Here is a 57,671-nt window from a genome sequence, read left to right on the forward strand (position 1 = left end):
CGACCAGCGCCGCCGGCAATTGCTTCGTGCGCGAGAACTCGCGCATGTGCCGGATCGGCAGCTCGCCGAGCTGGGCGATCGTCTTCTCGCCGATCTTCTCGACGTACTTGCGCGGCGCGAACGCGACCAGCTGGTCGCCGGCGTCGGGCGTCTGCGCCAGCACCTCGAGCAGCGCGTCGAGCGAGTTCATCTTCATGAACGGGCAGGTCGCGCAGCCGCCCGCGGTCGAGCAGCCCTCGCCGCCGGCGACGCCCGGCACCAGCGGCAGGTGCACGTCGCCGGTCGCTACGACCGCCGCGTCGGCCACCGGGAACACGATCTCGACCTCGACCGGACGCGGCAGCGACTGCAGCAGCGCCCGCAGCTGGTGGACGATCGCGGTCACCATCCCCGCCTCGGTCCCGAGCACGAATTGCAGGCGGACCGGCGACATGTCCCCGGGGACAGCCCCGACCCGCTTCACCTGCGCGGTGATGTAATCGAGGATGTTGGAAGTCGAGCCGACCACCCCGTGGCCGGCGCGCTGGGCCTCGAGCGCCAGCGCGAACATCTCGCCGGGCACCTCGAGGTGGGCCGTGACGTGGGCGTCGGCGTAGTGCTCTTGCACCCGGCGCACCACCTCGGCGCCGAACATGTGGTGGACGATGCACGAGCCCTGCTCGAAGTGATGGAAGCGGGGCAGCAGCGCGCGGATGCTGGCCGCGTCGTGGGCGGGGTGGAGCGCGCGTACGGCCGCGTCGTCCATCTCGGAGAGGCTCGTCAGCAGCGCCCGCAGGTTCTCGCCCATGTACGTGTCGGGGCCGAACCACACGTGGCCCTCGGGCACCTGCGCGAACGCCTGTAGCACCGTCTGGATCACGTTCGACGAGGTGCAGGTGATCGTCGGCACCAGCGATTGCGCGTACGCCTTGGTGCGCAGGCTGGTGTTGATATACACGACGTGCAGCGAATCGGGCGTCTGGGCCGCGCGCCGCAGGTAGGCCGCGTAGGCCGGCGCCTCGGCGGCCGCGGCCAGCGAGCAGCCGATCGGCTCCTGGGCCACCCTGTACACCGGGACATGTTCGAAGCCGGCGGCGTCGAGCACCGCGCGGACGTTCTCGGACATGAAGTCGACCCCGAGCACCACGATCGCGCGCGCGCCCTCGCGGGCCATCTGCAGGGCCCGGTCGGCCATCACCAGCGAGTCCGAGATGTGGATGTGCGGCCAGTCGCAGGCGAACAGCACCCCCTGCAATTCGGCGTCCATGTAGAAGTGGGCGACGATCCCCGCGCCGCTGGCCTCCAGCAGCTCGCGCAGCCGCCGCACAGTGGCCGGATCGGGGTCGAGAAACGCCGCCTGGGCCTCCGCGAAGGCCCCCTGGGCGGCCGCGCCGCCGGCGCGGAGCACGAGCGAGGGGAACGGCTGCATCGCGGCCAAAGCGTAGTGCCCGGACCGCGGTGTTTCAACCGCCGCACGCACTCGTACTCGCGATTGCTCGCACGTCGGACGTCACGCCACGCTCCACCTCACGCGCATCGTCACGCGCGCGGGTCCTCGCCCGCGAGCGCGACTCGGCTAGCGTCCGGGCGATGGATCGCCTCCGCGCCCCCGAGCTGGAGCCCGCCCGCGCCTGGCTCGGCACCACCCGCCCGCTGCGACTCCGCGAGCTCCGCGGCCACGTCGTCATCCTCGACTTCTGGACCTCGTGCTGCGTGAACTGCATGCACGTCCTGCCGATCTTGCGGGACCTCGAGCGGCGCCACGCGGGCCGGCCGGTGGTCGTGATCGGCGTGCACTCGGCCAAGTTCCCCGGCGAGGCCGCGCCCGAGCGGGTCGCCGACGCGATCGCCCGCCACGACGTCGAGCACCCGGTGGTCGTCGACGACGGCCTGGCGATCTGGGAGCGCTACGCGATCCGCTCGTGGCCCACCCTCGTGGTCGTCCGCCCCGACGGCACCATCGCCGCGGTCGCCCCCGGCGAGCCCGACCCGGTGGCCCTCGACACCCTCGTGCGCGGGCTCCTGGCCGAGGCCGAGGCCCACGGCACCCTCGCCCGCGAGCCGCTGACGATCCCGCGCGGCGAGCCGGCGCCGCCGCGTCCGCTCGCCTTCCCCGGCAAGGTCGCGGTCGCCGGCGACGGCCGGATCGCCGTCGCCGACTCCGGCCACCACCGCGTCCTCGTGCTGTCGGCCGACGGCGACGTCCTCGTCGCCATCGGCTCAGGCCGCCGCGGCCACCGCGACGGCGCGTTCGCGGACGCCCGCCTCGACGACCCCCAGGGCCTCGTCTGGGCCGACGACGGCGCGCTGTGGATCTGCGACGCCCGCAACCACACGGTCGCTCGCGCCGACCTCTCGCATGGTCGTTTGGACACGGTCGCCGGGACAGGTTCCATTGGACATGTCCCAATCGCCAGCCCCTCCCCGGCCCGCGCCACCGCCCTGCGCTCGCCGTGGGACGTCGTCGTCGTCGGCGAGCGGGCGCTGCTGTGCCTGGCCGGCTCGCACCAGCTCGGCGTGCTCGCCCCGGCCGCGGGCGGCGGCTACAGCGTCGACATGCTGGCCGGCGACGGCCGCGAGGCGCTGGTCGACGGCCCGCCGCGGGTCGCCTGCTTCGCCCAGCCGTCCGGGTTCGCGCGCGCCGGAGACCGCGTGTGGATCGCCGACAGCGAGACCTCGGCGATCCGCGAGCTCGACCTCGAGACCGGCGACACCCGCACCCTCGTCGGCGCCGGCCTGTTCGACTGGGGCGCCGAGGACGGCCCGTTCGCGGCGGCGAGCCTGCAGCACCCGCTCGGCGTCGCCGTCACCGAGGGCGGCGACCTCGTGGTCGCCGACACCTTCAACGACCGCCTGCGCCGCCTCGACCGCCGCGCCGGCCTCGTCTCGACCCTGTCTCTCGGGACAGCCGAAGAGTCCCTGCGCGAGCCCGGCGGCCTCGCGGTCCTCCCGGGCGGCGATCTGCTGGTCGCCGACACCGGCCATCACCGCCTGGTCCGCCTCGCATCGGGCGGCGCCTTCAAGGGCGAGCTGCAGGTCCGCGGCGCCCCGCCGATGCCTGCGCCCGCGGACGACCCCCCGCCGTCGCTCGCCGCCGCCCCGGCCACGCGGTGGTTCGACCTCGTGCTGGAGCGCGCTCCCACGCTCGCCCCCGGCCGCGCCACCGGCCGTCTGCACCTGGTCGCCCCCGCCGGCTGGAAGTTCAACGAGGGCGCCCCGCAGCGGCTCGCGCTCGAGGTCTCGCGCCGCTCCGATCTGGTCACAAGCCCTGACCGCATCACGCTTTCGGGACAGGGCCGATCCGACATGTCCGTCGAGATCGAGCTTCAGGTCGCCGAACTCCCGACATCGAGATCCGGAGCGAACTGCTGGTGCGGGTCGACGCCGTGCTGTGCGGCGGCGACCCGGAGGTGTGCGCCCCCTCGCAGGCCTGGCTGCGGATCCCGCTGCTGCTCACGAACGGCGGCGGGGCGGCGTTCTCCGTCGATCTGACGCTGGCGACGCCCGCCTGAGCGATCTCGCATCCCCGGGCCGGCGCGTCGGCCGGTGCGCACGCCGAATCACGGTGCTATGGCTTTGCGGGATGTCTCGCCGCCTGCTGCTCCTGGCCCTCACGAGCGCCGCCTGCTTCTCCGACGACCCGCCGCAGCTCACCGCGACCGTCACCGGCGACGACACCAGCACCAGCACCGGCACCGTCACCACCGACGGCACGCCGACCACCACCGGCACCGGCGACGAGACGACGTCGACCTCGACCACCGGCACCACCGAGCCGTCGCTGCCGACCACCACCACCGGCGACACCGACACCACCGGCGACACCGACACCACCGGCGAGCCCGTCGTCGACCCGTGCAAGAACGAGACGCCGACCTGCCCCGCGGGTCCGAGCGGCGAGCCCGGCAGCGGCCTCGAGCCGCTCGACCGCTGCAACTTCCCGCTCACCCGCGCCCCCGAGTGGGACAACCTCGGCCCCCTCGCCGACGCCCTCGCCGACGCCCTGCCGACCTGGACGATCGCCGACGTCCTGGCCGACCTGAACAACCTCGCCCTGCCGGCCGCGAGCGTGCCCGGCGACGTCGAGGCGCTCGAGCTGGCGTTCCGCTGGGACGACGAGGACTTCGACAAGTACTGGTGGATCCCGCAGGGCCTCACCGGCAGCGCCGACGCCTACGACGACGGTCGGCTGGCCGGGCGCGAGGTCGTCCTGGTCAGCTGGTGGTTCGACAAGGAGCTCGCGCAGTTCCCCCTCGACAAGGGCGTGCGCGTCAGCCTGGTCGACGTCACCGACGCCCCCGAATTCAGCCTGCGCCACATCCTGCTGGTCGAGCCCGTGCCCGGCGATCCGGTCGACTTCAAGCCGGTCCCGATCCGCGCCGGCGGCATCGCCTGGTACGGCGACACCCTCTACCTCGCCGACCCGACCCAGGGCCTGCGCGTGTTCGACCTGTCGCGCCTGCTCGAGGTCAACCCCGCCGTCGACAAGGTCGGCTACGACCCCAAGGTCGCCGACTACTACGGCGGCCTCTACTCCTACGTCGCAGTCCAGGTCGGCGCCTACAAGCACGCCTCCGGCTGCGCCCCGCGCTTCTCCACCCTCGCCCTCGATCGCAGCGCCAGCCCGCCCGAGCTGGTCGTCGGCGAGTACTGCGACGGGCTCTCCGCCTGCGACAGCGACATCGCCGGCCGCGTCTTCACCTGGCCGATCGACCCGGTCACCGGCCGCCTGCCGTCCGTCATCACCTGGGCCAGCTCGGCCGCCTACACCGGCGAGAGCCAGATCCAGGGCGTCACCCGCAGCGACGGCGCGCTCTACCTGGCGAGCAGCGCCCCGCCCGGCGACCCCGGCGCGCTCCACGTCGTCCCCGCCGCCGGCCCCGGCGTCACCCACGGCTGGATCGACACCCCCAAGGCCGTGATGCTCGACGGCGACCGGATCTGGAGCATGTCCGAAAAGTCAGGCGCGAGGTTCGTCTTCGCCGCCGCCCGCGCCGCCTACGAGTGAGCCGCGCGATCGTCGAGCCTGTCCGAAAGGACATCCTCCTCTCCGCCGCCACGACGTCGCTGTCGCTCGCTCCTGGCAGCCGGGAAACCTGCCCGAGAAGCCAGGGGCTCGCGCCGCCCTCGTGCGCACGATATCACCTATCCCAAAGGACCTGTCCCAAGGTCCCATCGCCACGACGGCAACGAGCTCGCCGGTCACCTCGTCCGCGGACCGCTTGCTCTCGCCCGTCGCACTGCGCCCCGTCGGCGGTCGCCCCCTCTAAAAAATTGCGACATGTGACAGCCCGGTCGCGCCCTCGCTCCTCCGCGCGCCAAATTGTCGCTGGATGACCCGGCCCGCGCCCCTAAAACCGCGAATTCTCGCTGGCACGCCCGCTGCAGAACAACGCCGCAGGTGTCCCCGGTGTTCCAGCGCCTCGTCCGCCCCCTCCTCGATGGCCTCAGCCTGCTCGTCTTCTTGTTCGCGGTCACGTGCGCTGTGCGCCACATGCTCGGCCCCGCTTGCCGCGGTTACACCTGCCTCGACACCGCGCGCGACGAGCTGCAGCACTCGGCCGCGCTGCTCGAGCAGCAGGCTCATCTGGACCTCGACGGCCTCCAGGCCAGCCTGGCCCACGGCGACTCCGTGACCGACCTGCGAGTGCCGGGCCGCCGCGGCCGCCTCGAGCCGCTCGACCCCTGGCAGCGACCCCTCATCCTCCGCCCCCTCGACGGCGACTGGCTGCTGGAGCTGCGCTCGCGCGGCCAGGACGGCCGCCTCGACACCGACGACGATCTGTACTTCCGCATGACCCGCGCCGGCCAGGCCGTCTTCGACCCCGAGACCGCCCAGCACATGCCCTGAAGGACAGCCACGCCGATGCGGGCGCGCCATGCCCAGCTCGGCGCCCCTCAGCGCACGCGCCCGGGCGCCCCGTCGCCGCGACGCAGCGCCGCCGCGATCGCCCGCGGGTCGAGGCGGAAGATCAGGTCCGTCTCGACGTACGGGCTGATCGCGCAGCCGTCGCCGGCCTGCGGGTGCGGCATCTCGAAGAACGCGCGGGCGAACCCCACCTCGCGGCCGTTGAGGTACTGGCCTGTCCCCGAGGTCAGGTGGCACGGCACCACCCAGCCCTCCGGCATCACCGTGGCGAAGTAGCGCCCGGCGTTGCAGGCCGCGCAGTCGTGGAACCGCGGCGCCTGCCGCAACCTGCGCAAAAAGCCAGGTGACGCCCCGATCGGCAGGCCGCGCGCACGCAGGCGCTCGAGCCGCTCCGCCACCTCGGCCAGCACCGCCGGCGTCAGGGCCGGGTGCAGCCCGGCCTCGGCGTCGAAGCACTCCTCGTGGGCCGGCTGGAAGTACGCCCACACCCCGAGCGACCCCGCCAGCGCCGCGATCTCCTCGATCCTCTCGACGTTCCACGGGCCGACCACCGTGATCGTCGCCACCGACATCCCCAGCCCGCGCGCCTGCTCGATCGCCGCGATCACCCGCGCGTACGAGCCCGGCCGGCGGCGCACCAGGTCGTGCACCGGCTCCGGCCCGTCGAGCGACAGCACCACCATGTCGAGGATCCCCGACATGTCCCGAAGTACATTGCCGGTGCGCCAGCCGTTGGTGTTCATCGACGTGAAGCACCCGGCCCGCTTGGCGTGCCTGACGATCCGCGGCGCGTCGCGGCGGAGCAGCGCCTCGCCCCCGGAGAAGCTGGCCCGCGCCATCCCGGCGGCCCGCAGCTCGTCGATCGCCGCACAAAACTCGGCGTCGCTCATCTCCTCGGCCGCACGCTCGGGGATCTCGCAGTACTCGCAGCGAAAGTTGCACCGATGGGTGAGGATGAAGGTGACGCTGAAGGGCAGCGCCCGCCCGACCGCGCGCGCCACCCCGAGTCGCACCAGGTCCCGCGCCTTCGCCAGCGCCGTCACCCCGCCCCTCCCACATCGAGCCCCGAACCTCCCGGCCTCCGCGCGTCCCTCGACGCTCGCAGCGACCTCGTCACCACGACCTCCCCGCGCCGAGCCCCGAGCCTCCGACCTCCGCTCGCCAGCACCGTCACCCCGCCCCTCCCGCCAGCGCGTAGATCGCCGCGCCCGTCGCCAGCGCCACCGCCCGGTGGCGCCGCCGCGCCGCCGCCGGATCGACCTGACCGATCAGCCATGCCCCGAAGACCAGCCCCACCGCCCCGCACGGCCCCGCCCGCGGACCGAGCAGCCCCGCCGCAGCGATCGCCCCCGCCAGCGCCAGCCAGCGACCCGCTGCGGCCACTCCTGCGCGCCCGAGCCACTGCGCCGTCGTGAACGCCCCTGCCCGCCGATCCTCGGCGACGTCGGCGCGCTCGTGGACCAGCTGGTTCTGCAGCAGCAGCGCCGTGAACACCAGGGACATGCCCCAAAAGCCAGGTGTTCGCGGCGTCCCGATCAGCGCCAGCAGCGGCGCGAAGATGGCGACGTTGGCCAGCGTCCCGATCGCCGGCAAGCGCTTGAGCCGCGGCCCGACGCTGTACAGCGCCCCCGTCGCCAGGCTGACCCCCGCCGCCAGGGGCCCGCCGCTCTGCCCCGCCGCGACCATCGCCAGCAGGCCGCACACCAGCGCCGGCACGGCCGCCGCCGCCCCGACCTCGGCCCCCACCAGCGGGTTCTTGGCGGGCGCGTCGGTGCCGCGGTCGCCGTGCGCGTTGAGCCCGTAGGCGCAGGCCAGGCACAGCGCGCCCGCCAGGATGCCCCACAGGACATGCCCCAAAGAACATGTCCCCGAGAGCATGTCCCCGAGCGGCGCCCCGGCAAGCGGCAGCGGCACGAAGTGGGCCCACTGCCGCGCCCGCAAGGCCCGCAGGCCGAGCCCCAGCTGGCGCGCCAGGCCTGCCCGCCTGTGCGGCGCCGGGCGGCTGGCGCGGCCTTCCCACGGGCGCTCGGAGTACGTCACGCCCGCCGACGATACCCCGCGCCGTCCGCGGGGTCACGCACCGGAGCTTCGCCGCCGCCGTGAACCACGGCGCGGCAAGTCACGCCTCTCGAAGACCCGCCTACAGCGCGAGCCGCCTCGCGCCGCACAGGCGGCCGCGAGTCACGCCTCTCGAAGACCCCGCGGCACGCGACGCGGCCCGGCGATTCGTCCACCCCCACCCTCCATCCGCACCCGGCCGTGGGCGCCGACACGGCCGCGGTGGACTCGCCGCGCATGGCCCGGCAGCGCTCAGCGCCGCCGTCGACGCCTCCACAGTCCCAGACCGGCCAGCGCGGCCAGCCATGTCCACGCCTGCCCGTCCGCGCCGATCCGGCAACCGACCTCCTTCTTCGCCGGGGTCTCCTCCTCGCCGAACGGCGTCCCGTCTTCGTACTCCACCGGCGTCACGCACTCCCAGGACTCGAGCTCCTCGGCGGTCGGTTCGTCGGTCACCACGTGCGGTTCGCCGGCCACCTCGCGCGACAGGCACTGCGGCGGACCCGACACGGATGTCCCATCGACCAGGTTGGTCACCCCGAGCACCACGCAGTACTCCGCCTGCGCCGCCGCGAACTCGACCGTCCAGTCGACCTCGTGGCGCGCGGGGTACTGGAACCGCCCGTCCGGATCGGGCTCGCCCGCGGCGTCGAGGCGCTGGGCCCAGATCAACGCGCTGCCCGCCTGCGCCCGCGGCAGCGCCGACGGCACGACGTACAGCCCCGGCACCTTGGCGATCGTCGTGAATTCGCACCGGGTCCTGTCGCCGCAGCTGCTGGCCTCGGCCGTCTCGCAGCAGACGAAGTCGCCGTACCCCGTGGTGACCAGCATCGGGTCGACGACCTCGGCAGTCGGCGGTTCCAGCACCGCCACTGGCTCGGCCTCGACCGTCAGCGGGAACGTCATCTCGTCGCCGTCGACGTTCCCCACGGTCACCTGATAGAGGCCCGCCTGCAGCGGCATGGCCGGGCGCACCACGATCGCCACCGACCACGCCGGCTGGCCCGCGAGAAAAGTCGGGCTCAGGCGCAGCAGCTCGACCTCCGTCGCCAGCGCCGAGTCGTCCTGCGCCAGCGCGACCTTCACCAGCGCCGCCGCCTCCGCCAGCTCGACGTCGAACAGCAGACCGTACAGCACGAAGACCCCGCCCGTCGCGGTGTAGAGCATCTCCGGCGGGTCTCTCAGCTCCCAGACCTCGAGCCCCGGCACGGGGACCTGGCTCGTACACGCCGACGCGCGCCCGGGCACCGACGCGACTGCAGCGACCAAGAGACATGTCCCGAACAACCTGCTCTTAAATTTCATCGCAGCTCTCCTCCGACCGCGAACGGGGCGCGACCGACCTCGTAAAGCCATCCTCGCCAACATACCACGCCGGCCGCACGCCCCGTCCCCGGCCCCGCGGCCGTCAACGCCGGCGCCGACGCGCCCGCAGGCGCAGCCCGACCACCAGGCCCAGGAGGCCCCACGCGCCCCCGGCTCCGCCGAGCCTGCAGCCCTTCTCTTCCTCGACCTGCGCCGCCTCGCCGAACGGCGTGCCGTCCTCGTGGACCGGCGGCGTCAGACAACCCCACAGCTCGACCTCCTCCGGCGTCAGCTCCTCGGCGACCACATGCGGCTCGCCGACCTGCTCGCGCGACAGGCAGCGCGGCGCGCTCGACACGGATGTCCCATCGACCAGGTTGGTCGCGCCGAGGATCACGCAGTACTCCGCCTGGGCCGCTGCGAACGGCACCGACCACGTGAAGTCGTGGCGCCCGAGGTTGCGAAACAATCCGGACGGATCGGCCTGGCCGTCGGCGTCGAGGCGCTGGACCCACAACACGCTGTTGCCTCTCGCCGCGTCCGGCAGCGACGCCGGCCTGATCGACAGCGCCGGCAATTGCTCGATCTCCGTGGGCCTGCAGATCGACATCCCGCCGCAGCTGTCGGGCCCGCGCTCGCAACAGACGGAGTCGCGCAGCTCCCCCCTCACCTCCGTCGCCTCGAACACCGCCGCCGTCGGCGCCTGCAGCGGCGCGAGCGGCTCCGCGGTGACGTTCAGCGGGAACGTCCGCTCTTCGAGCCCGAAATCCACCCTGTCGACGGCCAGGGTCACCTGATACTCCCCCGCCACCAGCGGCTCGGCCGGCCGCGCCACCACCACCACGGTCCACAGCGGCAATCCGCGGAACATCTCCGTCGCCAGCGGCACCAGCTCGATCGTCGTCGAGCTCGTCGCCCCGTCGCGCTCCAGAGTCACGCTCGCCCGCGCGGCGGCTTCCGCCAGCTCCATGTCCCATACGCTCGCGGACAGCGCGACGACCCCGCCCGGCGCGGTGTCGAGTCGATCCGGCGGGTTCATCAGCTCCCACACCGCGAGCCCCTGCTCCGGCGAGCTCGTCGAGCACGCGTCGGCGCGGCCCGGCGTCAGCGCCAGCGCGGCGATCACGAGACCTGTCCCGAGGTACCTGTCCTGAAGTCTCATCGCGTCCTCCTCCGCCGGCGGGCCAGCAGCAGCCCCGCCAGCGCGAGCGGCCCCCCGTCGGTCACCGCACAGCCCGACTCGGTCTCCGCGACCTCGACCGCCGTCACCGCCGCCTGCAGCGACCAGTCCGCGCCGTCGCGCCGGAACGCCAGCGCCTCGCTGAAACCCTCGGGCTCGTCGGCCAGCTCCCCCACCCACAGCCACTGATCGGTCAACGCGGGCGACATGCCGAAGTAGTCCGGTGATTCGTGCGCGATCGTCCCGGCGACCTTCCACGTCCCCGCCTCGCGGTGAAGCAAGCGGACCCGCTGTGGATCGCTGTCGTCGTCTGGCTCCTGGGACAGCCAGATCGAGATCGCGGCCCAGTCGCCGAACAGCGCCGTCTCCTGCGAGAAGTTCACGTCGGAGAACGCCTCGATCGTCTGCGCCGCCGACCAGCCGCCGTCCTTCCGGCTGTAGATGCGCATCACGCCGCCGGGCCGCTCCAGCGCCAGCAGGGTCGCGCCGTCGAACGCGTAGTCGAACAGCGGGTCGTCCGGCCCTGCAGGAGGCAGCACGCCCTCGAGCGTCCACGTCGACCCGGCGCGCACCCACGTCTCGAAGCCCTCCCGCGTCGGCGCCACCAGCACCCCGCGCGCCATCTCGAACGACTGGCCCAACTGGCGCCGCGCCCCCGGCGTGCCCACCAGCACCTGGCGCGGGGCCATGCCATCGCCTGTCCTTTGGAACAGATGAATCTCGCCCGGCTCCGGCGCCCCCGCCCGCATCACGTAGGGCGTGCCGACGGCGACCCAGCCATCGTCGACCGCGACCGCGGCGAAGTCGTAGTCCTCCGCGTCGGCCGGCGGCCGCAGCACCGCCAGCTCGGCCCACCCGTCCGGCCCGCGGCCGAACACCCACGCCTGCTCGGCGCCGTAATCGTCGATCCGCGCGACCGCCAGGAGGTCGCCGCCGAGCGCCAGCGCCGAGCCGAACTCGGCCGCGAACTGCGGCTCGCTCGGCGTCACCCGCTGTTCGAAGCGCCATGTCCCTTCGCGCAGGTGGTAGATGTCGACCGCGCCGCCGTCGAACCACCGATAGTTGCTGAGCGGCGCGGCGATCGCCACCCGCTCGCCGTCGGCGGCGATGACCCGCCCGAAGTCGTCGCCGATCTCCCCGGCGCGCGCGACCGCGGGCACCATGACCAGCGCCAGGGCGGCGGAGCGCGACAGGCGACGCAAAACCATCCTCGCCAGGATAACACACCCGCCGCGCCCGTTCGCCCGCGGCGAGGCCGGCCTCGCCGCGAGGCCGGCGGACCTCGCCACGACCGCCCCTGCGCTCACTGGCACTCCTCGGCGGCGTCGCTCAGGCAGGTCGCGGTGTAGATCGCCCCGCGCACGCGCGGCCCGGCGCGGCGCAGCTTGAACTCGACGTTGGTCTCGTCGTTGTCGCACAGCACCACCTCCTCGCCGGTCTCGGGGTCGAGGGTCCTGGACATGTCGTCGCGCTTGCTCGGCGTCAGGCCCCGCGGGTCGGTGAGGACGATCGTGCACACCGAACTGCCCTCCGGGACCTCCCAGTCCAGCTCGCCGACCGGCACGCACGGCGGCAGCTCGAGGATTTCGTCGTCGACGCGCTGCTGGATCCTGCAGTCGGCGTCGAGCGCCTCGGTCTCGAGGTCGCGGTCGGCGACCATCGTCTTGCCGCACACCGGCCGGAACGCCTTCTCGATCTGGCGGGCGATGCCCTTGAGCGCCGGCGTGTAGTCGTCCTCGCAGATCGAGTAGAGGTTGCGCTCGTCGCCCGCGAACGCCTCCGCGACCGCGCGCTCGCGCACCGGCGGCACGGCCGTGCTGCCGCTGCCGTCGCTGTTGTTGACGCAGCCGGGCGCGATGCCGAAGTTCAGGTCCTGCTCCGAACCGGCCTCGGCCTCGGCGTAGACGATGTCCGTCTCGCCGCTCTCGTAGCCCGCGGGCACCCCGGCGATCAGCGACACCAGCACCTCGCGGCTCGGGTCGCTCACCTGCTTGTCGGCGCGGATCTTCGCCAGCAGGTCGACGTAGCGCGTGATCGGCCGCAGCACCGCGTCGGCGTCGGCCGCCCCGGGCTCGCCGTCGATGCTGTAGTTCGCCGGCTCGCAGCCGTCGTAGACCGGCCCCGGCCCGCTGCACAGCACGCCGGCGTTCCAGCAGGCCGCGCTGGTCGGCGCCAGCCCGTCCGGGTCCTCCCAGAAGGTCTTGTCGTCGATGAAGATGTCCCTGAAGCCAGGTTCGAACGAGCAGTCGGTCTCGTCGGTGACCAGCACCACCGACAGCAACGCGTTGTCGCGCAAGAACCCGTAGTTGCCCTCCGTCGGCGCCAGCGCCTTCTTGAGCGCCAGGTACATCGACTCGAGCGGCTGCTCGTGGCCGCAGCCGTTGATGCCCTGCGGCCCGAAGCAGGCGAACGCGTCGGCCACCTCCACCTCGCGCGGCAGGTTGGTCTCGCCGTCGATCTTCTCGATCCACGGCCGCTCTCGCAGCTCCGGGTCGAGGTCGGTGGCGGTCGGCGTGATCGCCAGGGCGTCGCCGCCGAGCCCGCACACGTCGGTGCACGCGAACGCGGCGTCGATGTCGTTGAACTGGAACGCGCCCTCGCCGAGCCGCTCGAGGCAGCTGCGCAGCACCAGATCGCCGCCCTCGGGCGTGGTCACGGCCGTCTCGCAGCGCGGGTTGCCGCTGTCGGTGGTGGTGACGCCGATGCGATAGTGGGCGCCCATCTCGTCGAGCCGGCGCGCGAACGCCTCGAAGTTGCGCGCCAGTCGAGCCTGCTCCTCGGCCATCGAGCCCGAGTTGTCGATCACGAACAGGATGTCGACGTCGCCGCCCTCGTCGAGCGGGATCCGGATCTCCTTGTTCTCGGTCTTGCAGAGCTCGACCCCGACCACCGGGTGCTCGAGACAGGCGGTGAGGGCCACGGAAACGAGAGGAAAGAGGACTGTGCGGGACTTCATGGCGATGGCTCCGTTGTCGTCGTCCCTGCTGCAAGCCGATGGCCGCATTGATCTCGTTGAGAAATCCCCGCGAGCGCGCCGCCCTCCGGCCAACCAGATTGGCCAACCGTATTGACATCGCAACTCTGTTGGCAATCGCGGTCCATGGCCCTCACATGGCACAGAGTCGCCCACATTCGACACTATGGCCGCCTGGCCGGCAAACACTCGGCTCGTCGCCCGGCGGCGCAACGAAGGTGGCACTCGCACCGTTCATCGAGAGGCGCGATCACGCTCACTCGGGCGCTGACCCACGGTGCCGTCGGTTGCGCCCGGCCGCGCCTCCCGAGCCCATCCCTCCGCCGCCGGATCTGTCCCCAAGGACAGCGCATCCACCCGGCCCGCGTGCCCTCGCTCGACCGGTCGCGAAAATCTCGCGTCCATGCGACGCGGCCCGCCCTCGAAGCACCAGGGCGCCGTTCACCGCGACGGTCTCCGACCGGTCGTCGCCCGCCCCGCCGAGCTCCGTTCGGCCGCGCCGGCTCGCCTCGTCGCTCGCCGCGCAGACGCTTCGCCCGGCTCGCCGACCGCGGCCGCGCCTCACCGGCGACCAGGCCGAGGAGCAGCGCCCGCGGCGAGGCGCCTCGATCTGTTAGCATCACCGCGATCGTGCGGCTCGCCTACCTCTCGCACTACTTCCCGCCCGAATCCAACGCCCCGGCCGCGCGCGTGCACGAGCTGTCGCGCGCGCTGGTGCGGGCCGGCCACGAGGTCCACGTCGTCACCGGCCAGCCCAACCACCCGCACGGCAAGATCTACCCCGGCTACCGCGCGACCGAGTACCGCCGCGAGCGCGTCGACGGCATCGACGTCCACCGCGTGCCGACGCTCCCGGCGGCCAGCCGCGGCGTGCTCGAACGTGGCCTCGGGTACATGTCCCTTCCGACATCTCAGATCGCCGTCGGCGCCGCCCGCTTGCCGCCCGTCGATCTCGTCCTGGCGACGTCGCCGCAGATCCTCACCGGCGTCGCCGGCCTCGCCCTGGCCCGCCTGCGCCGGGTCCCGTTCGTGCTCGAGGTGCGCGACCTGTGGCCCGACGGCATCGTCGCTGTCGGCGCCCTGAAGTCCGGGCACCCGCTCGTGCGCGCGCTCGAGGTCGTCGAGCGCACCCTCTACCGCGGCGCCGCCGGCGTCGTCTCGGTGACCGACAGCTTCGTCGACCACTTCGTCGCCCGCGGGGTCCCGCGCGAGCGCGTGGCCGTGGTCAAGAACGGCATCGACACCGCCCTGTTCGCCGCCGACGCCGCGCCCGCGCCGCTGCGGGCGCAGCTGGGGATCCCCGAGAGCGCCCTGCTGCTGCTCTACTGCGGCACGATCGGCCTCGCCCAGGACGTCGGCCTCCTGGCCCGCGCGGCCGCTCGCGCCGGCGACGGCGACGACCTCCACGTGGTCGTCGTCGGCCACGGCGTCGGCCTGAAGGCGCTGGTCGACGAGGTCGCCGCGCTCGGCGTCGGCCACCGGGTGCACATCCTGCCCTCGGTCCCGCGGCGCGACGTCCCCGGCCTCATCGCCGCCGCCGACGTCAGCGCGGTGATCCTGCGCGACGAACCGACCTTCGCCCGCTACCTGCCGTCGAAGATCTTCGAGGCCATGGCGATGCGCCAGCCGATCCTCCTCGGCGTCCGCGGCGAGGCCCAGCGCCTGGTCGAAGGGTCAGGTGCCGGCCTCGCCTTCACGCCCGGCGATCCGGTCGACGCGCTGGCCAAGCTGCGCGCGTTCGCGGCGCTCGGTCGCGACGGCCGCGCGCGCATGGGCGAGGCCGCCCGGGCCCACGTGCTCACCCATCACGACCGCGACCGCCAGGCCGGGGACCTCGCCCGCTTCCTCGAAGGCATCGCCGGAGGCAACGCATGAACCACCACCCGCACCGCCCGCGCAGCAGCCTCGGCCGCGCGCTCGAGCGGGCCTCCGGCACCATCACTCACTGGTCGGGCAGCTCGTGGGCGTTCGCCCTGGCGTCGCTGACGATCCTCGTCTGGGTGGTGACGGGCCCGCTGTTCGGCTTCTCCGACACCTGGCAGCTCGTCATCAACACCGGCACCACCATCGTCACCTTCCTGATGGTGTTCCTGATCCAGCGGGCCCAGAACAAGGAGTCGCTGGCGGTGCAGCTCAAGCTCAACGAGATCGTGGCCGCGCTCGAGGGCGCGTCCAACCGCCTCATCGACATCGAGAACCTGTCCGAGGCCGAGCTCGACGTCATCCACCGCCACTATCACAAGCTCGCCGAGATCGCGAAGCACGAGAGCGACATCCGCCGCTCGCACTCGATCGAGGAGGCGCGCCACCGCAGCCGCGCCGGCCACAAGTCGCACCCGCGCGCCAGCCACGGGCCGCTCGAGGCCGGCGCCGCCTGCGAGCCGCCGACGGCCCCGCCGCCGACCCAATGAGCTCGCCCCCGCCGCGCTCCGCCTCGGAGCGCCACGGGGGCGAAGATCGACGCTCAGAACCTCTCAGGCCGCCGACTTCGGCGCGTCCTGGATGTGCTTGATGATCTCGTCGCCGAACTCGCTGCACTTCTTCAGCGTCGCGCCCTCCATCATGCGATGGAAGTCGTAGGTCACGGTCTTGGCCGCGATCGCGCGCTCGACCCCGAGGATGATGAGGTCGGCCGCCTCGTTCCAGCCCATGTAGCGGAACATCATCTCGCCCGAGAGGATGACCGAGCCGGGGTTGACCTTGTCCTGGCCGGCGTACTTCGGCGCGGTCCCGTGGGTCGCCTCGAAGATCGCGTGGCCGCTGACGTAGTTGATGTTGCCGCCCGGCGCGATGCCGATGCCGCCGACCTGGGCCGCGAGCGCGTCGGAGATGTAGTCGCCGTTGAGGTTGAGCGTGGCGACCACCGAGTACTCGTCGGGGCGGGTCAGGATCTGCTGCAGGAACGCGTCGGCGATCGCGTCCTTGATCACCAGCTTGTGGTCGCCGCGCTGGATCACCTGCCAGGGCCCGCCGTCGAGGTCGACCGCGCCGTACTCCTTGCGGGCCAGGGCGTAGCCCCAGTCGCGGAAGCCACCCTCGGTGAACTTCATGATGTTGCCCTTGTGGACCAGCGTGACGCTCGGCAGCTTGTACTGCAGCGCGTGGTTGATGGCCGCGCGGACGAGGCGCTCGGTGCCCTCGATCGACACCGGCTTGACGCCGAAGCCGGCCGTGTCGGGGAAGCGGACCTTCTTGTAGAGGGCCGGGAACGCCTCCGAGAACAGCTTCTTGAACTTCGCCGCGTCCTCGGTGCCCTGCTGGAATTCGATGCCCGCGTAGATGTCCTCGGTGTTCTCGCGGAAGATGACCATGTCGGTCGCCTCGGGCCGCTTCACCGGCGAGGGCACGCCGGCGAAGTAACGGACCGGGCGCAGGCAGGTGTAGAGGTCGAGGATCTGGCGCAGCGCGACGTTGAGGCTGCGGATGCCGCCGCCGACCGGGGTGGTCAGCGGGCCCTTGATGCCGACGAGGTAGTCGCGGAACAGGTCGAGGGTCTCTTGCGGCAGCCAGTTGCCGGTCTGCTTGAACGCCTTCTCGCCGGCCAGCACCTCGCGCCAGGCGATGCTGCGCTTGCCGCCGTAGGCCCGCGCGACCGCGGCATCGAACACGCGCACCGAGGCGGCCCAGATGTCGGCACCCGTGCCGTCACCCTCGATGAACGGGATGATCGGTTGGTCGGGGACCTGCAGGCCCTTGTCGTTCATTTTGATCGCTTCAGCCATCGCCCTGTCGCTTTCCGTGAGGTGTCCTGGCCAAATAGGCCGTTGGCGCGGTTCGCCGCGGACCGGGGATATACCACGGCGGCCCGCCCGTCCTGTCCGCGCCCGCGTGCGACCGTGCTCACCCGCCGGCTGCCGCCACCGCGGCCGCTGCGGCGTCTCCGGCGGCGATCCGGCCGCTCTCGCGCTCGACCTTGAACGCCTTGCCGTCGAAGTGGACGGTGATTCTTTCGTAGCTCACCGGTCTGCCGAGGGTGTAGCCCTGATGTCGGACCTGCAGCGGCGGCCCCCCGCCGGCCGGCAGCTGGACCGCGAACAGCCCGGTGACCCCGGCGTCGGCGACATCTCCCGCGAGCGGCGCCGACGGATCGGCGGTGAGCGCGAGGCGCACGCCGAGGTCGTCCCACACGAGGAACGTCCAGCTCGACGCCCCTGCGAACAGCTGCAGGCGCCCGAGCTCGCGGGCCACGCTGGCCTCGGGGATCTTCGCGTCGGGCGCGGCCAGCAGGCGGGCCAGCAGCACCGCCGCGTGCAGGCGGGCGAACCGTCGCGGATCGTCGGCCCCCGGGCGCCCCTCGCCGGCCGCCACTTGTCGCAAGATCCGCAGCGCCTCGTCGGTCCGACCCGCGCCCGCCGCCGCCCGCGCGAGCCGGATCGACGCCGTCGGATCGTCGGGCCGGATCGCCACCAGATCTTCGTACTGCCGGTAAGCCCGCTCGAACCACCCGTGACGCAAGAAGATGTCGCCGAGCAGCGCGCGGCTCTGCGGGTTGTCGGCGTCGAACTCGACGATCTCCGAGAAGATCCGCTGGGCCTCGTCGACCTGCTCGTGGGCGACGAACACCTCGCCGATCTGCTGCGCCAGCACCGGCGTCATCAGCCCCTGCTCGCGCAGCGTGCGGCCGCGGGCCAGGGCCTCCTCGAGCTTGCCCTGCTCGCTCAGCAGCTGGATGAGCCGCCGCTCGCCCTGCGGGTCGCCCGGGCTGCGCTGCAGCGCCGCCTGCACCAGCTGCAGCTTGCGCGTCGGCGCGTCGGCCCCGACCACCAGCTGCAGCTGTCGATCGAGGTCGTTCCAGTCGACCCCCGCGCCGAACATCGCCCGCTCGACCGCGCCGATCAGCCCCTGGTCGACCAGCCGGCGCAGCAGCCCGCGCGCCAGGTAGTTGCGCGCGTCGGGCTCGCCGGCGAAGTGCCCGAGCAGCAGGCCGATGTCGGCCTCGGTCGCCGCCCGCTCGTGCAGCAGCTGCAGGAACACCCGCTGGTCCTTCCACCCGCCGATCTCGCAGCTGCCCGCGGCCGCCTCGTAGGCGTTGAGCGCAGAGAACATGTCCGAACGGTCAGCCAGTCGCTTCTGCCACAAGATCCGGCGGTGAGCCAGGCTGCGCGCCGCCGCGTCCGAGCACGGCAACTTGAGCCCGCGCGGCACCGGCGAGACCACCGGCGGCGGCACCTTCGCCGGCGGCCGCGGCGCCGCGTTGCGATCGAGGTCGTCGCGCTTCCCCCCGGCCTTGGTCGTGCTCGGCCTGTCCTTCGACAGACCCGAGCCGCGCGCGTCGACCATCGGCTCCCGCGGCCTCTCGAAGTCCTCGTCTCGCGGCGCCGCTTCCTCGGCGAACGCCAGCTTCTCGGCGTCGACCGACGACTCGGTGTTGGCGAGCCCGCCCATCCCTTCGCCGCCACCCGGGGCCACCGGCGCGGGCGAAGGCGGCGGCGGCGGCTCGGACTTCGCCATCGGGGCCTGCTGCGCGTCCGCGGGCGTGCTCGCCGACGCGGACACCGGCGTCGGCGCCGCCCCGTTGGCGACCCGCTCCTCCCTGCGCTCGATCGTCGGCGGCGGCGCGTGATCGCCGGCGCTGTTGCAGCCGAACGGCGCCGACGCGGCGGCCGCGATCATGCCGACGATCCGGCTGCTCTTCGGTTCCTGTTCCTTGAGCCAGGTCGCGTCGGCGATCAGCTGCAGCCCGCCGAGCTCGCGGCGGCGGCGCTGGATGCCCTGCTGGGCGTAGGCCGCCTCGCTGTCGAGCGCGAGGAACGAGGTGAACGGGGTCATGAGGCCGTACTCGAGCCCGAGCGCGAGGATCTTGCCGCGCACCGCCTCGAGCCCGCGGCTGTCGCCGAGCAGGCGCTCGACGTAGGCCGCGGCCCACAGCTTGGGCACCAGGCGGTCGAGCGAGCCGCCGACGTACTCGAGCGGATACTCCCTGGTAAACGCCTCGCCGCCGAGCCGACCGGAGATCGACACCTTGTCGGGCAGGTCGTGGTGCGTGCGCGCCAACAGCACCAATTCTTGCCCGCGGGACAGCTTGCCGCCGGCGCTGACGAACACGTCGTCGAGGCCCTCGCCGAGGCCGAGCTCGAGGTCGGTGATCGTCGGGGTCTTGAGCGCGCCCGACAGCTCGAGCGCGCGCACCACCGCCTGCTCGGGCCCCTCGACCCGCAGCGCCTCGCCGCCGCCGACCCGGGCCAGGCGGCCCAGCATCGCCGCGTCGATCTCCGAGCCGACGCCGACGGTGAACAGCCGCGCGCGCGAGCCGGTCATCGATCGCCGCAGCCGCTCGGCCAGCGCGTCGCCGCTGCGCTCGCCCGACGTCGCCAGGCCGTCGCCGACGTACACCAACGCCGGTTGCTCGAGCCCGTGCACGCGCGCCAGCGCCTGCTCGAAGATCGCCCCGAGGTCGGTCGCCCCGCCGGCCGCGTGCGCCGCGACGCGCTCGAGCGCCGCGCTGATCGCCTCGGGCGTCGCCTCCGCCAGCCCCTCTTCGGGATAGAGCACCTTCGCGGCGACGTCGGCGCTCATCACCGCGAACTTGTCGCCCGCCGACAGGCTGCGCAGCAGCGCCTCGGCCACCGCCAGCTTGGTCTGCTGCTCCGACGGATCGCCGGCCGCCGAGGTGTCGACCACCACCACCACGTCGCCGCGCGGCGCCGGCAGCTTCGCCAGGTCGAGGTCGGGCGCGTAGCGGACCATCACGTAGCTCGCCTGATCGCCGCCCGCGCCGAAGCGATTGGCGCGCAGCGGCACCCGCGACTTGTCGGGCTTGCGCGTCAGCTCGAGCTCGAAGTCCGCGCGCGGCGTGTAACCCGAGCGGCGCATCGTCACCTGCCGGCCATCGGTCGACACCCGCGCCTCGCCGAGCGTCGCCAGGTCGTAGTCCTTCTCGAGCCCGCGGCGCAGCTGCACCTCGAGCGAGAACTCCTCGATGCTGGCGGCCTCGCGCCCGCGCGGGGCCGCCAGCGGGTAGCTGTAGCGGCGCTTGCCCTCGCTCTCGGCCAGCAGCTGCTGGTAGCGCAGCACCACCCGCCGCTCGCCCGCCGGCGGCACCGGATAGATGCGCGCCCGCACCGTGCGCGCGTCGATCCACTCGAGCAGCGCCGGATCGTTGTCGCGCCGCACCGCCGCCTCGTAGGTCGCCGCGGCCTGCTTGCGCTCGACGATCTCGCCCTCGACCAGCTGACCGTTGGTCTCGAGGGCGAAGCTGACCAAAAGAGCATCCTCGGGGACCGTGAACCAGTACCAGCCCTCGACCACGGTGCCCGACGGGTTAAAGAACCGCTGGTCGACCAGGGTCTCGGCGATCTCGTCCTCGAGCGCCACCCGCACCGTCTGGCGCTGGATCGACAGCGGCAGCGCCGGCGTGCCCGGCGGCGCCGCGCGGTCGACCGCGTACAGCGCCCCCGAGCCCGCACCCGCGCGGATGCCCCCGCCCGCGCGGTCGCCCATCCCGCCGGTCCAGTCGTCCCAGAACGCCACCGGCTCGACCGTCGGCGCCCCGCCCTTCACCGTCGCCCGCTCGCCCGCCTCGACCTCGGCGCGACCGCCCGCCGCGCTGACGATCGCCAGCCCCTCGGCGACGTAGACCTGCGCCTGACCTGACTCGAAGGACAGGCTCGCCCCGCCCGCCGACAGCGACACCTCGGCGTCGCCGACGGTGTGCACGACCGCCTTCTGGCCCTCCTCGAGCGGCGGCGCCTCGACCCAGATCTGGCCCTCCTGCAGGGCGACGCCGCCGGCGATCTTCACCTTCGTGCCGTCGCGCAGGAACACCCGCGAGCCGTCGCTCAGGCGGATCAGCGCGCGCGCACCTGGCCCTGTGGACAGCTCGGCCGTCTCCGGCAGCGGCGTGCGCGACAGCAGCCGCTCGCCGCCCGACGCGGTCGTCAGCAGCACCTCGCCGGCGGCCAGCTCGAGGTTGGCGCCGAGCCGCTCCGACTGCACCGGCGGCGGCTTCTTCCACGGCTTGACGATCGCCACCGCGGTCGCCGAACTGGCCGCCAGGAGCAGCACACCGAGACCGAGCCAGCGCCTGTTACGAGAGGATGCGAAGAAGCCCGCCACGGCTGTGCAGGATGGCACAGCGCCGACGACGACGTCGACCGCCGGGCCGCCCACTAACAGCGTTCACTCGCCGTCGATTTTCGCGCCTCGCGGCCGCCTCGATTATCGCGCGTCGCGGCGGCTCTGCTCGATCACGCTGCGCAGCTTCGACACCACCAGGTCGAGCGCGACCCGGTTGTCGCCGCCCTCGGGGATGATGAGGTCGGCGCGGCGCTTCGACGGCTCGACGAATTGCAGGTGCATCGGTCGCACGTGGCGGTAGTACTGCTCGCGCACGGCCTCGAAGGTGCGCCCGCGCTGCTCGATGTCGCGGCGGATCCGGCGAAAGATGCGGATGTCGGGGTCGGTGTCGACGAACAGCTTGATGTCGAGCTCCGTCCGCAGGCGCGGGTCGACCAGCACCATGATGCCCTCGACCACCACCACCGGCGTCGACTCGACCCACCGCGGCTCGGGCAGCCGGCGGTGCGTCTTGAAGTCGTACGCGGGCACCGCCACGCGGCGCCCGGCCTTGAGCGCGACGATGTGCTCGACCAGCAGCTCCGTCTCGAGCGACTCCGGGTGGTCGAAGTTGATGTGACAGCGCTCCTCGTAGGTGAGGTCGGCGCGGTCGCGGTAGTACGCGTCGTGCTCGATGATCGTGACACCTTCGGGCGGAAGAGAGTCGGCGATCTTGCGCGCCACGGTCGTCTTGCCCGATCCGCTACCGCCGGCGATCCCGATGATCATCGAGCTCATGCGGCGGACCGTAGCACGGCGCGCGCCTTCGCGCTTTTCGCGCACACGCCCTCGCGCGTGCGGGATCGCCGTGAGCTACCCTCGCGCCGACAGGCCGCGCGCCGCGATCGTCGACGCTGCAGATCGACCACCACGCCGGCGCTGCCGCGACATCTCGCGGCGCGGACGCCCGCCGCCAGTGCTGGCGATCACCGCCTCGCCGTCCGTCCCTGCCGGCCTCGACCGCGCTGCCGATCGACGCAGGCGCTGAGATCCCGGCGCAGCCCTCGCCACGAACACGTGGACGGACACTTGCCCTCCTCGGACCTTTCACGCCAGGCGCGACCGAGCTCCGCCGGGCGCCCCACGCCGCTCTTCTCGCGCGAGTCCCACGTCGCGGAGATGTCCATGAAGACATGTTTCAACAGACATGGCACCTCGCTCAGCCGCCGCGGCGCAGCCCGTACTTCTCCATCCGGTACGACAGCACGTGCCGCGGCACCCGCAGGTACGCGGCCGCCTGCGTGATGTTGCCGCGCTTCAGCGCCAGCACCCGCTCGATCACCCGCTTCTCGAGGTCGACCAGCGACAACCCGTCCTCCGGCAGCGCCGGCAGCCACTCGTCGCCGCCGGCCGCCACCGCCGGCGCGACCGCCGTCCGCGGCGGCAGGTCCTCGACCCGCAGCACCTCGCCCGCGCACAGGATCACCGCCCGCTCGCACGCGTTCTCGAGCTCGCGCACGTTCCCCGGCCATGCCCGAGAGGACATGTCCGCAAGAACATCCTCCGGGATCTCGACGTCGCGCCCGCCGGCGAAGCGGGCCACGAAGTGGCGCACCAGCGGCGGGATGTCCTCGACCCGCTCGCGCAGCGGCGGCAGCTCGATCTCGACCACGCGCAGGCGGTACAGCAGGTCGCCGCGCAGGTCGCCGGGGTCGCGGTTGGTCGCCGCGATCACGCGCACGTCGACCGGCACCGGCACGTCGCTGCCGACGACGTCGACCACCCGCTCCTGCAACGCGCGCAGCAGCTTGGCCTGCAGCGGCGCCGGCAGCTCCGCGACCTCGTCGAGGAACAGCGTGCCGCCGTCGGCCTGGCGGAACCGGCCCGGGCGGTCGCGCAGCGCCCCGCTGAAGGCCCCGCGCACGTGGCCGAACAGCTCCGACTCGAGCAACTCGGCGGGGATCGCCGCGCAGTTGACGGCCACGAACGGCCCGGCGTGTCGCGGGCTGCGGGCGTGGATCCGCCTGGCGATCAGCTCCTTGCCGGTGCCGCTCTCGCCGGTCACGAGCACCGGCGCGGCGGCCCGGGCGACGCGGTCGGCGAGGTCGAGCGCGCGCGCCATCGCCGACGAACGGCCGACGATCGGCCGCTCCACCCCCGCGACCTGCCGCTGCAGGCTGAGCAGCTCGGCCCGCATGCGCCCGCGCTCGAGCGCCTTGGCCACCGTCAACAACAGGTGCTCGCGGTGAAACGGCTTGCCGATGAAGTCGAACGCCCCCGCCTTCATCGCCGCGACCGCGAGGTCGACGTCGCCGTAGGCCGTGATCACCAGCACCGGCGTCTCGGGCGAGCGCCCACGGATCTCCCGCAGCACCTCGAGCCCGCCGACGTTGGGCATCTTGACGTCGGTGATGACGACCGCGTGACGCTCGGGGTCGAACCGCCGCAGCCCCTCGGCCCCGTCGCGCGCCCCGTCGACCGCGTAGCCGGCCTTGCGCAGGTTGAACAGCCCGAGCTCGCGGCCCGAGTCGTCGTCCTCGATGAAGAGCAGCCCCTCGCCGGACATGTCCCCGCAGCCTAGCCGACCGGCCCCGCGCTCGCTCGTCGTCGCCACAGCCCCGGTGCCGGTCACCCGCTGCGGCGTACCCGCGACGTCGTCCGGTCGTCCCATTGAGGCCTTCGAGGCGCGCAAGATCTCCGGCGTCCATGTGATCGCAGGCATCCTCCCGCGCGGCAGCTCGGATCATGAGGTCGCTCGCTCCGGCCGCCGGCCCAGCACGACGAGCGCGCCGCCTCCGCCCGCGCCGCCCTCCACGTCGAGCGACCACGAGAGCGAGCCCCCTTCGCCGCCGCGAGCGCCGGATATTGACTTCCCCGCCCGGGCCGGGGACACCGAGGAGGCGTGACCGATCCGTCCCCCTCCCGCGCCGCCGGTCGGCCTCCCGCCGCGCGAGACCGATCGGACATGCCCGATCGGTCCGGTCTGATGGAACATGTCTTGAGCGACATTCCCGAAGAGCCATCCATGCTCTCGCCGCGCGCCTTTGTCCGCGTGTGGCTGCCGATCGCCGCCTTCACCGCCCTGCACTACGGCACCGGCATGGAGCACGACTGGGCCCACGACGTGCTGCGGCGCATGTACTACCTGCCGATCGTCCTGGCCGCCTTCGATCACGGCCTGCGCGGCGGCCTGCTGGCGGCCGCAGTGTCCTCGCTGGTCTACCTGCCGCACGCCTTCTCGCTGTCGCCCGGGCACCACCACGACCCCGGCGGCGGCCTCGACAAGGCGCTCGAGGTGCTCCTCTACAACCTCGTCGGCGCGACCGCGGGCCTGCTCGCCGACCGCGAGCGCAGCCGCCGGCGCGAGCTCCAGCGCGCCCTCGCCGACCAGCAGCGGCTCACCCGCGAGCTCGTGCGCGCCGGTCGCCTCTCCGCCCTCGGCGAGGTCGTCGCCGGCCTCGCGCACGAGATCAAGAACCCCCTGCACGCCCTCGCCGGCACCGCCGAGGTCGTCGGCCCGCTCATCCCGCCCGACGCCGAGGAGCGGCGCATGTGGGACATCCACGTGGCCGAGCTCGGCCGCCTGTCGCGGCTCGCCGAGCGCTTCCTGTCGTTCGCGCGGCCCAGCCCGAGCGAGCTGGTCGCCCTCGACCTCCGCCGCGTCGCCGAGCAGGTCGCCGAGCTGTGCGTCGCGGAGGCCCGCGGCAAGCGGGTCGAGGTCGAGCTCGACCTGCACGACGCGCCCGTCGACATCCGCGGCGACCGCGACCAGCTCGCCAGCCTCGGCCTGCACATCGCCGTCAACGCCCTGCGCGCGATCGCCTCGACCGGTCGTCCGGGCCGCCTGCGGATCGCCGCCCGCGTCGACGGCGATCACGCGCTCCTGGTCCTCGACAACGACGGCCCGCCGCTCCTGGAGACCGAGCGCCCGCAGCTGTTCACGCCCTTCTACAGCGGCGACGCGCAAGGCACCGGCCTCGGCCTGGCGATCGCCGCCCGCGTCGCCGATCAGCACGGCGGCAGCATCGACGCCGAGAACGCCGGCCTCGGCGTCCGCTTCACCTTGCGCCTGCCGCGGATCGCCGGCTGAGCTCCCTGCGCTCCTGCAGCGGCGGGGTCATGGATGGCGCTCGGGACATGCTCCGATCGCCATGTCCTTTCGCACCGTTTGCTTCACCCAGCAGGCGTCCGCGGCAGACCATCTTTCGCCGCCAGCGAACGCCTCGCTCGAGGCGCGCAGAAAGCTTCCGCGTCGAGCCTTGCCGTCGTCGGCTCGTCCGCGAACGCCTCGCTCAGGGCGCGCAGAAAGCTTCCGCGTCGAGCCTTGCCGTCGTCGGCTCGCCCGCGAACCTCTCGCTCAGGGAACGCGGAAGGCATCCGCGTCGAGCCTTGCCGTCGTCGACTCGCCCGCGAACGCCCCGCTCGGGGAACGCGGAAGGCATCCGCGTCGAGCTGCCTAGCCGCCCTGCGAACGCGGCCTCGCCGTAACCGCGAAGGCGTCCCCGTCACCAGCTCGCCCACGGACGCCTCGTCGAGGGGGCTCGCACTGCATCCGCATCGAGCTTCCTTCGCCGTCCGCTCGCTACGCACAGGGCGTCCGCGTCGAGCCCTTCCTTCGCCGGCTCGCCCGCGGACGCTCTCGGGCTCCAGGAGTCGCATGGCACTTGGGACATGTCCCGAGCGCCATGCTCCTTCGCGCCTCGACTACATCTTCTTCACGTAGGCGGCGACCGCGTCGATCTCTTCCTTCGACAGCTTCTCCTTGAACGCCTTCATCTTGGTGCCGTCGACGCCGTCGGTGATCGCCTTGACCACGGCGGCCTTGTTGTGCTTGCCCTGCCAGTCCTTCGCGGACATGTCGGGGATGTTGTTCTTCTTCTGCGCCTCGGCGCCTTTGCCGTCGGGCGCGTGGCAGACCTTGCACTTGGCGTCGTAGATCGACTTCGCGTCGATCTTCGCCGAGGTGTCCTCGGCCTTCTTCGGCTCGGCCTTCTTCGCATCGGTCTTCTTCACGTCGGCCGGGGCCGCCTTCGCGTCGCCCTCGGCCGCCTTCGCGTCACCCTCCGGCGCCTTCGCGTCACCCTCGGGCGCCTTCGCCTCGAGCGCCTTCGCGTCCTCGGCCGCCTTCGCGTCCGCCGCCGCCTTCGCGTCCGCTGCCGCCTTCGCGTCCGCCGCCGCCTTCGCGTCCGCTGTCGCCTTCGCGTCGTCGGCCTTGGCCTCGACCTTCTTCTCCTCGACCTTCTTCTCCTCGGCCTTCTGGCCGCTGTCGCAGGCGACGAGGGCCACCGCGGCGCACAGTCCGACGTTGCGGGTGATTCTCAGCACGGTCTTCAGGTTCATGTTCGAACTCCTTGTCGGCCCGCGGCGCTGTCGCGGACAGGGGGCCAGGGCCGCGAATCCTACCGAAGCGTGGTAAGCGCGACAAGTTGCCGCGCGAGCGCGCGAACGCGCCGTGAACGTCACACAAGTCCTTCGCCACGCGCGTCGTTGCCCTCCGCCTGCGTCGCCGCGACGGCGATGGTGCCGAACAGCCGCACGCCGCGGCCTCGCATCACCACGACGAACGACTTGCGCGCGAGACCGCCTCACCACGCCGTCACACCGCTGCGACCGAGCGCCCGAAGCCGCACGCCGCGACTCGCAGATCGACAGCGACTCAACGCCGCCTCGCCGCGCGACCAACGGCGAAGGCCGCCGCGAGCGAGCTCGGGGCGGCCTCCTCCTTCGCGCCGACCGAAGGCCGACGCGCGGGGGTTCACTGCACGAGGATCGTGAACTCGATGCGGCGGTTCTTGGCGCGACCGGCCGCGGTCTTGTTGGTGTCGACCGGCTCGTCCATGCCGGCGCCGCGCGACTCGATGCGGGCGGTGTCGATGCCGTGCTCGACCAGGTAGTCCTTGACGGCCGCGGCGCGCTTGCCCGACAGCACCTTGTTGTACTCGGGCGAGCCCGTGCTGTCGGTGTGACCCGAGATCTCGATGCGGATCGACGGGAACTCCTTGAGCACCGCGACCGCGCGGTCGAGGACCGGCCGCGACTTCGGCTTGATCGTCGCCTTGTCGAGGTCGAAGTAGATGCCCTTGATCGTGCCCGTGAACTTGGCCAGGGCCGTCGGGATCTCGTCGGGGCAGCCGTCCTCGTCCTGGTAGCCGTTGCGGGTCTCGGGCTGCGTCGGGCACTTGTCGTCGGGATCGAGGATGCCGTCGCCGTCGGTGTCGGGGATCGGGCAACCATCCGGCTCGACGCCCGGATCGTCGGGGCACTTGTCGACGATGTCGAGGAAGCCGTCGCCGTCGCGGTCCTTGAGCGGGCAGCCGTCGGGCGCGACGCCGGGGACATCCGGGCAAGCGTCCTGGCTGTCCATGAAGCCGTCGCCGTCGCGGTCCCGCTCGGGACAGCCGTCGGGCGCGATGCCCGGCTCGAACGGACACGAGTCGGCGTTGTCGAGGAAGCCGTCGCCGTCGCTGTCCTTCTCGGCCGCCGGCGCCTTCTTCTTGCGGTTCAGCGTCAGCGACAGGCCGAGCAGCACCTCGGGGTAGATGACCGCGCCGTTGTCGACGCGGAGGCGGGCCGCGACGACGTTGCGGACGTCGAGGCGCAGCATCGCGTAATGCGAGATGTAGTACTTCACGCCGCCGCCGTAGTGCGTCGACTCGTCGATGTCGTTGCCGAGCGCGCCGGTGGTCCCGATGGCGCCGCCGCCGACCAAGATGAACGGAGTGATGCGCCAGAACGGGATCTGGCCGATCAGGTGAGCGCGGAAGTTGAACAGGATCGCCCGCGTGTCCGGCGAGTCCGTGTTGGTGATGTGAGTCGGCATCACGCCGCCCTCGATTTCACCGCCGAGGAAGCTGAGCGGGAAGTACGCGAAGCGAACCCCGATCTCGGGCGCGACCTTGCGGTACGGCTTCCAGAACTCCTCGCCGCCCGACTGCAGCGACTGCAGCTGGCGGACCGGGTCGAACAACTCGTGCGCCGAACCACCAGGCATGAAGATGCCGCCGAAGATGCCGAGCTCGAACATGTTGCGCTCGGGGCGACAGCGGCGGATCCACTTGACGCTGGTGTCGTTCTGACACTTGTCGCCCGACTTCTTCGCCTTCTTCCCGCTCGACCCGCCGCTCGCCTTCGCATCGGTCTTCACGCCCGACGTGTCGGCGGAGATCGAGGCGCCGGCCGAAGGACCTTCGGGCGTCGGCGCCGGGGTCGCCGCGGCCGGGGCAGGCTCGGCGGCAGGCGCTGCGGCGTCACCGGCCGGCTGAGCTGCGAGGGCGGGCGTCGCTACGAGCCCAGCGACCAGGGCAGCTCCGAGTCGGATTGAAAAGCGATTCATCTGTCGTCTCTCCTCGAGGGAAAACCGGAACACGCCGCGCGACCCGGGCGCGTGCTCGGAGTGGGGGACCGCAAGGTGGTGGGTCGAGTGCTGTGCGTCGAGTCGCTCACGCGATGGGGATCTGGGGGGTCGGGCAACTCACCACGAGGGCTTCGCCCTCGGCTCTGCCGTTTATGGCACACCGAGGCCCCGGCTGTGAACCCACCCGGCGGGCGTCGGAACACCCAACGGGGGTCGTCAGGTTGTCGCACACAATCAAGGAACACGCGAAAAGGCGGTGAAATCCACGCCATCGCGACCCCGTCCGCAACTGCCTGCACGCCGCCTGCCAGAGGCCGTCTGGGGGCCCCGGGACCCTGGTAGACACGGTTCCTTCGTAACCGCGCCGAGTTTCGGACGGCCGGAGCGGTCGGAGACCAGCGGGGACAATCCCCGACCTGGAACTACCAACCGCGATCCGCGCCAGACCTTTCGGACAGCTCATGAAGCGGCGGCGAAGATCGCTCGAGAACTACGCCGCCAACCCCGGACAACAACCGTAAATTGAGCCGGCCAGCCCGCGGGACACCGGCCTCTGCGAGTGTCCAGCCGATGGGCCATGTCCCCAAGGCCATGACCTCAAGTGCTCGCAACTCTTGCAGGCGAGTGCGGGCACGTCGGGCGCAAGGAGGACGGGCATGGCAAGCCAACGCTCCTCCGCAACACCCCTCGTCGTCCACGAACACCGCGTCACCCTGCAAAAGGCCATCGACAGCATCGTCCAGCGCTTCGGCAAGGGCGCCATCATGGCGCTGGGCGGCGACCCCGGCGACCGTCAGTCCGTCGAGGTCGTGTCGACCGGCTCTCTCAACCTCGACCGCGCCCTCGGCGTCGGCGGCCTGCCGCGCGGGCGAATCGTCGAGATTTACGGCCCCGAGTCCTCGGGCAAGACGACGCTCATGCTGCACGCCATCGCCGAGGCCCAGCGGCAGAAGCTCCCGTGCGCCTTCATCGACGCCGAGCACGCGCTCGACGTCAAGTACGCCCAGCGCCTCGGCGTGCGCCTGGAGGACCTGCTCATCTCGCAGCCCGACTGCGGCGAGCAGGCGCTCGACATCGTCGACACCCTCGCGCGCACCGGCGGCATTGGCCTCATCGTCATCGACTCCGTCGCCGCCCTGATCCCGCGCGCCGAGCTCGAGGGCGACATGGGCGACCAGCACCTCGGCCTGCAGGCCCGCCTCATGAGTCAAGCGATGCGGAAGATCGCGGGCATCGCCTTCACGACCAACACCCTCGTCGTCTTCATCAACCAGCTGCGCCACAAGATCGGCGTCACCTTCGGCTCGCCCGAGACGACCACCGGCGGCAACGCCCTCAAGTACTTCGCCAGCGTCCGCCTCGACATCCGGCGGATCGCCACCGTGCGCGACGGCGAGGACGCGGTCGCCAACCGCTGCCGCGTCAAGGTGGTCAAGAACAAGTGCGCCCCGCCGTTCACCGAGGCGCAGTTCGAGATCGCGTTCGGCACCGGCATCGACCGCGACGCCGAGATCCTCGACTGGGCCCTGGCCCGCAGCGTGATCACCAAGGCGGGCAGCTGGTTCTCGCTCGGCGACATCCGCGTCGGCCAGGGTCGCGCGGCCGCGCTGGAGTGGCTGCGCAGTCACCCCGGCGAGCGCGACGCCCTGCTCACCCGCGCCATGACCGACCTCGCGGTGCCGAGCTCCGGCGACCCCTCCGAAGAGGAGGAAGCCCGCGCCGCCTGAACCCGGTGAGCAGCGCTCGCGCCCCCGACGAAAGCTCGCGCGAACACGAAACAAGCCCGCGGCGAGCGCCGAGCCGCGGGCGCTCTCACCCGCGAAAAACAAGAGCGGGCAAAGGCATCGCCCCCGCCCGCTCCCCCTCGTGGCTCATTCACGCCACCTGTAGCTCGCGCTCGAGCAAGAACTTCCACAGCGGCTTGTTGCTCTTGCTCGCGTTACACGGCCGGCAGCACGGCACCAGGTTGTCCGGCTCGTTGCTCCCGCCGCGCGAGCGCGGGATCACGTGGTCCCGCGTCACGCTGCGCCGGTTCAACCGCGCGTTGCAGTACGCGCAGAAGATCAGCACGTTCCACTCGTAGAAGCGGAACTCCCGCGTGAAGCACGGGTCGAGCCGGCCTCGAATTACGTCGGCGACGGACGCCTTGACGAACTTGCTCATGTCCCGGAACCGGCCCAGACGCCCGTCACCCTTGCGCAGCGCCTTCCGACGCAGATGCCGCGCCAGATAAAACTCGGGGCCCCGCTCCGGGCGGGTACACAAGGTGTCGTAGTGGTTCTTGATCAGCGACTGCATGGCGCACCTCCCTCTCTCACCGCTCCAATGCTCGAACCGTGGGACTCAATCGACGTAGGTGAGCGTGCTCCACGTCGGCACCGCCACCGCCTCGCTCGCGCGAAACTCGACCTTCGCCTCGACCTCCATGTCCTCGCCCGTGAGGCGCACGCGGTCGCCGGGGCGGATGCACAGCTCGCCGAGCCGGTGCATGGTCAAGGGGATCCGGATGCAGTGATCCAGAGTCCGGTCGTTCAAGTTGGCCTCGATGGTACGCATACTCACCTCCTCGATGGACAAGGCGGGGCTCGAACCCGCGACCTCCGCGCTGCCAGCGCGGCGCTCTCCCAGCTGAGCTACAAGCCCGATACAGAACAATTGTCTCGATGGAGAAGGTCGGACTCGAACCGACGACCTCCTGCGTGCGAAGCAGGCGCTCTCCCAACTGAGCTACGACCCCATTGTCCGATGCGTCGCCGCACCGTCGCTCACCCGCGCCGTCGAACGACCGTCGCTCGCCGACGATCCGTCGATACGCGCCGTCCGTCGATTCGCCCCGGCATTGTCGACATGCCCGAACGGACATGTCACGGCATTCGCCGAATCACCCGAGACCGGGCGATCCGTCGAGCCATTCGAGCAGCCCTAACCGCGACGTCGGATCGCGGTCGGAGCGCCGACCGGTGCCTCGGGCTTGTCCTCGGACGCAACCGCCAAGCGGTCGCGGTTCAGGCGAGATACGCGAGAGAGCGCCGGAAACTACGTCCAGTCCACCCCGCGCGATCGGCCTGCCGATCGGCTGCAAGACCCGCCGACAGCTCCACGGCCGGCATCAGTGGTTCGGCGGTGGGAGTCTGGGGGATCGTGCAGAGAAGGATGTCGTGGACGGAACGCATGGCGCCTACCTCATGAATGCCCGCAACACTACCAGCGGCACGCGGGCCATGTCAAGCACGATGCATAAAAAATCGCGACACATCGCAATCATCACAGGGCCGAGTCCGACCCGAGCCGCTCCCGGCCCGCCGGCCCAATCACGACACGCCCTCATCCCGCGCGTCCTCGCGCCCGGCCCCCCGAAGCCGCAGGAGCGTCACTCCAGGACCGCCCCGCACCCCTCACGAGTCACGGGCCCAAGCTTGCGGACCGATCGACATGCGGCCCCGGGCCGGTCCTGCCCTGCACGTCGCCGGCTCCTCGAGCCCGACGCGGTCCTCGGACCCTCACGATGTGCCGACCCGCGCGAACATGTTCGTCTCCTGGCGCGACCCCCCTTCGCTACCTCACCACTCGAGGCGACCGCAGCCCCTCACGGGTTCGAAAGCCGGTCCATCTCGAGAACAACCGAGCTGTCCTTCACCAAACGTCCGACCGCCGTCATTGCTCTCGAGCGCACGAACATGCCCCTTACGACATGTCCAAAAAGCCTCACACCGATATCCCTGCGCCGATGCATCGGAGGCTCGCCGCGCCGACGAGCCTCCTTCCACCACGAGGGCTCAGTACCGTGCGGGCGGGTCGCTGGCCGGGAACGACTCGTCGGACTCGAAGTCGACCCGATCCTGGAACGACGCCTGACGCTCGTCGTCGACGCGCTGACGCGCCTGGGCGAGCGCGGGCTCCGGTTCCCAGTCGCTCGACTGCTCGGACAGATCGACCTGCTCTGCCACACGACCGCTGCGCCACTCGAGGATCTGCTTGAGGCGCGCCAGATCGCGGCACAGCGCCCGCTGCGGGTCGCGACCGATCAACCTCGCGACCCACGCACCGAGCTCGCCGGCCACCGGCTCCTGATACATCCGCACCCACACTTCGGTCCCGCCCGACGTCGTCGCGTGGAACTCGACGCACCCCTCGAACGGCCGCGTCGCCCCCTCGCGCGAGCGCCACGCGATCCGCTGCCGCTCGATGTCCTGCGTCACCTCGACCTCGACCTCGACCGGGCGCCCGAACGGCCCCTCGGCCAGCCAGCTCCAGCCGCCGCGGTCGAGCCGCGACACGCGGAGCACGTCGGCCATGAATTGCGGGAGGTTCTGAAAACGGCGCCAGAACGCGTACAGCTCGCCGGGTGGGCGCTCGATCGTCACCGCCGCCTCGGCCACCACGGACCGGCCGGGATCGACGCCCGGATAGGGCGCGCCGCGGCGTTCGGTGTCGATCTGCATCGCCTTGTAGAACATGCTCTGACCCGTCACGCCGCGTCGCATCAGCGAACCGCCGGCGAGCGCGACCACCAGCGACAGCGGCCACCGGCGCGCCCGGACCAGCCCCCACGCGACCATCCAGGCCCCCGCCAGCAACGACGCCGCGCGCTCGTTTTGACCGACATTCTGCGCGCAGACAGTGTCCGCGCCTCGCACGCATGAGCTCGAATTCTCCATCGCGGGCCTCCGCCGAGTACATGGCCGCCATCGCCCCGTCGCGCCAGCGGTCGCGGCGATTTCCTCGCCCATGCGTCCGGCCACGGTCGAGCTCGCCGGAGAGAACGCCTCGACCCTCGTTCGCGGATGAACTGCGAAGACTCGCCTCGCGGCCGTCGCGCCGACCGCCTGCCGCGAGCGCGACGCCGGCTGTCCGTTCGGTCAGGTCCCGCCCCGGCCGCACGCTTCGCGACGCACCGGCCCCACGGCGACGGCTTCAGCCTCGAATCACCCGAACCACCGAGCAAGGCCGGCCCGCGCGATGTACCTGCCTTGAGCGACATGTCCCAGAGTACAGCCTCGCTCCGAGCAGCGCCGCGACCGCGAAATTCACGGCACGTCGGCCCGCCACTCGATCCGCGAGACCGAGCCGCCCGCGGCCGATCTCGCCGTCGCGCGGCCGGTGCAGCTCGGGCGGAGCCTCAGCGTCGCCTGCGCAGAGCCGGCTGCGAAGAACACCGCACTGGAGCGAACACTCCGCCAATTCCTGTCCCCACGACCTCGCCGGCGCACGAGCGCGAGCACGCGCGCGAGGGACGGCGCCCGCAGTGAGGTCGTCGCGGAGCCACGACCTTCGCCGCGAGGCTCCGCTTCGCGGCGCGCGGATCGGGGGCGCGCGCTGTCCCACCCGCTTACAATGTGGGTGTCGGCCATGGCGATCACGCTCGACCTCTCGCACTTGCCACTCGTCCTCACCCGGTTCGACGGCGAGCAGAGCCTGGACGAGGTCGAACAATACATCGGCCGCATGTCCGAGGTGCACGCCCTTCGACAGCCGTACATCAGCATCATCTGGTTGCGTCGCTACGCCCGCGGTCCTGCCCACACCGACCGGATCGGTCGCTGGATCAAGGACACCGAGGAGGCCGCGCGCCAGTACTGCCTCGGCGCAGCCATGATCAGCCAGTCGACCGGCTTTCGCTTCGCGCTCGCGGCGATCTTCCTCATCCGTCCAATGCCGTGTCCTTACCTGGTCTGCGGGACATGGTCGGAGGCGATCGCCTACGCATGCGGTCAGGCCGGCAAGGCCGGCGTCCCGCTGCCCGAGCTGGCCAGCCCGTGGCCCGGTCTCGACTGAGGTCGGCCGAGGCCGCGGGACCTCACTCCGCATGGCGGCGCGCGCGCTGTACCATGCGATGATGCGTCCTGCCCTCGCCTTGCCCGCCTTCCTCGCGCTCGCCGCCTGCGGCGACGCCACCGGCACCTCCACCGAGACATCGGCCACCGACACGACCGCGAGCACCTCGACCACCGGGCCGACGACCTCCGCGACGGTCGCTTCGGACAGCATGAGCGAGACCGCCGGGCCGCCGACCACCAGCGGCGGCAGCGACAGCGACGGCGCCTCGACCGGGACCACCGCCGCGCCGACCAGCGGCGACACCACCACCGGAGGCGAGGTCACCTGCGACCAGTCGCCGCATTACCGCGTCGGCGCGGCGATCCGCGATATCACCGGTCCGTCCGCCGAGCTGGTGATGATGGGCTACTCGATGCCGGAGCAGAAGGCCGAGGGCATCAGCACGCGGCTGTGGGCGCGCGCCTTCGTCGTCGAGCACCCGTGCAGCGGCACGCGGATCGCCTTCGTCAGCGCCGACCTCGGCCAGGTGTTCCAGGGCGTCCACCTCGAGGTCGTCAAGCGGCTGAACGGGAAGTTCGGGGCCGATCGCTACGACTTCGACAACATCGCCCTCTCGGCCACGCACACCCACTCGGGCCTCGGCGGCTTCTCTCACTACACCATGTTCAACCTCGCCGTCGGCGGCTACGACCCCGACAACTTCGAGGCCATCGTCGCCGGGATCGTCGACGCGATCGTCGCCGCCGACGCCAACCTCGACCACGGCGTCGTCAAGATCGCCCAGGGCCCGCTGCAGGACGCCAACTGGAACCGCAGCCCGCAGGCGTACGCCGAGAACCCCGACCCCGAGCGGGCCGCCCACGAGGCCGAGATGATGCGCGACACCAACACGGCGATGACCGTGCTGAGGTTCGAGCGCACCGGCGAGGGCGAGCTCGACGGCCAGCCGATCGGCATGCTCACCTGGTTCTCGAGCCACGCGACCAGCGTGTCGAACCAGAACCGGCTCGTCAGCGGTGATCACAAGGGCCTCGCCTCCTACCTCACCGAGAAGCACTTCGGCGCCGACTACACCGCGCCGAGCCCGTTCGTCGCCGCCTTCGCCCAGAGCGACGCCGGCGACGTCTCGCCCAGCGAGGTCCTCGTCGGCGAGCCGAAGAACACCGTCGTGCGCCCGTGCGACGACAGCCCGGACCCCGACTGCGATGACCTCGAGAACGCGGTCGTCCACGGCACCTGGCAGCACGAGCGCGCGCTCGAGCTGTTCGACGAGGCCGGCGAGCACCTGCGCGGGCCGGCCGCAGGCCGCCTCGCCTTCGTCGACATGGAGAACGTCACCGTCGGCCCCGAGTTCACCGGCGAGGACGAGCACACCACCTGTCACGCCGCGATCGGCTTCTCGATCGCCGCCGGCGCCGAGGACGGCGTCGCAGTCGCCTTCATCGAGGAGGGCATCGTCTACGGCGACCTGCCCAAGGTCACGCTCGTGCCCGAGGACCAGGAGTGTCACGAGGAGAAGACCATCTTGCTGCCGGTCGGGCGCATGCTGCCGTATCCGTGGTCGCCGACGATCTTGCCGGCCCAGGTGCTGCGCCTCGGCGGCCTCGCCATCATCCCGGCGCCGTTCGAGGTCACCACGATCTCCGGCCGTCGCCTGCGCAACACGGTCCTCGCCGCCCTGGAGGGCACCGGCGTCACCCGGGCGGTGATCGCCGGCCTGTCGAACGGCTACTCGAGCTACGTCTCGACCCGCGAGGAGTACGCCATCCAGCACTACGAGGGCGCGTTCACGCAGTTCGGCCCGTGGACCCTCGCCGCCTGGCAGCAGGAGTTCTCGGAGGTCGCCGAGGCGCTGCGTGACGGCGTCTTCGCGCCGCACAAGGCGACCCCGCTCGACCTCAGCGACGACCAGATCATCAACGTCCCCGGCGTCGTCGCCGACTCGCCGTGCGCGCTGCTCGACGCGATCCTGTGCCCGTTCGAGAAGTTCGGCGACGTCGTCGTCGCCCCGCCGGCCAGCGCCGGCCCGGACGACCTGGTGAAGGTCACCTTCCGCGGCGCGCACCCTCGCAACAACCTGCGCACCGGCGCCGGCTACCTCGAGGTCCAGCGCGACGACGGCGGCACGTGGAAGGTCGTCGCCCACGACTGGGACCCCGAGACGCGGTTCCGCTGGCGGCGCACCGGCGGCCCGCTGAGCCCCACCTCCGAGGTCGACGTCGAGTGGAAGATCCCCGCGGACGTCGTCCCCGGCACCTACCGGCTCGTCTACAACGGCGACGCCAAGTCGCTGCTCGGCGCCTTCACGCCGATCTCGGGCACCTCGCCGACCTTCACCGTGCAATGACGCCGGCGTCGCGGGACATGTCCTTGACGACATGTCCCGCGCAGCATGCCCTCACGAGCATGACCTTCAGGCCAGGTCGACCGGGCGGAAGTGCGAGAACGGCCGGCCGAGCTCGGCGACCTCCGACGGCGCGATCCACTGGCACACGGCCTCGAACTGCTGCCACAGCTGCTTCACCACCGGGTTCTCGTGGGCGCGGCGGACCGCGTCCTCGGAGGCCCACTCGAACACCTCGAGGATCGAGCCGTCGTTCGCGCGCATCACGATCGGCTCGCGGTCGGTGGCGAGGTCCTGGGCGCGCAGCGCGGGCACGTGGCCGCGCACCAGCTCGAGCAGCTCCTCGGCGCGACCGGGGAGAGGACGGTAGCAGGCGATGACGATGACTCCCATTCCGCAGCCGTAGCGCGCGAGCGGAGGGCGGTCAAGGCCGCGGGGGCGTGAGCCTAACGCGGCGAGCGCGACACGCTGGCGGCGTAGATCGCCGCCAGCGACAGCGCGGTGCCAGCGGCCTCGACCGCGCCGAACGGCTCGGCGAACACCAGCACGCCCCACAGCGTGGCGAGCACCGGTTGCAGCAGCAGCAACAGCGAGCCGCTCGCGGCCGGCACGTGGGGCATGGCGCGCGAGATGAGCGCCCAGCCGCCCACGTGCGCGCCGACCCCGAGCAGCAGCAGCAGCCCGAAGTCGCCGCCGCTCGCCACCGCCAGCGGCTCCCCGGTCGCCAGCGCCGCCATCACCAGCAGCGCCGCCGCCGTCGCGCTCGAGACGAACAGCGCCGCGGCGACCCCGAGCGGCCGCTCGCCGCGCTGGGCTGTCCGCAAGGACAGGTAGTAGCCGGCGTAGAACACCCCGGTCAGCAGGCCCAGCAGCACGCCCTGCAGGTGCACCGGGCTGCGCTCGATGCCCGGCAGCGCCAGCATCACCGTGCCGACGAGGGCCAGCAGCGCGCACACTCCGAGCCGCCGCGTCAGCCGCTCGCCGAGCAGCAGCGCCGAGAACAGCGCGACCCAGAACACCTGCGTGTTGGCCAGCAGCGTCGCCAGGCCTGTCCCCGAGTACAGGATGCTCTTGTGCCACACGAACAGGTCGCCGGCGAAGCAGGCGCCGGCCACGGCCGCCCACGCGGTCGCCGAGCCGCGGCGCTTCGCCTGTCTGTTCGGACCTGTCCGCGAGGACAGCCACGCCAGCGGCAGCAGGGCCGCGGCCCCCAGCCCACAGCGGTAGGCCCCGATCGCCGCCGGCCCGAGCGCGATCCATTTGACGAACAACGCCGTCACGCTGATGACCGCCGCGCCGAGAGCGACCAGCAGCAGAGGCGCGCGCGGAGGAGAGAAGTCAGCCATCAGCGGGGTCGACCGTACGAGCCGAAGAACGCGCGGCGGGGCGGGCGCAGGCGGAGCGCGGCGGGCGGGGGCACGGCCGCGTTCGCGCGCCGACACTAGCCCGCTGGCGACGCGGGCACAAGCAGCTATTCACCGCCGCGAGGGTGTCGTAAGGTCCAAAGTCGCCGATGCTCCTCCTCAGTCCAGCCACCGCCCACGACCTGCCGGCGCTGCAGGCGATCGAGCGCTCGGCCACCGACCTCTATTACGAGGCCGGCTTCTCGCGCGCAGCGATCCTCCCCCGCGGCGCGGCCGACATGCGCGCCCTGCTCGGCCAGACCACGATCCTGCTGGCGCGCGACGGCGACGACGCCCTCGGCTACGTCAGCTACTACCCGCGCGGCCCGTACATGCACCTCGAGGAGATCGCCGTGCGCCGCGACCGGCAGCGCCGGGGCAGCGGGCGCCTGCTCGCCGATCAGGTGCTCGCGGCCGCCCGCGCCGACCCGCAGTGCAGCCACCTGTCGCTGGTCGCGTTCTGCCGCGCGGCCTGGGCCCTGCGCCTCTACGACCGCCTCGGCTTCCGCCCGCTGTCCGCCCTGCCCGGCCCGCTGCCGCACGCCGAGCTGCTGGCCGAGCTGCTGCCGGAGGCGGGCGCGGGCGAGCCGCGCCAAGTCATGGTAATGCCGATCGCGCCGTGATCCGCCGCGACCTCCACCAGCACAACCGCCTCGCCTGGGACGCCGCCACCCCCGCGCACAGCAGCCACAAGCACGACGAGGCCGGCTTCCTCCGCGCCGGCGGCACCACCCTGTTCGACGACGAGGTTCACCTGCTCCTCGGAACAGGCCCCGAAGGACATGTCCTCGAGGACCTCCGCGAGTCCGGCGCCCGGCCGCTCGCCGGCCTGCGCCTGTTGCACGCCCCGTGCAACGCCGGCCAGGACACGCTGTGTCTGGCGCAGCTGGGCGCCGACGTCACCGGCGTCGACATCAGCCCGACGGCGATCGTCGCCGCCGAGACGCTGGCCGAGGCCACCGGGATCGCCGCGCGCTTCGCCGTCGCCGACCTCTACGACTGGCTGCCGGCGCAGGAGCCCGGGTTCGACCTCGTCTTCATGTCGTACGGCGCGCTGATCTGGATGTCCGACCTCGACGCGCTGTTCGCCGCCGTCGCGGCGGTCCTGAAGCCCGGCGGTCGCTTCGTCGGCATCGAGTTCCACCCCCTGGCGCAGATGTACGACGAGCAGGGCCGCCTCGCCTATCCGTACATGGGCGGCGCCCACGTCGTCGGCCCCACCGGCGTCGGCGACTACGTCGCCAACTCCGGGGGCGCGCTGGCGCCGTCGGGCTTCCAGGAGGGCCAGGTCGGCTTCAAGAACCCGCACGCCACCCACGAGTTCTCGTGGGGCGTCGCCGACATCCTCGGCGCCCAGCTGCGGGCCGGCCTCGCGCTCGAGGTCGTGCGCGAGTACCCCTACGCCAACGGGTGCAAGATCTGGCCCGACCTGGTCGAACAGCCAGGTCGGCGCTTCGCCCCCGCCGGCGGCGCCGTCCCGCCGCTCATGTTCGGCTGGTCGTCGCGCCGCCCCGAGTGAGCGACGAGAACCTGACCGAAGAGCCAGGCCCTTCGCCCGTCCCCGAAGACGACGACGCGCACCTGGCCCATCGACCAGGTGCGCGCCGAACCGCCGGGCGGCCTCAGTTGAGCATCGTCTCGGGCTTGGCCGGGGCCGGCGGCGTCGCCGGAGCCGGAGGATCGAAGCGGAACGTCAGCTTGTCGTCGGCGCCGACGTCGACCGTCACGTGGCCGCCGTGCTCGAGCTGGCCGAACAGCAGCTCGTCGACCAGCTTGGCCTTGATCTCCTCGTCGAGGAGGCGGGCCATCGGCCGCGCGCCGTACAGCTTGTCGTAGCCCTTGCGCGCGACCCACGACCGGGCCGCCTCGGCGAAGCTGAACGTGACCTTGCGGTCGGCCAGCTGCAGCTGCAGCTCCTTCAGCATCTTGTCGGCGACCTGCAGGATGACCTCCGGCGGCAGCGACTTGAACACGACGATGCGGTCGAGCCGGTTGCGGAACTCGGGGCTGAAGGTGCGCTCGAGCGCCGCCTTGGGGTCGCCGACCTTGGTGTCCTCGCGCTCGGCGAAGCCGACCTGGCGGGTCGTCATGTCGGTCGCGCCGGCGTTGCTGGTCATGATGAGGATGACGTTGCGGAAGTCGGTCTTGCGGCCGTTGTTGTCCGTCAGCGTCGCGTGGTCCATCACCTGCAGCAGGATGGCGAACAGGTCGGGGTGGGCCTTCTCGATCTCGTCGAGGATCACCACGCTGTGCGGGTTCTTGCTGACCGCGTCGGTGAGGAGGCCGCCCTGGTCGAAGCCGACGTACCCGGGCGGCGCGCCGATCAGGCGGCTGACGCTGTGCTTCTCCATGTACTCGCTCATGTCGAAGCGGAGCAGCGGGACCGCCAGCTGGGCCGCGAGCTGCTTGGCCAGCTCGGTCTTGCCGACGCCGGTCGGTCCGGCGAAGAGGAAGCTGCCGATCGGCTTGTCGACGCGGCCGAGGCCGGCGCGCGAGCGCTTGATCGCGGCGGTGACCGTGGCGACCGCCTCGTCTTGCCCGAAGACCAGGTTGCGCAGGCCCGCCTCGAGCGTCTGCAGCACCTCGCGGTCGGAGGTCGACACCGACTTCGGGGGGATCCGCGCCATGCGGGCGATGACCGCCTCGACGTCGCTGGCGCCCACCGGGATCTTCGGCGGCGCCGGGGCCGGACGGCCCGGGTTGAACGTCACCTGCAGCGCGCGCGCCGGCGGCGGCGGCGGCGGTGGCGCGCCGAGACGCACCGCGGCGCCGGTCTCGTCCATCACGTCGATCGCCGAGTCGGGCAGGTGGCGGTCGCGCAGGTACTTGTGTGCCAGGCGAGCGCACAGCTCGAGCGCCTCGTCGCTGTAGGCCACCGCGTGGTGCTCCTCGTACGCCGGGCGCAGGCCCTTGAGGATGTCGATCGTGTCGTCGACGCTCGGCTCCAAGATCTCCACCTTCTGGAACCGCCGCGCCAGCGCCGCGTCGCGCTCGAACGACTGCTTGAAGTCCTTGTAGGTGGTGGCGCCGATGCAGCGCAGCTCACCCGACGCCAGCGCCGGCTTGAGCATGTTGCTGGCGTCCATCGTCCCGCCCGAGGTGGCGCCGGCGCCGACGATGGTGTGGATCTCGTCGATGAAGAGGATCGCGCCCGGATCCTTCTGCAGGGCGGCGATCACCGCCTTGAGGCGCTCCTCGAACTGGCCGCGGAACTTGGTGCCGGCGAGGACGGCGCCCATGTCGAGCGCGTACAGCTTGGCCCCGAGCAGCGCGGCGGGCACCTTGCCCTCGTGGACGCGCAGCGCCAGGCCCTCGACCACCGCGGTCTTGCCGACGCCCGGCTCGCCGACCAGCACCGGGTTGTTCTTGCGCCGGCGGCACAGCACCTGGACCACGCGCTGGATCTCCTGCGTGCGGCCGACCAGCAGCTCGATCTTCCCCGCCGCCGCCTTGGCGCTGAGGTCGACGCAGTAGGCGCCGAGCGGGTCGCCCGCCACGCGCTCGTCGTCGTCCTCCTCGCCGCCGACCGGGTTCGGCGCCGGGCGGCCCTGCGGCGCGCGCTCGCTGCTGCCCTTGCCGATCCCGTGCGACAGGAACAGGGTCGCGTCGCGGCGGGTGACGCCGTGCTCGCGCAGCACGTAGGCGGCGAAGCTCTCGCTCTCGGCGAAGATGGCGATGAGGAGGTTGGCGCCGGTGACCTCGGTGCGGCCGGAGCCTTGCACGTGGAGGATCGCGCGCTGGAGGACGCGGCCGACGCCGATCGTCTGGTGCACGGTGGCCTCGGCCTCGTCGGGCAGGCGCTCGACGTTCTGCTCGATGAAGCCCTCGAGCTCGCCGCGCATCTTGTCGACGTCGGCGCTGCAGGCCTGGAGCACCTTGCGCGCGCTGGCGTCGTCGAGCAGCGCGAGCAGCAGGTGCTCGAGCGTGATGTACTCGTGGCGCCGCCGCTGGGTGTCGGCGATCGCGTGGTTTATCGTCTGCTTGAGTTCATTGCTCAGCATCGGGGTCTTCCTCGGGCTCCATCGACGCCATCAAGGGGCACTCTTGCTGGCGCGCGAGCATGTGTACCTGGGCGACCTTCGTCTCGGCGATCTCGTGGGTGTAGACGCCGGCGACGCCGATGCCGTGGTTGTGCACGTGCAGCATGATCGCCGTGGCCTCGGCTTCGCCCTTGTGAAACACGGTCTGCAACAGGCGGACGACGAACTCCATCGGCGTGTAGTCGTCGTTGTGAAGCAGGACGCGATACATCCGTGGGCGCTGCGTCTTGCGCTCCGTGCGACTCTTCAGCGCAACACTGCCCTTGGGGCTGGCTTTCTCACGGCTGGACATGCTGCTGGCACTCTAGTGTAGCCCTCGCGCCGGGGCTTTCCACCCCGCCCGCAGGCAGACCTGTGCTAGCGTACACGAGTCACGTGCCGGATCTGACGAGCCGCACCGTCACTAGCCTGGCGAGCGTCGACGCCGCGTCGTGGGACGCGCTCGCTCACGAGGGCTGCCCCTTTCTAAAGCACGGCTTTTTGCGGGCGCTCGAGTTGTCCGGGTCGATCGGCGACGAGGCGGGTTGGCGGCCGGTGTACGTGCTGGTGGAGCAGCACGGCGCCGGAGGCGCAGGGTCGGGCCCGCGCCTGGTCGGTGCGGCGCCCACGTACGTCAAGCGCCACAGCTACGGCGAGTTCATCTTCGACTGGGCCTGGGCGCGGGCCGCCGTGCAAGGCGGCTTGCGCTACTACCCGAAGCTGGTGATCGCCGCGCCGATGACCCCGGCGACCGGTCCCCGCCTGCTGATCGCCCCCGACGTCGCCCGCGACGAGATCGTGCGCGAGCTGGTCGGAGCCGTGCGCGACGTCGCGGAGTCCGAGCGCTGCTGGTCGATCCACTGGCTGTTCACCACGGCGCGCGAGCACGACGAGCTGGCCGGGCACGGCTTCATGCGCCGCGCCAGCTACCAGTACCACTGGCACAACGAGGGCTACGCCGACTTCGAGGCCTTCCTCGCCACCATGACCTCGCGCCGGCGCAAGCAGCTCCGCAAGGAGCGCGCCCGGGCCCGCGCCGGCGTCGACGCGCTCGAGTGGGTCCGCGGCCCTGACCTCGGCCCCGACGACCTGGTCGACATCGACCGCTACTACCGCGGCACCGTCCGCGCCTACGGCGGCATCGACTACCTTCGGACAGGTTTCTTCGAACATGTCCACAGGGCCATGCCCGAGCAGATGCTGTGGGCGCGGGCCCGCCGCGGCGACCGGACCATCGCCGGCACGCTCTACTTCGAGACCGACGAGGCGCTGTTCGGCCGCTACTGGGGCTGCGACGAGAGCGTGCCGTTCCTCCACTTCGAGGCCGCCTACTACGCCGCGATCGAGCGCTGCATCGCCCGCAAGACCTCGCGCTTCGAGGCCGGCGCGCAGGGCGAACACAAGCTGCTGCGGGGGTTCGCCCCGGCGCGCACCTACAGCAGCCACTGGTTCCGCCACCCCGGCCTCGCCTCGGCCGTCGACCGCTACCTCGCCGAGGAGACGGCCGCCGCGCACGAGCAGATGCGCGAGCTCGAGGACTACCTCCCCTTCCGCGCCGACGAGCCCGAGAGCGAGTGAGTCGCCCCCGAAGGCGCGCCGAGCGACGCCCGGCGCAAGCGGCGACCGATCGCCGCGCGGCGGAGCTGCGACGCGCGTCGATCCCTCGCCGCTCGCGCCGTTCCGCCGGCGGCTCCGCGAGTTACTCGCGCGACGACGCGTTCGGGTCGAGGTCCTCGAGGTACCCGCGCACGAACCGGCGGTACGTCATCCGCGTGCCGCGCCGGTGGTCGACGACGACGTCGCCCTGGACCTGGATCGTCCGGATCTTGTCGCCGCGCATGCCGCTGCCGGCCTGAGCCTTGCGCGCGGCGCAGCGGCCCGCCCGCTCCGCCTCACGGCGCTCGGCCAGGAGCCGCGCGCGCAGCAGCTCGAGGGCGGTCTCGCGGTTGACGCTCTGGCTGCGTCCGCCGTCGACGCGCACGTGGTGGCCGCTCGGCGTGTGGCGCAGGTGCACCGCCGTCGACGTCTTGTTGCGGTGCTGCCCGCCCTTGCCGCTGCCGCGGCAGAAGTCCTCCTCGAGGTCCTCCGGGCGGATCTCCACCTCCACCGTCGACGCCGGCTCGAGCACCACCACCGTCACGGTGCTCGAGTGGACCCGGCCTCGCTTCTCGGTCGGCGGCACGCGCTGCCAGCGGTGGCCGCCGGCCTCGCCGACGAACCAGCGCGTGGCCGCCCTGCCGCTGGCCTTGAAGCAGAGGAACCCCGGGCGCGCGTCGATCACCTCGAGGTCAAAGGTGCTCCCGCACCGCCAGCTTCTGGTACACCGCGAACTGCTCGTGCACGAGCAACTTGGCGTCGTCGCCGCCCTCGGCGGCCCTTATCTCGATGATGAGCGTGGTCTTCATGGCTGCCTGTCCGGCCGCGCCGTCGCGAACGCAGCGCGCCACCCGGGCCGGCGCGGCCTCGATCTCGACGCCCGCAGGGCTCGGAAGATCGGCTGCACCCGGATGGCGCGAAGGACAGGTGATGCTCAACCGCGACCGACGAGCACGCCGCCGCGCACCCGGAGGGCGCGGACGGAGCAGCGGCGGACCTGGGCGCGCATGACGGACGGACCATACTCGCGGCCCGGCGGCGAGGCAAGCCGCCTCAGCCCGGATCGATCGGCGCGCACTTGAACTCGACCTCGATCTCGGCCTCCTTGTCGTTCTGGACCGCCACGCAGGTCTCGGGGCACAGCACGACCTTGCCCGCGTCGAGGTAGAACGACTTCGGCGCGCACAAGTCGGCCGCGGGGACCTGCTTGAAGACCTCGGGCTCCATCGCGTTCATCGGCGTGAATTTGACCAGGATCGAGCCCTCGTCGAGCTCCTTGCCCTCCGGCGCCGGCGGGATGGCGAAGTCGCACGCGATGGTCGCGTCGGCGATCACCCCGCTGGCGAGCGCCTGGAACAGCGCGTCGTAGGCGGTCGTGTCGCACAGCGGGAACCGCAGCGCCCCGGTGGCCACCGACAGGCTCTGGTGACCGAGCCCGCCGTTGACCCCGCTCGGGCACTTGGTGGTCACGATCGGGTCCTCCGCCGAATACGGCTGGTCCGGCGGGTCGTTGAACGACAGCCCGACGATGCTGTAATAGCTGTAGTTGCGGGTCTCGGGCGTCGGTCCGAAGTGCAGCGGCGACAGCTCCTGCAGCTTCGCGTCGAACTTCTCGGCCGCGTTGGCCCCGCCGGCGATCGTGTTGTTGTCGTTGTAGTGGTCGTTGCCGTGCGAGCAGACCACGCGGTCGTCCGACACCTCGATCACGATCTTGAACGCCTCGCTGCGCAGCCACGCCTGCCAGCCCTTCGGGGCGAACTTGAACAGGTCCTGCTGCGTCCCGTTGAACGTGTCCAGCAGGCGGCACCACGAGTCGGTGCTGTCGATCTCCACGCTGTAATGATAGAACTTGCCCGGGTTGTTGATGGGCTGGCTCGGCGGCTGGGCGCAGCCGCCCTTGGGGATGCCGGACAGCGGCGCCTCGATGCACACCTGCGTCGAGGTGTACTTGCCGTAGCGCGAGATCAGGATCACGCGATAGTCGAGCCCGCTCGCCTCGATGATCTCGGCGAAGTTCTCGTTGATGTTGTCCTGCACGCCCTTGATCTCGGCCGCCATGCTGCCCGAGTTGTCGATCACGATGACGATGTCGACCGGGCGCGGCACCAGCACCGGCTCCGCCGACTGCGTCCCGCAGGCCGACGGCATGATCTTGCACAGCTTCGAGCAGCCGCTCTCCGGCCCGTTGAGCCAGCCGAAGTCGCACTCCTCGCCGGGCCCGGGCAGGCCGTCGCCGCACACCTCGAGCTCGCAGCCCGCGCCGCAGCCGATCCCGAGGCCGTTGTTGTCGCCCTCGTCGCACGCCTCGCCGGGATCGACGTGACCGTCGCCGCAGAACGGCGCCGCCGGACCGGTCGTGCTCGTGCCGCCGGTCGTGCCGCCGGGCGTCGTCGATTCGCCGGACTCGCCGCCCGGGTCGCCGCTCTCGGACCCTGTCCCGGTCGCGGTCGACTGCGACGATTCCATCCCCGTCGTCGTCGTCGTCGTCGACTCCGGTGGCGTTTCGGTGATCTCGGTCGCCACGCCGAAGCCGCTCTCGCTCATCGACATCGCGGCGCTGTCGCCGTTGCACCCGGCGAGGAGCGCGACCGTCGTCCCCACTTCGAACATTCTACGCATTCGCATACGAGCGCACTCTCCCGCTGTCGCCGCGAACATCCCGTTCGTCGGCGCGGCCAGTCGCGCGGACAATCGCGCGATCAGAAGGTGGGTCGAGGTCGGCTCGCGCGCCATCAAGAACCCGTCAGCATCCGCGCCCGCGCCGACGCGAACATTCGTCGGTGAACACCCGCCATGACGCGAGTGCACCGTGTTCCGCGGGTGAACGCCACGCACGGTCGAGGCGCACGAGCGACCCGCCGCTGTGACGGTCACCACCGGAGATCGGAGCGCCGACCCGGCATCAACGCGGCCTTGATGACATTGCCCATCGGACATGCCCGCAAAGACATGCACTGTCGTCGGCGACATCTGCGCCGCCTGGCCGCGCGGCGGCCCTCCCGCCGGGGACCGGCTGCGCAGGCTCGCCCCGGCCGCCGCTGCGGGACGGCTCGCTGGTGCGGGTGCCGGATCGCCGCATAACCACTCGACCATGCCCGAGCCGACGATCTGGGACCTCCTCGAGCGCGACCACGCGGCCGTCCGTGCCCTCTTCGACGAGCTCCAGGCGGCCCCGGAGGCCGAGGCGCGCGGGCTCTTGCCGCACCTCGTGTGCGAGCTGACCGCCCACGCGCGGGCCAAGGAGGCCGTCCTCTACGGCCACCTCCTGCACGACGAGCGGGCCCGGGCGCGGGTCGTCGAGGGGCTCGAGGAGCTCGAGCGGCTGCGGGCCGCGCTCGCGGACCTCGAGCTGTTGCCAGCCGGCGACGAGAAGTGGTCCGTGCGGCTCGCCGGCGCGGCCGACGGCGCCCGCGGCCACTTCCGGGTCGAGGCGGGCGAGCTGCTGGCGATCGCCCGCCAGGCGCTGAGCGAGGCCCAGGCGACCGAGCTGGCCGCGCGGTACCTCGCCGAGCGGGCGCGGATCAAGGGCGACCTGTCCTGTCTCGCCGAGTCCCGCTGATGTTATCGTCGGCGCATGGCCAGGAGCTCCCTGTTCGCGGTCACCGTCGCCCTCTTCGGCGCCTGCACTGAATCCGCCCCCGCGCCCGTGCTCGGCGGCGTGCGCGAGACCTGCGACGACCCACCGCCGGCCACGCGCAGGCAGGACATCGTCGAGACCATCCACGACACTCCCGTCGCCGACCCGTACCGCTGGCTCGAGGTCGAGGGCGACCCGGAGGTGAAGGCGTGGATGGCCGCGCAGGACGGCTACGCACGCGAGCGGCTGGAGGCGCTGCCGCGGCGCGACGCCATCGCCGCCCGCCTGGGCGAGCTGCTCGACATCGACGCCATGTCCGCGCCGTACCACCGCGGCGGCAACTACTTCTACACCCGGCGCCACAAGGGCGTGCAGAAGCCGATCTACTACCTCCGGCGCGGCGAGCACGGCCGCGAGGAGGTCTTGCTCGATCCGAACAAGCTCAGCCCTGACGGCAGCGTCGCCGTACACGGCATCTTCCCCGACTTCGCCGGCCGCCTGCTCGCCTACAAGCTCAGCCGCAACAACGCCGACGCCTCGACCCTCTACCTGCGCGACCTCGCCACCGGCCGCGACCTGCCCGACGTCATCGAGGGCGCCCGCTACGCCTCGCCCGCGTGGACCCCCGAGGGCGACGGCTTCTACTACGTGTGGCTGCCGACCGACCCGACCATCCCGCCGTCGGAGCTGCCGGGCCACGCCGAGGTCCGGTTCCACCGCGTCGGTGAACCTGCCTCGAAGGACAGCATCGTCGCCCCCGCCACCGGCGACCCCTCGCGCTTCGTCGGCATCGGCCTGTCGCGCGACGGGCGGTGGCTGTTCCTGCACCACCAGCACGGCTGGACCAGCAGCGACGTCTACCTGCGCGACCTCCACGCCGGCGACACCGAGTTCAAGCCGCTCATCGTCGGCCAGCGCGCCATCTACGACGTGACCGCCTGGCGCGACCGCTTCTACGTCCACACCAACGAGGGCGCCCCGCGCTACCGCGTCTTCGAGGTCGACCCGCGGAACCCCGCGCGCGCCGACTGGAAGCTGCTCGTGCCCGAGGCCGACGCCACCCTCGAGGGCCTGCAGGTCGTCGGCGAGCGGCTCGTGCTCGCCTACCTGCGCGACGCTCACAGCGCGATCGTCGTCCGCGGCCTCGACGGCAGCTTCGTCCGCGAGCTGCCCTTGCCGGGCCTCGGCACCGCCGGCGGCCTCGTCGGCAACCCCGACGAGGACCGGGCCTACTTCAGCTTCTCGTCCTTCACCGAGCCCAGCCAGATCTTCGAGACCTCGGTGGCGACCGGCGCCACGCGGCTGTGGCAGCGCATCGATCTCCCGGTCGACACCAGCCGCTTCCTCGTCGAGCAGATCCGCTACCCCTCGAAGGACGGCACGTCGATCTCCATGTTCGTGGTGCGGCGTCGCGACCTACCGCTGTCGGCCGACGCCCCCGCCCTCCTCACCGGCTACGGCGGCTTCTCCGTCAGCATGACCCCGGGCTTCTCGGCGCGCGCAGTCGTCTGGCTCGAGCACGGCGGCGTGTTCGCGGTGCCCAACCTGCGCGGCGGCGGCGAGTACGGCGAGGACTGGCACCGCGCCGGCATGCGAGAGCACAAGCAGAACGTGTTCGACGACTTCGCCGCGGCCGCGCGGGCGCTCGTCGAACGCGGTTACACCCGTCACGAGCGCCTCGCGATCCTCGGCGGCAGCAACGGCGGGCTCCTCGTCGGCGCCACCATGGTCCAGCACCCCGAGCTCGCGCGCGCGGCCGCCTGCGCCGTGCCCTTGCTCGACATGGTGCGGTACACCCAATTCGGGGCCGGCAAGACGTGGATCCCCGAATACGGCGATCCGGAGGACCCGCGCGATTTCGCGTACATCTATCCGTACTCGCCCTACCATCATGTGACGGTGGGAACGAAATACCCCGCGCTGTTGATGCTCTCCGCCGACAGTGACGATCGCGTCGACCCGATGCACGCCCGCAAGTTCACCGCCCAGATCCAGCACGCCGGTCGGCGTCCGGCGTGGCTGCGGATCGAGTCGAACGCCGGTCACGGCGGGGCCGACCTCCTGCATCAGACCATCGCCCGCGAGGCCGACACCCTCGCGTTCCTCCTGCACCACGTCACCCCCTGAGATCGCAGACTGCGGGCACTGTCGCGCCCCGCCTCGCGTGGACGAACATCGCCGCGCTGACATAACCTGCGATCATGGTGGACTGTCGGATCGCGGGCTTGCTCGCGCTCGTCGCCGGCGCGAGCGCGTGCTTCATGCCGAACCCGCTGTTCTTGGCCGGCGACAGCGACGACGTCACTTCCAGCGCGAGCTCGAGGCCCGCGAGCACCGGCGACGAGGGCACCACCGCAGGCCCTGCAGTCAGCAGCGGCGCCGCCGAGACCACCGACTCGCCGGGCACCACCGACGCAGCGCCCCTGTGCGGCAACGGCGAGCAGGAGCCCGGCGAGCAGTGCGACGACGGCAACCGGATCCCCGGCGACGACTGCGAGCCCAACTGCCGCCAGCTGTTCCGCCCGTGGAACCAGCCCGTCGAGGGCACCGAGGGCGCCGCCTCGTTCGCCGTCGGCGACCTCGACAACGACGGCGACGACGACCTCGCGCTCGGCTTCTCGAACTGCTCGAACCTCGATCAGGCGTGCGTCCGCGTGTGGCTCAACCAGGGCGACGCCGGCTTCGTCGAGGGCGAGCCCGTCCCGGTCGCAGAGGCCCCCGCGCGCCTCTTCATCGCCGACTGGGACGACGACCAGACCCCCGACATCCTCGCCACCCACGGCGGCGGCCACATCAGCCTCGCGTTCCTCGGCACGTCCGATCCGCCGACCGAGATCCCGTACGCCGGCGACATGGCCTCCGCGATCGTCGCCCGCATCGACGACGACGAGCGGCCCGACCTCGTCATCCCCGACGAGGCCAACAACAAGGTCTATTACATCCTCGCCAACGGCTTCGGCTTCACCCAGCCCAACACGGTCAACACCAGCTTCGCCCCGCGCCACGTCGCCGCCGCCGACGTCGACGACAACGCCGACGCCGAGGTCGACCTCCTCTACTCGATCTACCTCGGCCCGACCACCGGCTTCTCCGTCAAGCTCGGCTTCGAGGGCGAGGACCTCGGCCCCTTCACCAGCAACGCCACCCACGCCGGCGCGATCGCTCTCGGCGAGTTCGGCGTCCCGCCGTGGCCCAACGTCGTCTACAGCGATCCGGTCGGCGACACCCTGCAGGTGTTCAACAACAAGGGCAGCGGCCTGTTCGAGAAGTCGAGCGACACCATCGACGCCGAGCCCGGCATGCTGCGGCTCCTGGCCGCGCGGATCAACACCGACGACGTCGACAACATCATCGGCCTCGCCCCCGCGGCCCTGCAGATCTTCACCTACGCCGACGGCAAGATCGTCTCCGGCCCCTCGCGCAACTTCTCTGGCGCCGGCATCGACGTCCAGGTCGGCCGGCTCGGCGGCGACGCCCGCGTCGACCTCGCAGTGCTGACCACCTACGGCGTCTACACCCTCGTCAATCAATCCGGCGAGTGACGGCGAACGAGCGTCGTCCGCCGCCCGCGCCGCGATCGATCGCGCCGACGCCCCACCTCGCCCGCGCGTCCTCCCGAGCCCTTGCGCGCGCAACGAGCACCGCGTCACGGCAACGATCCAGAGCGTCCGCCATGCCCGCGTCCCTCATCGTGCTCCGCCGTCGCCTGCTCGTCGCGCTCGGCCTCGGCGCCTCCGCCTCCTGCAGCGAGCCAGCGACCCAGAGCGCCTCGCCGGTCCACGCGCGCGAGCAGGCGGCCCCGATCGCGTCGGCCCGCGAGGTCTGCGATCCATCGTTCACGTTCGACCCCTGCACGCCCGAGGACTACGACGGTCCGCTCGGCGAGCCCCTCTGTCGCGTCGACGCCGACTGCGAGGACGGCAAATACGGCCGGTGCATCGTCAACGACATCGGCTTCGGGCCCGGCTGCGTCTGTGATTACAGCTGCCGGACCGACGCCGACTGTGGCAGCGACGAGGCCTGCATCTGCGACCACGCCTTCCCCGACGATCACTCGCGCTGCGTCCCCGCCCTCTGCCGCAGCGACGACGACTGCCCCGACGGAGGCTGCGCCTTCTCGTCATGGTACGACGGCTGCTCGCTCGTGTCCTTCCTCGCCTGTCGCGGCCCGCAGGACACTTGTCAGTGCGACAGCGACTGCGACCCCGACCAGACCTGCGCCTACGACCCCGACCTCGGCCACTGGCACTGCCAGTACGCCTCCTGCGCGATCGGCCGTCCGCTCGTCGTCGCCGGCGCCGCGCGCACTGCCCCTGCCGTCGCCCGCGCCGACTGGCTGACCGAGATCGACCTCCCGCGCGACCTCCCGGCCGACGTGCAAGCGGCGATCGCCGAGCACTGGGCGGACGTCGCCGCGCTCGAGCACGCCTCCGTCGCCAGCTTCGCCGTCGTCACCCTCGAACTCATGGCGCTCGGCGCCCCGCCCGAGCTGCTCGCCGAGGCCCAGCGCGCCGCGCTCGACGAGATCGAGCACGCCCGGGTCGCGTGGTCGCTGGCCAGCCTGTGGTCCGGCCGCCCGCTCGGCCCCGGCCCGCTCGCGCTCGACGGCTTCCCCTTGCGACATGTCCTCGAGGACATCGTCGAATCCCTCGTGCGCGACGGCTGCGTCGGCGAGACCCTCGGCGCCGCCGAGGCCCAGCTGTGCGCCGAGCTGGCGGCCCACCCGGTCCTCGCCGCGCGGCTCGCCGACATCGCCCGCGACGAGACCCGCCACGCCGCCTTCGCCTGGCGCACCCTCCGCTGGCTGCTCGCCAGCCACGGCTCCGCAGTCCGCCTCGTCGCCCTCACCACGGTCGCCCGGCTGCGCGCCGAGCTCGCCGCCGACCTCCCGCCCGACGACTCGCTCCCCTCGGCTCCGGGCTGGGGCTTGCTGCGGCCCCGGACCCGCCGCGCCCACCACCGCGACACCTTCACCGCCGTGATCGAACCCGTCCTCCGCACCCTCCTCGGCCCGACCGCCCTCGCATGACATGTCCCTCGGGACATCTCACAGGATACCCCGACGCCCCTATCCTCTCGTCAGCCGGCGCCCGCTTCCACGATCGGCTGCCAGAAGTAGCAGTCGGCGGGAATCGCCTCGCCCTTGAGCGCCCTGGCGAGCTTGCACTCGCGCCCGGCCAGCGTGTCCATCGTGTGGATGAGGGTCTGCATCGGGATGTTGGCCTCCGCGGAGATCGTCACGGTGGTCTCGTTCGGGAACATCTCCTTGTAGTTCTTCACCCGCTGTTCGAGCGCTGCATAGTCGTAGCGGTCGTAGTCGTCGAGCGGCGTGCCGGGCTTGGCCAGCGGGATCGTCGGCGCCCTGGAGTCGGTCGCCTTGCCGGCCTCCGCGCCCTCCTGCTGGGCGTCGGCCGAGATCCGGAAGCCGTCCTCGAGGACCATCACCTTGAGGTTGAGCGGCTTCTCCTTGTTCGGGTCGTCGGGCTTGGCGTCGGAACTCGCGGCCGAGAAGCGCGGCGGCGCGACGTTGACCGAGGCCAGGGTCGCGTACTCCATCGCCTGAAGCAGCAGCGGGACCATCAGTAACATGACATTCATGACGGGGAGGAGGTCGGCCACGATCTCCTCTTCCTCGAATTTTCTCTTCTTGCGTATCATGTCATCTCCTCTCCACGGAGCGGGAACGACTCAGGACAGTTGCACCCACGCGGCGATCTCGCCGAGGCGCATGAAATCAGCCATGGACATGAAGCTTCCTCCGCGCCCGGCTGTGGAGCGCGTGCGGACTCGCTACAGGGATCGTCGACCCGGCGCGCTGGGTTCGTCTCGGCCGAGCTCCGCGTCTCGGCACGCGTCGAACGTCGCCCTCCTCGATTATTCGGGCATCAGCCGCTGCTGGAAGCGTGCGAGAAGGTGCCGGATGAGTTGCATGCTCCGGTCGCTACAGTGCCGCTGCTGCGAAGGACCCTACAGACCCACGACAGAAAATTTCTCGTCGACCCCTGACGCGGTCCTGACGCCGCACCGGACGCCTCGGCGACCGCGCTAACGAGTAGTTCGCGTCGACGCCGAGCGAACGGCGGCGCATCGACAGCGAGCGGCGACGGCCCTGGATCCGTCGGCAGTCGACCCCTCGCAAGCTCGCGGGCGCGCAGCATCGCCAGCTGGGCTGGGGAGCTCTTCGTGAGCTCCACAGTGCCGCGGGAGACAAAAACCCTACACCGGCCTTTCAAGATGAATGGGGCCAGACCGCTCGAGCGCTCCAGGCCGCCGCCGTCAAGCGTCGCCTTCGTCTGAAGGTTCGTCGCTCGGCGGGCAGAGCCACTCGGCGCGCATCTCGTCCCTGGCCAACAATTGACGCACCACCCGCTCCATCGTCGGTCGGTCCAGTCGCTCCACGAACAGGTCCGGCGGCAGCAGGTACTCCGCCGGTACGTCGGGATCGTCTTCCAACCGGGCCCGGTGGATGAATTGGAAGGTCCACACATTCAACGCGTACCGACGACCGTCGGGCAGCAAGACCACGACGTTGGCAAACTCGTCCGTGGGATCGTCGCCCGGTAGAGGCTCCCAATGTTCAAACTCGAGCCACAGGTCGAAGGACGTGGATTGTGTCATCGTTCTCCCGTCGGGAGTGTCAGACTAGCGCCTCACGTAGGACCGCACTACGACTGCAACGGGACGACCAGCTTACGTGGTGACAGCGCGGCGGATCACGGGTAGCGACAGGGACCGCGCGCCGTCATCGGTGCGAAGGAAGTCGCATGCCCGATGTCGCCTGCGAACGACGGTCCTACGCACGAACAGCCGCTCCGGAGGCGATCCACGCGCGATGGCTGACGGTACAATGTCGTCGATGCCGCGTCCGCTCATCGCCATCCTGTTCGCCAGTCTCCTCGCCTGCAATTCAGGCGCGCCCGACCCGGCCGCCAAGCCCGCGACCGGTCCTGCACCGACGAGCGCCGCGACTGCGTCCGACGCCAAGGTCTCGCCCGCGGCCGCGGCCTGCCCGGAGAAGGTCGCGGCGATGCGCACCCTGTTTTCCCACGGTCCGGGCGACTCGACGAGCCTCGAATTGCCGCCGGGCATGGAGCTCCCGGCGGCGCCTGGCGGAGAGCCGGTCGGCGACGGGATGCCGGTGTACGTGCTCGCGGACGGCGGCTTCAAGCTCGACGAGCAGGTGCACCCGACTGTCACCGAGCTGCGCAAGGCGCTCGACGCGGAGCTCGAGAGCGTCAAGCAGCGGAGCGCAAGCACCGGTGCGCCGTTCCGGGCGTCGTTGTCGCTGGTCGTCGACGCGCGCGTCCCGGCCTCGACGGTCCTCGAGCTCGCCGAAGGCATGCCGCCCGAGGTCGCTCTGTCTCAGGTCGTCCAGCTCGCCGGAGACACCGCCCCGGCGGCCCCGCCGACGCCGCCGGCGGTCCAGAAGCTCTTCGACGAACCCCGCCCCGACCTGCGCGCGACGCAGCTCGCCAAGACGATCGAGGCAGCGATCGGCGGCTGCAAGCCGATCGCCGAGCTGTTCCGGCAGCTCGCCACCATGGACCCCGCTTCCCGCGGGAAGACGCTCCTCGACGGCCTGCCGGGCGCCGTCGAGGCGTGCAAGTGCGAGGGGATCGACCTCGAGGTGCTCGTCCCTGCGGTGTGGCAGATGAGCGGCAAGACGTCGCCGAGCAAGCGGCAGTTCCCGCTCGCGCTGGCCCGCGACGCCAAGGCCGAGCAGGTGCGCCTGCCCGCGAACGCCACGGCCGCCGACCTCGCAGTCCTGGTCGGGGCGCGCGGCACGGCTCCGTTCCGCCTCGTGCTCGAGAAGTGACGCGCCGCGGATCGGCGCCTCACCTGTCCTCGAGGCCAGATCACTGCCGGCGCCGGCGCAGCCCCGCCAGCGCCAGCAGCCCCAGCGCCGCCCCGCCGAGCAGCCCCTCGCCGGGCGCCGCGTCGCAGCGCCCGCAGCCCGCGCGCGACTGCGGCACGACCAGCGTCGGCGGCTGCGGCTCGCCCGAGCCCCCGCCGTCCACCGCCCCGCCCGACGCACCCGCATCACCCCCACCCGAATCGCCGCTCGAGTCCCCCGCCCCACCGCCCGCGATCGGCTGCGGATACGGATTGACCCGCGCCGGCTCGCCGGGCAGCGCCGGGATTTCGAGCATCTTCACCTTCAGGTACGTGCGCATCGACGCGTTGCGCGGCACGAACGCCAGGTCGCGCGCCGCGAGCGCGGGCGGCTGGCCCCCGTTCGGCGGTCCGCCCCAGATCCCTCGCTGCGGGTTCTGACAGCGGATCGGCCCCTCCCACGGGTGACGGATGATGTAGCGGGCCTGGAAGTTGTTCCACCCTGTGATCGTCGCCCCGACCTCGTTTTGACCGGGCCCGCCCGTCTCGCGCCCGCCGGTGATCGGCTCACCTGCGCGAAAGACCAGGTCCTCGCCCAGGCTCTCGGCCCCGTAGCGCGCGTGCAGCCGCGTCAGCACGAATTGCCCCGGATCGGGGTACCCGCCGAGCTCCGGCATCACGTCGGCGCCGAGCGTCATCAGCTCCGCGCCGTCGAGCGGCGGCGTCGGACACGGATCGCAGCTCCCGGTCGCCCACGCGTACTCGGTCACCACCGCCCCCGGGTGGCGGGCCTGCGCCTGGTCGAACAGCGCCGCGTAGAACCCGGGGAAGTTGCGGCGCGTCGCGTCGGCCACCTCGAGGTTGGTGGGGATCGACACGTTGCGGTAGTTGGCCGCCTCGTAGCGGGTGTTGCGGGCGATCACGTGGACGATGAGGTCCTGCTTGCCCTTCGCGTTCAAGAGCCCCAGCCGCACCGGCAGGGCGAACGTGTCGCTGTCGTAGTGGAACCGCAGCGGCGACAGCATCGCCTGCCCGCGCGGGTCGAACTTCACCTTCTTGCTGTCCACTCGCGCGACAAAAAATTTCATCCCCGCCTGCACGTACGGTCGCAGCACCTCCGCCGCGCCGGCCGGGATCTTGTAATTGTGCGCCCGGAGCCACGTATCGAGCCCGTTCGAGTCCTGCGCGCCGAGGATCAGGATCTGGTACTCGCCGACCGCGAACTTGGCCTCGATCTTGACCCCGAGGTCGCGCTCCGCCGACTTGCTCACGGAGGACGGCGCGGCCATCGGCGGCCCCGCACCCGCGCGCTCGTCCGCGTCGTACTTCACCGGCTCCGGGCACGGGTCCTGCTCCCAGTACTCGACCAGCCGCGGCGCCGCCAGCTGATCGACCCGCTCGAACACCGCCTTGTCGAGCGTCTTCACGTCCTGCTCCTTCAGCACCACCGGCACCGGCACCACCATCGCGAAGTCCTGCGGCGGACCCTGATAGTTGTTCTGCATGGACAGCACCGTGCGCTGACCCTCGCGCATCAACACCACCTGGGTGGCATTGTTGTAGAGCTTGGTGTCGGCTCCGCTCACATAGAAGCCGCAGAACGCCTCGGCGACGGCGGGGGCGGCGAAGACCAGACAACAGGCGAGCGCAGGCAGGGCGAACGGGCGGAGCGGCGACATCGGACCTCGCAGGACGATCAGGGTGCCGGCCGACGAATGTCACGTCCATCCGACAGGCGAGCGAACGACCGCCCCCGCCGCGGCGCTTACACGCGCGCTCGCGCCCTTCGCTCACATGTCCCGAAGGACATATGGTGTGCAGCCGCCTGCACCGATCGCCGACACCGGTCCGCGCTCGCGAGCGGCGGCGGGTCCGCGACGTGTGAGATTCGCCAGGGGGTCCGTGCACCCGCCCCGCTTGCGGCGGCGCGCCGCGATTTGCCACCATGCGCCCGGAGCTCGGCCAGTCCTCTCATGACAGCATCCCACGGTCCAGTCGGCCCCCTCACCCCCACGGGCCGCAAGGTCCTCGTCACCGGCGCCGGCGGACAGGTCGGCCTCGATCTCCTGCAGGTGCTGCGGGCCCGCGGCGACCAGGTGTTCGCCAGCGACCTCGCGCCCCCGCGCGGCGACGCCGACCTCGGCCTGCCGTGGTCGAGCCTCGACGTCACGAGCGCTGCTCAGGTCGACGCCCTGTTCGCCGAGCTGCGCCCCGAGGTCGTCTATCACCTCGCCGCGATCCTCAGCGCCACCGGCGAGCGCGACCCGCTGCGCACCTACGCCGTCAACCAGGACGGCACGCTGCACGTCCTCGAGGCCGCGCGCAAGTTCGGCGTGCGGCAGGTGATCTTCACCAGCACGATCGCAGTGTTCGGGCCCGGCCTGCCGGCGCTCGTCGGCGACGACGT

At 71.7% G+C, this 57,671-nt stretch carries 43 protein-coding genes and 2 tRNA genes (2 of these 45 only partly in view); 18 read left to right on the plus strand and 27 right to left on the minus strand.

Annotated features, from left to right (window positions below):
- On the minus strand, nt 1–1,408 hold the 5' portion of the coding sequence (gene nadA, locus O0S08_RS29425; protein WP_269032660.1) for a quinolinate synthase NadA. Its footprint begins 38 nt before the window's first position; the window shows 1,408 of its 1,446 coding nt (coding positions 1–1,408); it begins with the start codon at nt 1,406–1,408; its stop codon lies beyond the left edge, outside the window.
- 161 nt (nt 1,409–1,569) lie between these two features.
- Between nadA and O0S08_RS29430 the strand changes: the two genes are divergently transcribed.
- The 3 genes from O0S08_RS29430 to O0S08_RS29440 all read left to right on the plus strand — a co-directional run bounded on the left by O0S08_RS29430 (nt 1,570) and on the right by O0S08_RS29440 (nt 5,830).
- Nucleotides 1,570–3,471 (plus strand): thioredoxin-like domain-containing protein, encoded by a 1,902-nt coding sequence (locus O0S08_RS29430; RefSeq protein WP_269032661.1) that lies wholly within the window; start codon nt 1,570–1,572, stop codon nt 3,469–3,471.
- A 91-nt stretch (nt 3,472–3,562) separates the two neighbouring features.
- Entirely contained in the window at nt 3,563–4,987 is a 1,425-nt protein-coding gene (locus O0S08_RS29435) for a hypothetical protein (RefSeq protein WP_269032662.1), read from the plus strand.
- Nucleotides 4,988–5,380: 393 nt separating this feature from the next.
- Entirely contained in the window at nt 5,381–5,830 is a 450-nt protein-coding gene (locus O0S08_RS29440; RefSeq protein WP_269032663.1) for a hypothetical protein, read from the plus strand.
- Between the two features lie 47 nt (nt 5,831–5,877).
- Here the strand turns inward: O0S08_RS29440 and O0S08_RS29445 are convergent, their stop codons facing one another.
- From O0S08_RS29445 to O0S08_RS29470, 6 genes are all read right to left on the minus strand, one after another.
- The gene (locus O0S08_RS29445) at nt 5,878–6,891 is read right to left on the minus strand and encodes a radical SAM protein (protein WP_269032664.1); all 1,014 of its coding nucleotides are present in this window, start codon (nt 6,889–6,891) and stop codon (nt 5,878–5,880) included.
- 127 nt (nt 6,892–7,018) lie between these two features.
- Nucleotides 7,019–7,888, minus strand: coding sequence for a UbiA family prenyltransferase (locus tag O0S08_RS29450; RefSeq protein WP_269032665.1), 870 nt, complete (start codon nt 7,886–7,888; stop codon nt 7,019–7,021).
- Nucleotides 7,889–8,158: 270 nt separating this feature from the next.
- Nucleotides 8,159–9,211 carry a hypothetical protein gene (locus O0S08_RS29455; RefSeq protein ID WP_269032666.1) on the minus strand — a complete coding sequence of 351 codons (1,053 nt, stop codon included), beginning with the start codon at nt 9,209–9,211 and terminating at the stop codon, nt 8,159–8,161.
- 103 nt (nt 9,212–9,314) lie between these two features.
- Nucleotides 9,315–10,373 (minus strand): hypothetical protein, encoded by a 1,059-nt coding sequence (locus tag O0S08_RS29460; RefSeq protein ID WP_269032667.1) that lies wholly within the window; start codon nt 10,371–10,373, stop codon nt 9,315–9,317.
- A complete protein-coding gene (locus O0S08_RS29465; protein WP_269032668.1) occupies nt 10,370–11,599 on the minus strand; it encodes a hypothetical protein in 1,230 nt (409 codons plus the stop codon). Before O0S08_RS29465 ends, O0S08_RS29460 begins: the two co-directional genes overlap by 4 nt.
- A 95-nt stretch (nt 11,600–11,694) precedes the next feature.
- Nucleotides 11,695–13,347 (minus strand): vWA domain-containing protein, encoded by a 1,653-nt coding sequence (locus O0S08_RS29470; protein ID WP_269032669.1) that lies wholly within the window; start codon nt 13,345–13,347, stop codon nt 11,695–11,697.
- A 648-nt stretch (nt 13,348–13,995) separates the two neighbouring features.
- Between O0S08_RS29470 and O0S08_RS29475 the strand changes: the two genes are divergently transcribed.
- Nucleotides 13,996–15,240 carry a glycosyltransferase family 4 protein gene (locus O0S08_RS29475; protein ID WP_269032670.1) on the plus strand — a complete coding sequence of 415 codons (1,245 nt, stop codon included), beginning with the start codon at nt 13,996–13,998 and terminating at the stop codon, nt 15,238–15,240.
- Nucleotides 15,237–15,776: a low affinity iron permease family protein gene (locus O0S08_RS29480; protein ID WP_269032671.1), complete on the plus strand. Its 540-nt coding sequence runs from the start codon at nt 15,237–15,239 to the stop codon at nt 15,774–15,776. Before O0S08_RS29475 ends, O0S08_RS29480 begins: the two co-directional genes overlap by 4 nt.
- 63 nt (nt 15,777–15,839) lie before the next feature.
- Here O0S08_RS29480 and icd read toward each other — a convergent pair whose 3' ends face one another.
- The 4 genes from icd to O0S08_RS29500 all read right to left on the minus strand — a co-directional run bounded on the left by icd (nt 15,840) and on the right by O0S08_RS29500 (nt 23,926).
- On the minus strand, nt 15,840–17,069 hold the full coding sequence (icd, locus tag O0S08_RS29485) for an NADP-dependent isocitrate dehydrogenase (RefSeq protein ID WP_371879502.1): 1,230 nt from the start codon (nt 17,067–17,069) through the stop codon (nt 15,840–15,842).
- 136 nt (nt 17,070–17,205) lie between these two features.
- On the minus strand, nt 17,206–21,369 hold the full coding sequence (locus tag O0S08_RS29490; protein WP_269032673.1) for a VIT domain-containing protein: 4,164 nt from the start codon (nt 21,367–21,369) through the stop codon (nt 17,206–17,208).
- A 153-nt stretch (nt 21,370–21,522) separates the two neighbouring features.
- Entirely contained in the window at nt 21,523–22,158 is a 636-nt protein-coding gene (gene udk / locus O0S08_RS29495; protein WP_269032674.1) for a uridine kinase, read from the minus strand.
- 421 nt (nt 22,159–22,579) lie between these two features.
- Nucleotides 22,580–23,926 (minus strand): sigma-54-dependent transcriptional regulator, encoded by a 1,347-nt coding sequence (locus O0S08_RS29500; protein ID WP_269032675.1) that lies wholly within the window; start codon nt 23,924–23,926, stop codon nt 22,580–22,582.
- Nucleotides 23,927–24,385: 459 nt separating this feature from the next.
- Between O0S08_RS29500 and O0S08_RS29505 the strand changes: the two genes are divergently transcribed.
- Entirely contained in the window at nt 24,386–25,450 is a 1,065-nt protein-coding gene (locus tag O0S08_RS29505) for a sensor histidine kinase (protein ID WP_269032676.1), read from the plus strand.
- A gap of 614 nt (nt 25,451–26,064) precedes the next feature.
- Here O0S08_RS29505 and O0S08_RS29510 read toward each other — a convergent pair.
- Nucleotides 26,065–26,700 (minus strand): c-type cytochrome, encoded by a 636-nt coding sequence (locus O0S08_RS29510; RefSeq protein WP_269032677.1) that lies wholly within the window; start codon nt 26,698–26,700, stop codon nt 26,065–26,067.
- Nucleotides 26,701–27,115: 415 nt separating this feature from the next.
- On the minus strand, nt 27,116–28,693 hold the full coding sequence (locus O0S08_RS29515) for an OmpA family protein (protein WP_269032678.1): 1,578 nt from the start codon (nt 28,691–28,693) through the stop codon (nt 27,116–27,118).
- Between the two features lie 677 nt (nt 28,694–29,370).
- Here O0S08_RS29515 and recA point away from each other — a divergent pair.
- Nucleotides 29,371–30,441, plus strand: coding sequence for a recombinase RecA (gene recA, locus O0S08_RS29520; RefSeq protein ID WP_269032679.1), 1,071 nt, complete (start codon nt 29,371–29,373; stop codon nt 30,439–30,441).
- 148 nt (nt 30,442–30,589) lie between these two features.
- Here the strand turns inward: recA and O0S08_RS29525 are convergent, their stop codons facing one another.
- From O0S08_RS29525 to O0S08_RS29545, 5 genes are all read right to left on the minus strand, one after another.
- On the minus strand, nt 30,590–31,012 hold the full coding sequence (locus O0S08_RS29525; protein ID WP_269032680.1) for an HNH endonuclease: 423 nt from the start codon (nt 31,010–31,012) through the stop codon (nt 30,590–30,592).
- Nucleotides 31,013–31,057: 45 nt separating this feature from the next.
- Nucleotides 31,058–31,270 carry a hypothetical protein gene (locus O0S08_RS29530; protein ID WP_269032681.1) on the minus strand — a complete coding sequence of 71 codons (213 nt, stop codon included), beginning with the start codon at nt 31,268–31,270 and terminating at the stop codon, nt 31,058–31,060.
- 14 nt (nt 31,271–31,284) lie between these two features.
- A tRNA-Ala gene (locus O0S08_RS29535) sits at nt 31,285–31,357 on the minus strand.
- Nucleotides 31,358–31,378: 21 nt separating this feature from the next.
- Nucleotides 31,379–31,451: transfer RNA gene (locus O0S08_RS29540), tRNA-Ala, on the minus strand.
- 1,039 nt (nt 31,452–32,490) lie between these two features.
- Nucleotides 32,491–33,444, minus strand: a complete 954-nt coding sequence (locus tag O0S08_RS29545) for an SRPBCC family protein (RefSeq protein ID WP_308477858.1) — start codon at nt 33,442–33,444, stop codon at nt 32,491–32,493.
- A 619-nt stretch (nt 33,445–34,063) separates the two neighbouring features.
- Here O0S08_RS29545 and O0S08_RS29550 point away from each other — a divergent pair.
- Nucleotides 34,064–34,489: a hypothetical protein gene (locus O0S08_RS29550; RefSeq protein ID WP_269032683.1), complete on the plus strand. Its 426-nt coding sequence runs from the start codon at nt 34,064–34,066 to the stop codon at nt 34,487–34,489.
- Nucleotides 34,490–34,550: 61 nt separating this feature from the next.
- Entirely contained in the window at nt 34,551–36,839 is a 2,289-nt protein-coding gene (locus O0S08_RS29555; RefSeq protein ID WP_269032684.1) for a neutral/alkaline ceramidase, read from the plus strand.
- Between the two features lie 66 nt (nt 36,840–36,905).
- Here the strand turns inward: O0S08_RS29555 and O0S08_RS29560 are convergent, their stop codons facing one another.
- Together O0S08_RS29560 and O0S08_RS29565 are read right to left on the minus strand one after the other, a co-directional pair.
- Nucleotides 36,906–37,229 carry a putative quinol monooxygenase gene (locus O0S08_RS29560; RefSeq protein ID WP_269032685.1) on the minus strand — a complete coding sequence of 108 codons (324 nt, stop codon included), beginning with the start codon at nt 37,227–37,229 and terminating at the stop codon, nt 36,906–36,908.
- Nucleotides 37,230–37,282: 53 nt separating this feature from the next.
- The gene (locus O0S08_RS29565; protein ID WP_269032686.1) at nt 37,283–38,182 is read right to left on the minus strand and encodes a DMT family transporter; all 900 of its coding nucleotides are present in this window, start codon (nt 38,180–38,182) and stop codon (nt 37,283–37,285) included.
- Between the two features lie 167 nt (nt 38,183–38,349).
- Between O0S08_RS29565 and O0S08_RS29570 the strand changes: the two genes are divergently transcribed.
- Both O0S08_RS29570 and O0S08_RS29575 read left to right on the plus strand, forming a co-directional pair.
- The gene (locus O0S08_RS29570; RefSeq protein WP_269032687.1) at nt 38,350–38,862 is read left to right on the plus strand and encodes a GNAT family N-acetyltransferase; all 513 of its coding nucleotides are present in this window, start codon (nt 38,350–38,352) and stop codon (nt 38,860–38,862) included.
- Complete coding sequence (locus O0S08_RS29575) at nt 38,862–39,758, plus strand: class I SAM-dependent methyltransferase (RefSeq protein WP_371879560.1); 897 nt, start codon at nt 38,862–38,864, stop codon at nt 39,756–39,758. The genes O0S08_RS29570 and O0S08_RS29575 overlap by 1 nt, the downstream gene beginning before the upstream one ends.
- Nucleotides 39,759–39,861: 103 nt before the next feature.
- On the opposite strand, the gene clpA is transcribed toward O0S08_RS29575, so the two are convergent.
- Entirely contained in the window at nt 39,862–42,240 is a 2,379-nt protein-coding gene (gene clpA, locus O0S08_RS29580; RefSeq protein WP_269032689.1) for an ATP-dependent Clp protease ATP-binding subunit ClpA, read from the minus strand.
- Nucleotides 42,227–42,571, minus strand: coding sequence for an ATP-dependent Clp protease adapter ClpS (clpS, locus tag O0S08_RS29585; protein WP_096333844.1), 345 nt, complete (start codon nt 42,569–42,571; stop codon nt 42,227–42,229). The genes clpA and clpS overlap by 14 nt, the downstream gene beginning before the upstream one ends.
- 83 nt (nt 42,572–42,654) lie before the next feature.
- On the opposite strand from clpS, the gene O0S08_RS29590 reads away from it, so the two are divergent.
- Complete coding sequence (locus O0S08_RS29590) at nt 42,655–43,836, plus strand: GNAT family N-acetyltransferase (protein WP_269032690.1); 1,182 nt, start codon at nt 42,655–42,657, stop codon at nt 43,834–43,836.
- A 121-nt stretch (nt 43,837–43,957) separates the two neighbouring features.
- Here the strand turns inward: O0S08_RS29590 and O0S08_RS29595 are convergent, their stop codons facing one another.
- Both O0S08_RS29595 and O0S08_RS29600 read right to left on the minus strand, forming a co-directional pair.
- The gene (locus O0S08_RS29595; protein ID WP_269032691.1) at nt 43,958–44,539 is read right to left on the minus strand and encodes a peptide chain release factor-like protein; all 582 of its coding nucleotides are present in this window, start codon (nt 44,537–44,539) and stop codon (nt 43,958–43,960) included.
- A gap of 368 nt (nt 44,540–44,907) precedes the next feature.
- A complete protein-coding gene (locus O0S08_RS29600) occupies nt 44,908–46,455 on the minus strand; it encodes a hypothetical protein (RefSeq protein WP_269032692.1) in 1,548 nt (515 codons plus the stop codon).
- A gap of 490 nt (nt 46,456–46,945) precedes the next feature.
- Between O0S08_RS29600 and O0S08_RS29605 the strand changes: the two genes are divergently transcribed.
- From O0S08_RS29605 to O0S08_RS29620, 4 genes are all read left to right on the plus strand, one after another.
- Nucleotides 46,946–47,413: a hemerythrin domain-containing protein gene (locus O0S08_RS29605; RefSeq protein ID WP_269032693.1), complete on the plus strand. Its 468-nt coding sequence runs from the start codon at nt 46,946–46,948 to the stop codon at nt 47,411–47,413.
- Nucleotides 47,414–47,428: 15 nt separating this feature from the next.
- Entirely contained in the window at nt 47,429–49,558 is a 2,130-nt protein-coding gene (locus O0S08_RS29610) for a prolyl oligopeptidase family serine peptidase (RefSeq protein WP_269032694.1), read from the plus strand.
- Between the two features lie 74 nt (nt 49,559–49,632).
- On the plus strand, nt 49,633–50,973 hold the full coding sequence (locus O0S08_RS29615) for an FG-GAP-like repeat-containing protein (protein ID WP_269032695.1): 1,341 nt from the start codon (nt 49,633–49,635) through the stop codon (nt 50,971–50,973).
- Nucleotides 50,974–51,104: 131 nt separating this feature from the next.
- Nucleotides 51,105–52,460, plus strand: a complete 1,356-nt coding sequence (locus O0S08_RS29620; RefSeq protein ID WP_269032696.1) for a ferritin-like domain-containing protein — start codon at nt 51,105–51,107, stop codon at nt 52,458–52,460.
- A 50-nt stretch (nt 52,461–52,510) separates the two neighbouring features.
- Here the strand turns inward: O0S08_RS29620 and O0S08_RS29625 are convergent, their stop codons facing one another.
- Together O0S08_RS29625 and O0S08_RS29630 are read right to left on the minus strand one after the other, a co-directional pair.
- On the minus strand, nt 52,511–53,089 hold the full coding sequence (locus O0S08_RS29625) for a biopolymer transporter ExbD (protein ID WP_269032697.1): 579 nt from the start codon (nt 53,087–53,089) through the stop codon (nt 52,511–52,513).
- Nucleotides 53,090–53,707: 618 nt separating this feature from the next.
- A complete protein-coding gene (locus tag O0S08_RS29630) occupies nt 53,708–54,049 on the minus strand; it encodes a hypothetical protein (RefSeq protein WP_269032698.1) in 342 nt (113 codons plus the stop codon).
- Nucleotides 54,050–54,287: 238 nt separating this feature from the next.
- Here O0S08_RS29630 and O0S08_RS29635 point away from each other — a divergent pair, with 238 nt between their 5' ends.
- Entirely contained in the window at nt 54,288–55,247 is a 960-nt protein-coding gene (locus O0S08_RS29635; RefSeq protein ID WP_269032699.1) for a hypothetical protein, read from the plus strand.
- A 40-nt stretch (nt 55,248–55,287) separates the two neighbouring features.
- Here the strand turns inward: O0S08_RS29635 and O0S08_RS29640 are convergent, their stop codons facing one another.
- The gene (locus tag O0S08_RS29640) at nt 55,288–56,943 is read right to left on the minus strand and encodes a DUF2330 domain-containing protein (RefSeq protein ID WP_269032700.1); all 1,656 of its coding nucleotides are present in this window, start codon (nt 56,941–56,943) and stop codon (nt 55,288–55,290) included.
- A 294-nt stretch (nt 56,944–57,237) separates the two neighbouring features.
- Here O0S08_RS29640 and O0S08_RS29645 point away from each other — a divergent pair, with 294 nt between their 5' ends.
- Nucleotides 57,238–57,671, plus strand: partial view of an NAD-dependent epimerase/dehydratase family protein gene (locus O0S08_RS29645; RefSeq protein ID WP_269032701.1) — the start only. The gene runs 556 nt beyond the window's last position; the window shows 434 of its 990 coding nt (coding positions 1–434); its start codon is at nt 57,238–57,240; its stop codon lies beyond the right edge, outside the window.

Source organism: Nannocystis punicea (assembly GCF_026965555.1).
GTDB classification, from domain to species: domain Bacteria; phylum Myxococcota_A; class Polyangia; order Nannocystales; family Nannocystaceae; genus Nannocystis; species Nannocystis punicea.

What these genes read in the sequence shown, in the direction of transcription:
- O0S08_RS29430 (WP_269032661.1), top strand. Translation starts at nt 1,570, where the DNA reads ATGGATCGCCTCCGCGCCCCCGAGCTGGAGCCCGCCCGCGCCTGGCTC.
- O0S08_RS29435 (WP_269032662.1), top strand. Translation starts at nt 3,563, where the DNA reads ATGTCTCGCCGCCTGCTGCTCCTGGCCCTCACGAGCGCCGCCTGCTTC.
- O0S08_RS29455 (WP_269032666.1), bottom strand. Translation starts at nt 9,211, where the DNA reads ATGAAATTTAAGAGCAGGTTGTTCGGGACATGTCTCTTGGTCGCTGCA.
- O0S08_RS29460 (WP_269032667.1), bottom strand. Translation starts at nt 10,373, where the DNA reads ATGAGACTTCAGGACAGGTACCTCGGGACAGGTCTCGTGATCGCCGCG.
- O0S08_RS29465 (WP_269032668.1), bottom strand. Translation starts at nt 11,599, where the DNA reads ATGGTTTTGCGTCGCCTGTCGCGCTCCGCCGCCCTGGCGCTGGTCATG.
- O0S08_RS29470 (WP_269032669.1), bottom strand. Translation starts at nt 13,347, where the DNA reads ATGAAGTCCCGCACAGTCCTCTTTCCTCTCGTTTCCGTGGCCCTCACC.
- O0S08_RS29480 (WP_269032671.1), top strand. Translation starts at nt 15,237, where the DNA reads ATGAACCACCACCCGCACCGCCCGCGCAGCAGCCTCGGCCGCGCGCTC.
- icd (WP_371879502.1), bottom strand. Translation starts at nt 17,069, where the DNA reads ATGAACGACAAGGGCCTGCAGGTCCCCGACCAACCGATCATCCCGTTC.
- udk (WP_269032674.1), bottom strand. Translation starts at nt 22,158, where the DNA reads ATGAGCTCGATGATCATCGGGATCGCCGGCGGTAGCGGATCGGGCAAG.
- O0S08_RS29500 (WP_269032675.1), bottom strand. Translation starts at nt 23,926, where the DNA reads ATGTCCGGCGAGGGGCTGCTCTTCATCGAGGACGACGACTCGGGCCGC.
- O0S08_RS29505 (WP_269032676.1), top strand. Translation starts at nt 24,386, where the DNA reads ATGCTCTCGCCGCGCGCCTTTGTCCGCGTGTGGCTGCCGATCGCCGCC.
- O0S08_RS29510 (WP_269032677.1), bottom strand. Translation starts at nt 26,700, where the DNA reads ATGAACCTGAAGACCGTGCTGAGAATCACCCGCAACGTCGGACTGTGC.
- O0S08_RS29515 (WP_269032678.1), bottom strand. Translation starts at nt 28,693, where the DNA reads ATGAATCGCTTTTCAATCCGACTCGGAGCTGCCCTGGTCGCTGGGCTC.
- recA (WP_269032679.1), top strand. Translation starts at nt 29,371, where the DNA reads ATGGCAAGCCAACGCTCCTCCGCAACACCCCTCGTCGTCCACGAACAC.
- O0S08_RS29525 (WP_269032680.1), bottom strand. Translation starts at nt 31,012, where the DNA reads ATGCAGTCGCTGATCAAGAACCACTACGACACCTTGTGTACCCGCCCG.
- O0S08_RS29530 (WP_269032681.1), bottom strand. Translation starts at nt 31,270, where the DNA reads ATGCGTACCATCGAGGCCAACTTGAACGACCGGACTCTGGATCACTGC.
- O0S08_RS29545 (WP_308477858.1), bottom strand. Translation starts at nt 33,444, where the DNA reads ATGGGCGAGGAAATCGCCGCGACCGCTGGCGCGACGGGGCGATGGCGG.
- O0S08_RS29550 (WP_269032683.1), top strand. Translation starts at nt 34,064, where the DNA reads ATGGCGATCACGCTCGACCTCTCGCACTTGCCACTCGTCCTCACCCGG.
- O0S08_RS29555 (WP_269032684.1), top strand. Translation starts at nt 34,551, where the DNA reads ATGCGTCCTGCCCTCGCCTTGCCCGCCTTCCTCGCGCTCGCCGCCTGC.
- O0S08_RS29560 (WP_269032685.1), bottom strand. Translation starts at nt 37,229, where the DNA reads ATGGGAGTCATCGTCATCGCCTGCTACCGTCCTCTCCCCGGTCGCGCC.
- O0S08_RS29565 (WP_269032686.1), bottom strand. Translation starts at nt 38,182, where the DNA reads ATGGCTGACTTCTCTCCTCCGCGCGCGCCTCTGCTGCTGGTCGCTCTC.
- O0S08_RS29570 (WP_269032687.1), top strand. Translation starts at nt 38,350, where the DNA reads ATGCTCCTCCTCAGTCCAGCCACCGCCCACGACCTGCCGGCGCTGCAG.
- clpA (WP_269032689.1), bottom strand. Translation starts at nt 42,240, where the DNA reads ATGCTGAGCAATGAACTCAAGCAGACGATAAACCACGCGATCGCCGAC.
- clpS (WP_096333844.1), bottom strand. Translation starts at nt 42,571, where the DNA reads ATGTCCAGCCGTGAGAAAGCCAGCCCCAAGGGCAGTGTTGCGCTGAAG.
- O0S08_RS29605 (WP_269032693.1), top strand. Translation starts at nt 46,946, where the DNA reads ATGCCCGAGCCGACGATCTGGGACCTCCTCGAGCGCGACCACGCGGCC.
- O0S08_RS29610 (WP_269032694.1), top strand. Translation starts at nt 47,429, where the DNA reads ATGGCCAGGAGCTCCCTGTTCGCGGTCACCGTCGCCCTCTTCGGCGCC.
- O0S08_RS29615 (WP_269032695.1), top strand. Translation starts at nt 49,633, where the DNA reads ATGGTGGACTGTCGGATCGCGGGCTTGCTCGCGCTCGTCGCCGGCGCG.
- O0S08_RS29620 (WP_269032696.1), top strand. Translation starts at nt 51,105, where the DNA reads ATGCCCGCGTCCCTCATCGTGCTCCGCCGTCGCCTGCTCGTCGCGCTC.
- O0S08_RS29625 (WP_269032697.1), bottom strand. Translation starts at nt 53,089, where the DNA reads ATGATACGCAAGAAGAGAAAATTCGAGGAAGAGGAGATCGTGGCCGAC.
- O0S08_RS29630 (WP_269032698.1), bottom strand. Translation starts at nt 54,049, where the DNA reads ATGACACAATCCACGTCCTTCGACCTGTGGCTCGAGTTTGAACATTGG.
- O0S08_RS29635 (WP_269032699.1), top strand. Translation starts at nt 54,288, where the DNA reads ATGCCGCGTCCGCTCATCGCCATCCTGTTCGCCAGTCTCCTCGCCTGC.
- O0S08_RS29640 (WP_269032700.1), bottom strand. Translation starts at nt 56,943, where the DNA reads ATGTCGCCGCTCCGCCCGTTCGCCCTGCCTGCGCTCGCCTGTTGTCTG.